The following is a 56,810-nucleotide window of genomic DNA, read 5'->3' as shown; positions in this document are numbered from 1 at the left end:
ACGTGATCATCCTGCAGATCCAGCATTGGCTCGAAGAGCATTTTGCCGACAAGTTCCGCTTCGAAGACGTCGCCCGCGAGCACGGCATGAGCATTCGCAACTTCATGCGCCGCTTCCAGACGGCCACCGGCGATAAGCCGCTGCACTACCTGCAACGGCTGCGCATCGAAACCGCCAAGGGCCTGCTGTCCGCCAGCCGTAAAAGCATCAAGACCATCAGCTACGAAGTCGGCTACGACGACGCGAGCTTCTTCGCCCGGCTGTTCCGCCAACACACAGAGCTGTCGCCAAACCAGTATCGGCAGCAGTTTCAGCAAGCGGCGTAAACCGAGGACCCAACACAAATCAACTGTGGGAGCGAGCTTGCTCGCGATGACGGCTGCACATCCAGCATTGATGTGACTGACAGACCGCCATCGCGAGCAAGCTCGCTCCCACAGGGGCTCTTCGGCGCACAAAAAAAGGGTCTGCATTGCAGGCCCTTTTTCAACGTATTCGTGTTCGATTTCAACAACCCCGCCCTACGCCTCAATACCGTCCGAACTGCTGCCGATACTCCAGCGGAGTCAACGCTGTCAGCTCCTTGAACATGCGCCGCAGGTTGGAGTCACTGCTGAAACCCAGCTCGGCGCTGATCGTATTGACCGCAGTGGACGTGAGGATCAGGCGTTCGCTGACCTGATTCAGTTTGATACAGCGAGCATAGGTCGCTACGGCAATGCCGGTTTCACTGCTCACCTTACGAGACAAGGTGCGCTCGGACATTCCGAGCTGCTCTGCCAACCGCTGCACGGTTATCTGTTCGGCCGGTAACTGCTCAACCAGCGCATGCAGCTGGCGCAGCAGTTTGCTCGACTGCTCAATCAGACTCATGGCCGCAAAGGCGCTATGCGCCTGGGCCGGACGCGCAAGCACCATCAGCTTGGTGAGATCGCGAAACACCTCCGCGCTGACATACCGCTCGATCAAGGCTTGAGCAATGGGCAAGTAACCGTTCACGCCGGACGCGGTAGCCGTTCGCTCGTTAATGATGCAGTGACGCTCGCTTTGCCACTTCACAGCCTTATGCCGCTGCGCCATAACGTCTGCCAGCCACCACGTCACCGTTGCCGGCTGACCGTCAAGCTTCCCACTCGCAGCCAACAGACAGACCCCACTGCAATAACTCCACAGCTGCTGCTTCTTCGAACGTGCCGACAGCGACGCAACCAAAGAGACATTGGCAGCCAATGTATCGTCGACCTGCCGAGCTGACTCAGCCCAGAAGCCGGGGATCAACAGCGCGTCAAAATCAGCCTCCGCCAGTGTGCTGTCGACGTGTAACGACAGGCCCTGAGCGCATTCAACCGTACCGGCTTGCAAGGCCACGAAGCGCGTTTCAAAGATCACACGCGAGGCGCGACGATTGGCGGCGTGCAACAAATCGGCAAAAGCCAACAAGCCCGCAGGCATGCAACGAGGGAAAAGCAGCAAACCGATTCGAAGAGGTGGAGTCATGGCTGAAATCGAATTAATTATGTCCGGGCCTGCCATTCTGTGGCGCAACGCGACTGGACACAATGGCGTCTCTTCCCAGAGGTATCGCCATGAAGATCCATCAGCTACGTAACGCGACGATTATTGTGGAACTCGGTCCCCATCGAATTTTGATCGACCCGATGCTGGCGCGAAAACACGCACTTCCACCCTTGCGCATTTTCAGCGCACGAGACCGCAACCCACTGGTCGAGCTACCCGGCTCGGCAATCACCGCACTGGAGTCCGTCACCCACTGCCTGATCACCCACTGTCAGAAAGGACACTTCGACCACCTGGATCGCGCAGCAAAGAAGTGGCTACGCGAGACCCGGATACCGGTCATCTGCACACCGCACGACGCTGCCCATCTGGCCGAGCACGATTTGAACGTTCAGTCATTGCCGACCAATCACGAGCAACCGAGCGCTTTCCTCGGCGGTCAGATCCGCACGGTTCGCTGCACCCATGGGCGGGGACTGGTAGGCAAGATGATGGAACACGGCGTGGGCTATTTGATTGAAATGCCTGGCGAGCCGAGCCTCTATTTGACTGGCGATACGCTGCTCACGCCTGCCGTTCAGGCGTTCGTTGCGCTGCACAACCCAGATGTTTCGGTGGTGCCGGCTGGCGGTGCGCGTTTCGATTTGGGTGGGGACATCATCATGGGGATTGATGAGGTGTTGGCATTCACTCGGCAGTCGTCAGGCACAGTGGTCGCCAATCATCTTGAAGCGCTGAGCCACTGCCCCGTGACACGCCAGTCACTGGCCAGCGCCGCCCGACAGGCCGGCATCGAGTCGCGCCTGCTGATCCCGAATGACGGGGACCTGCTGGAATTCCAGATCCCGCCTCAAGCGAATGTATCTACACAACGTTGAAATACGCTGCAGGACTGCTTCCGTAGCAGCTGTCGAGCCTGCGAGGCTGCGTTCGGCTGCGTTCGGCTGCGAAGCAGTCGCCGAATCGGGCAATGCGTTTCTTCAGGCAAACCGCGTACGCCGGATTGGCGAGGACTTCGTCCTCGAACGCAGCCTCGCGGGCTCGGCAGCTGCTACGGGGGGTTAGAACGAAGCCACGCCTTTTATGCAGACCGTTATGGCTTGTGCGCCCGCGAGAGGAACTCGTGGGACTGCATTTCCAACAGACGGCTGAGGGTGCGCTGGAACTCGAAGTTCAGGCGACCGCCGGTGTAGAGGTCTTTCAACTCGACTTCAGCGGAAATGATCAGCTTGACGTTACGGTCGTAGAACTCGTCGACCATGTTGATAAACCGCCGGGCGATGTCGTCAGTGGTGACGCTCATCTGCTCCACACCGCTGAGCAACACGGCGTGGAAGATCTTGCCGAGCTCGATGTAGTCGTTCTGGCTACGTGGGCCGTCGCACAGTTCGCGGAAGTCGAACCAGGCCACGTCGTCGCACGTACGCACAGCACGGATCTCACGGTTCTCGATCATCAGCACATCGTTTTCCAGCGCTTGCGTGCATTCCGGCGTAAGTGCGCGGAAGCTTTTGCGCAGGCTCTCGTGGGACGCTTCGTCGAGCGGGAAGTGGAACAGTTCGGCTTGCTCAAGGTGACGCAGACGGTAGTCGACGCCGCTGTCGACGTTGACGATGTCAGTGTTCTGCTTGATCAGCGCGATGGCTGGCAGGAACCGCGCACGTTGCAGACCGTCCTTGTACAGACCGTCCGGCACGATGTTCGACGTCGCGACCAGGGTCACGCCGTTCTTGAACAGCTCTTCCATCAAGGTGCCGAGGATCATCGCGTCGGTGATGTCGGACACGAAGAACTCATCGAAACAGATCACCCGCGCTTCGTCGGAGAAACGCTTGGCGATGATGGTCAGCGGGTTCTTCTCGCCGCCGAGGGTCTTCATCTCTTCGTGCACACGCTTCATGAAGCGGTGGAAGTGAGTGCGGACCTTTTCCTTGAACGGCAGCGCTTCAAAGAAGGTGTCGACCAGGTAAGTCTTGCCGCGACCTACGCCGCCCCAGAAGTACAGGCCCTTGACCGGCGCCTGGTCTTTCTTGCCAAACAGTTTGCCGAGCAGGCCCGGTTTGTTCTGCGAAGCCGCGACCAGATCGTCGTACAGACGCTGCAAATGACGCACGGCAGTTTCCTGCGCGGCGTCATGGAAGAATTCCGGGCGTTTCAGATCAGCTTGATATCGTTCTAGGGGCGTCATAATTCGTTAGCAAGGCAACAAAAACGGGCCGACACTGTAGCGACGGCCCTTGAGAATGGCAATCAGCCCTTGGTCGGGCCGAGCCGTTGATTAGTCCTGAACAGGCGTCAGCGCAACCCGCAAGGCGTCGATGGCGACATCCCGCGCGGTGCTGTCAGCGAAGGCCGGACTGTCGGCGACGCACTCGCCTTCGAGCCAGACGCTGAAGCTCAGGTCTTCACTGCGCACATCCAGCGCCTGGCCGGATTGCAGTTGCTTGGTCACCTGGCCGGCGGTTTTGCCGTCAGCAAAGTTGCGCGACAGCAGCAGTTGCTCGCCATCGGCCGCCAGCAGACGGAAACGGAAACTGCCGTCGTCTTCACGGAAACTGACGAAACGCGCGGCTTTCGCGGCCTTCTTCTTGGTGGTGGCCGCCACTTGCACCTGATTGACGAAAGAGCGCAGGCCGACCGCTTCACGCAGCTCGTTGAGGAACGGCGTGGCCACGGCGCGAGCCTTCGCGGCACCGTGCTGCAGAATGTCTTCGAGGTCTGCCGGGCGTTCGATCAGTTGGTAGTAACGCTCGCGGGACTCGCCCAGCTCGTTGTCGAGCAGTTGGAACAGACGATTCTTCGCCTCGCCCCAACCCAGGCCCTGCAACAGTTCGCTGCGGAACTCGGCGGACTGCGCCGGGGTGGCGAAGGCCTGGTACAGAGTGAACAGGTGCGAGTTATCCGGATCTTTCGCTTCGCCCGGCGCACGGGAGTCGGTGACGATCCGCGAAATCGCGTCCTTCATCTCTTTGGCGCTGGAGAACAACGGAATGGTGTTGTCGTAGCTTTTCGACATCTTCCGGCCATCGAGGCCCGGCAGCGTGGCGACGCTTTCTTCGATCAACGCCTCCGGCATGGTGAAGAATTCCTTGCCCTGGCCAAACAGGTGGTTGAAGCGCTGGCCGATGTCGCGGGCCATTTCCACGTGCTGGATCTGATCGCGACCGACCGGCACCTTGTGCGCGTTGAACATCAGAATGTCCGCCGCCATCAGCACCGGGTAGCTGTACAAGCCCATGGTGATGCCGGCGTCCGGGTCTTCACCGGTTTCGACGTTCTTGTCCACCGACGCCTTGTAGGCGTGCGCACGGTTCAGCAGGCCTTTGGCGGCGACGCAAGTCAGCAGCCAGGTCAGCTCAGGGATTTCCGGGATGTCGGACTGGCGATAAAACGTTACCCGATCCACATCCAGACCACCGGCCAGCCAGGTCGCAGCGATTTCCAGACGCGAGCGCTGAATGCGCAGCGGGTCATCGCACTTGATCAGGGCGTGGTAGTCGGCCAGGAAGTAGAACGAGTCGGCATTGCTGTCGCGGCTGGCGAGGATCGCCGGACGGATCGCGCCGGCGTAGTTGCCCAGGTGCGGGGTGCCGGTGGTGGTGATGCCGGTGAGGATGCGCGTACGAGTAGTCATGGGTAATCGCTTATCAGACTGCAATCAATTCGAAAGGCGCGGCAGGATCAGATCCTTGAGATCGGTCAGCTTGCCGTGAAAAAAGTGTCCGCATTCTGCCACTTTCAGCAGCTCATGGGGGCGATCGAGGGCATCAGACCAATCGTAAACCAGCTGCGGATCGATGACTTCGTCGGTTTCTGGCTGGATCAGCGTCAGTTCGCCATGCTGCGGCAACTGATCCTGATCACCCAGACGCATCACCGCCGGCGCGACCATGAACAGATGTTTGAGCTGTTCACCCTTGGCTTCCAGACGTCCGCCGAGACTGGCCGCGACGAAACCACCGAAGGAGAAACCGAACAGGGTCATGGGCAATTCAGGGTGTTTGGCGCGCAACCATTCGGCCACGGCTTGTGCGTCGTCGACTTCACCAGTGCCCATGTCATGCGTGCCAGCGCTGGCGCCAACGCCACGGTAATTAAAACGTAATGTGATCAAACCGGCGTCGCGAGCGGTGCGCTGCAAGGTCGAAACGACTTTATTGAGCATGGTGCCGCCCTGCACCGGGTTGGGGTGGCAGATCAGCGCCAGGCCACGTGGCTCGGGGGAGTCCAGGTACAAGGCTTCCAGTTGGCCCACCGGGCCATCAATCAATACAGGGGTTTCACGCATAAGCAAGGAAGGAACTCCGTGACCTCTCGAAGGGTCGACTCGTCTAGCTAAAAGTCTGTGCCTGGCATGATTGCGATCTCGTCGCGGTATACAGCGCAGGTCCGAGCCGTTAACGTAAAGCAAAGCCGTTTATAGAGGAAGGACTCGTGGAACACTCGCTCTTAGTTTGGTTGTTGCCGACTCTTGCCCTGGTTGCCGGTGTCGCCATTGGATTCCTGGTTGCCCGCCTTCTGCCGAATGCCGCGCCTAGCAGCACGCAACGTCAGCTGGATGACATTCAGGAACGTTTTGACAGCTATCAGAATGAAGTGGTCACCCACTTCAACAGCACCGCAACGCTGGTCAAGAAGCTCACTCAGAGCTACCAGGAAGTGCAAGACCACCTCGCCGAGGGTGCCAACCGCCTGGCCCTGGACGAACAGACTCGCCAACGCCTGCTGGCCGCCCTGCATTCCGAGGCCGCCGTGCAAGCACCACGGGAACGCCTGACGCCGCCACGCAATCAGGAGCCTCCACGCGATTACGCGCCGAAAATGCCAAACTCCCCAGGCATGCTCGACGAGCATTACGGCTTGAAGAAGTAACCAGGTTTCACGCGACATAAAAAAAGCCCTCGGACAGGTGATGTCCGAGGGCTTTTTTGTTGCTGAGAGCTTGAGCGCCTGTGAGGGCCTCATCGCGAGCAAGCTCGCTCCCACAGGGGATCTCCATTAGTCGCAGAACGTGTGGTCACTGAAATTCAAATGTGGGAGCGAGCTTGCTCGCGATGAGGCCCTAACAGGCAACAAAAAAAAGCCCACCCGATCTGCTGAGAATCGGGCGGGCTTTTTACACCTGGGGTTCAGTCAGGTTTTTTGTTACTGGTACTGCTGACCTTGCTGCTGGGCAGGTTGGCCATACTGCTGACCCGGAATCGCCTTGAGGTTAACCTCTACACGACGGTTCTGCGCCCGACCATTGACATCAGCGTTGCTGGCAATCGGGTTATCCGGACCAGCACCACGCGCCGACAGATTGGCACCGCTAACACCTTGCGACGTCAGGTAGGTTGCCACGCTTTGAGCACGACGCTGGGACAGGTCCATGTTGTGCTGACGAGCGCCGGTGCTGTCAGTGTAGCCGACGATTTCAATCTGGTTCTGGCTGAACTCTTTAAGCGAACCCGCCAGGTTGTTCAGTGGCTGGTAGAAGCTTGGAGCGATGTTCGCCGAATCGGTGCCGAACGTAATGTTGCCCGGCATGATCAGCTTGATCTGATCGCCCTGACGCTGCACTTCAACCCCGGTGTTGGCCATGCTGGCGCGCAGTTTCTTTTCCTGCTGGTCGGCGTAGTAACCGTAACCGGCGGCGGAGGCACCAACGACAGCAGCGCCAATCAGCGCGCCCTTGCCACGGTTATTGTGATCGATGGCAGCACCGGCCAAAGCACCGGCCAGCGCACCCAGGCCGCCGTACTTGGCGGTTTTGCTCATGCCCGCGGAGCCGCTGTCGGCCTGACCCTGGTTGTCATACGGGTTCTGGTTCGCACAGCCAGCCAGCATGGCCACGGCAGTAGCGACAATAATCAAACGACTCGAGGTGAACATGGAGAGCTCCTACTTTTACATTCTGTGGTGCAACGGACGTTGGCAATAGACCCCTGCGGGCGTTGGAACACGACCCACGGCAAAAATTCCATCAGGTCGTTCCGCAGCCCGGAAAATCAGGCTCGAACAAACGGATTTTCACGCATTTCATCACCCAGACGGGTATCGGGACCATGTCCGGTTATTACCGTCGCCTCTTCATCGAGGGTGTACAGACGCTGCTTGATCGAACGCACGATGGTCGCCTGATCACCGCCCCACAAATCCGTACGCCCTACCCCGCGACGAAACAGCGTGTCACCGGCAATCAGCAGCTTAGCCTCAGAAAACCAAAAGCTCATGGACCCCGGCGTATGACCCGGCGTGTGCAACGCCACGCCACAGCCGCAGGCCAGCTCTTCATCATCGGCCAACCAGCGATCCGGCGACGGTACCGGCGTGTACGGCACCCCGAACATCTGGCACTGCATCTCCAGATTGTCCCAAAGGAACTGATCCTCTTTATGCAGGTGCAACGTCGCGCCGGTTTTCTCCTTCAACTGGCCCGACGCCAGGAAGTGATCCAGGTGCGCGTGGGTATGAATGATGCTCACCACCTTCAACCCCAACGCCTCCAGCCGCGCCAGAATCAACTCATGATTACCACCCGGATCGACCACGATGGCCTTCCTGGTGATCGGATCACCGATGATCGTGCAGTTGCACTGCAACGGCCCAACGGGAAAGGTTTCGCGAATCAGAGCGGGTTTGGCAGCGTCCATGGGCGTTCCTGAAAAAATGGATCGCCTATTCTGTCACACCCCACCCGCCCCGCCGATTGCTGTCCTGTTACAAAACGGACAACCGCCCCTACGCGGCAGCTCGGGGGTACGCATTCCTCTGTAGGAGCTGCCGCAGGCTGCGATCTTTTGACCTCAATCTTGCCGCAACCCCACCCATCACCAAGATCGCAGCCTGCGGCAGCTCCTACGGGGGCGGCACATGATCAATCGAGGGAGTGGGCCTTACTGCCAGCCAGTTGAGCGAACGCAAGGCTCCAAACAACAAAGATCAAATGTGGGAGCGAGCTTGCTCGCGAAGAGGCCATCACATTCAACACCTCAGTTGACTGTCAGTCCGCTTTCGCGAGCAAGCCCGCTCCCACACCAGACTCGCTTCGGTTTACAGAATGTATTGCCCCCTGCTGGCCACACTATGGTGCTACGGCGCCTCCGGCTGATCAAAACTATCCAACGCCCGATTCACCAACAATTCCCCCAACGAAATCATCTGCTGAATCGCCAACGCCACATGCCGCCGCGTGCCCTCCAGCTCAAACGCCAGATCACTGGCCATCACATTCAGCGACGCCAAGGTTTCCGAGGCATGCGCCAGCAAGGTTTCGTTATCCAGATCGGGGATCACCGTAAAGATATTGGAAGGACGCTTATCGGACAGCGGCGCCTGAACAAACGGCGGCTTGAGGTAATGATCCAGCGCCCGCTCGGCAGCGTCGTGGAGTTTTTTAGAGTCGGTGGAGGCGTAAGGGGAAGTGCCTGGGGTTTCTGTAGTATTGGAAGTGTCGTTGTGCATGGTGAAGCTCCTAAACAAAGTTTTGGGTGCTGTATCACCTATACCTGTTCAGGTCGCTAAACCCGGTCGCTGAATTGGCAGCGACACCCGGAGGTTATCCACATACCTTCCCACCCGGCAACCTTGAAAAGCTGTCAGAGCATTCTCACCAAGCCCGTATAGTTGTAGCCGCCTCGTAGGACTGAATCAGGTAATGCTACCCCCATTCTGCTTCAAATCTTGCAAATCGCACCTGATAGGGAACGGCCAAGAGCGATTGCTCGAAAAAATGAGCTTCCTGTCACTACAGTAAATTCCGCCTACGACCAGCTTCCCGGTTGTATTTTGTCTCTGCCACGCGCTAGGCTCCAAGCTTCTGAACCAAGTACGCAAAGGGATGTGTCGGCATGGTGCATAACGAACCTATACCTCTCGCTACCTTCGCAAATACAGCGCTCCAGCAGAGAACATTCAAATGCACTTACCGCCTCGTATCGAAGAACTCATAAGTCGAGACCATGCTCTGAACGCCGTAGTGCTAAAAGCACTGGCAATTGTTGAGCCGTGGACTCTCGACAACAGAACCGTTTTCTTCCACGAGTATACTGATCACAGTCTGAAGCACTTAACAGAAGTATTGCTTACCGCCGAAGGGCTAATATCTGACGAATCGTGGCCGCATCTAACAGCTGAAGATGGCGCCGTCATCGTACTGTCCGTACTCCTGCACGATTGTGCCCTCCATATTTCCGAAGACGGCTTTTTTTCCCTGATAGGTGGTAGTTATCAGCCAGCACCATCTCGCTACATCCAAGGTGAGATAGGGTGGCCAGCTCTTTGGGACCAATTCCTCTCGGAGGCACGCCGCTTTGACCAGCGCAAGTTACATGCGCTATTTGGAAACTCTGATCCGGTTCAAGACGTCCCATCAAACAAGCTCGACCTGACATTCAAGCATCGATTACTAATTGGTGAATTCCTCCGGCGACATCACGCGAGACTTGCGCATGAAATCGCTATCTCCGGAATACCGGGGCCAAACTCTCCAGTCGCTCTCGCAGATGGTGAGTTTAAGGATCTAATGGACCTTTCGGGATACGTGGCAAGGAGTCACAACTCCTCCATCCGGTCGGCTGTTGATGTGCTCGAACCTAACCAGCGACGTGTACACCGCAACTGCCGAGCTCCTTTTGTAATGATGGTGTTGCGCATAGCAGACTACCTTCAGATTCATTCCTCACGAGCTCCAGGACAGCTACTCCGACTTAAATCACTCGTTAGTCCAGTATCACGCGGCGAGTGGCGCAAGCATATGTCTGTTCGCGAGATCAACCAAGCGCACGACGACCCAGAAGCTATCTTTGTGGACTGTGAACCAGAGAGCGCCGTAACGTTCTTAGGGATGCGGAGCTTGCTGCGCGACATTCAGACTGAGCTAGACAAAAGCTGGGCAGTACTCGGTGAGGTCTATGGGCGGCTCCCACCTCTCAACTCTCTTGGAATTACAATCAGACGTATCAGATCCAATCTCGATGACCCGGACTCTTTCTGGAAAAAACGGCGCCCACCGTATCTTCCGCGCGACTTTAGATTCAAGACTGCTAGCGCTGAGCTAATGGACTTGCTAGTTATGCCACTTTATGGTGAAAAGCCAGAGATTGGAATCCGCGAGCTAGTTCAAAACGCTGTAGATGCTTGCCGGGAACGTGATGACTTGATAGTGAAGGGGTTAGTCACTTCTACGTTCAAACCAAGCGATGATGTAATCGTCACCTTAAGTTTTCCTGAGGATACGAATGCAAAGCTAATTATTGAGGACTTCGGCGTCGGCATGACTCCCGACGTAGTCGACAAGTATCTTCTAAATATTGGTGCATCTTTTCGACGCAGCGATATATGGAGGAGGAATCACGAATCTAGTGGTCATTCTACAGTCCACCGAACAGGTCGTTTTGGAATAGGTTTACTCGCGGCCTTCCTACTTGGGCCCGAGATTAGAGTTACTACTCGATCTATCTACGATGCGGAAGACAATGCGATTACATTTTCGTGCAAACAAGGTTCAGAGTCGATCGAGGTGACACCATGTAAGTTTCACGCGGGAACCCGGATCGAGATCCCATTATCAGATGAGGTCGTAGCCAAACTCATCAAGGATGACGAATTATGGGATTGGTATTGCCTTACGAGTCCGAACGTACAACGAATTCTCGCTACAGACACACAGGTTAACCTCAAGCAGAGGTACGTAGTCCCAGAGTGTGACTCCCCTCTCGATTCAACCAAGTGGCGCCGCATCACCGCCGAAGGGTACGACGATGTAATTTGGAGCTATGAGACGCTTGAGCGATGGGGGCAACCCGAAAGTTTGGTCATCTGTAATGGCGTATGGGTTTGCCGAAGCAGCTATAAGCTAACACCTGAAATTTCGAATGAGCTAGGCACTATTGCTGCAAGGCCGCCCAGTTTGGTTGTATTTGATGCTGATGGACGATTCCCCATCAACCTGCAACGCGACGAGGTAGCCACAGGCCGTACCGAATTCGAGAGAGAACTTGCTCTCGACATTTCGGACTACCTTGTCACCCGATTAATTCAGACGTTTGAGAATCTCAACCCAGGCATCACACCCGAAAATGTGTTGCTCTCCATCAAGCCTCGAATACTTGGCCTATCGTCAAAAAATGAATATCGCAGTAATACTGCTCCTGTGGTGCTCTCAAAGACCGGGATCATTCCGACTGACGCCGATCTTCTGCGAGCGGCAGAGGTAACGAGCATTGTCATCGATGCAGTCAACATATCGAACAAACGCGGAGCATTCACGTCTCCATCGTTCACCGAATGGGCCGAGCATTATGTGGCCGTAGAAGGCATCAGCCACACTAAAGTAAGTAGAACTAACTTCCTGCGCGACTCAATCGGCGGCTTCGACTACCATGGAAAGTCAACTGGTTTTTTTGTACCACTAGGAGTGGTGGGGCGGCGGATACTTGTTCGCAAAACAGATGTCGCTGAGCTTGTCACGCCTGGGAACGTACCACGGAGTCAATGGAATAGGTTGACTCTAGAGGTCGATCTCGGTGGATGGGGACTTTGGGCATCTGGAATTGTTCCCGCACTGACGCTCGACCTAACCTCTGTGTGTGCAGAACTTAACGACTCAGAAGCTTTCGGAATCACGTTTCTCTACTTTGATAGCGACGCTAAGCGGAAAGAAACTACTGACACTCAGCCTTCTGCATTTGCAGAGGTATGGAATCAGCTAGTCCGCTCACCAGTTTTGCAGCAACGCCCCCGTTAGTATAAGTGCGAAGTGGTACCTAACCCTTCGCTCCAGCGGTCCGCCTTCAGCGGCCGCTGAACTCAGACGTTGGGGGCACATATTGGTTGCTCTATAGCCTCGTTAGCGTATGGTTATTTTTGGTCGCAAGCAGTCGGATGCTAATGCGGTAAAACAGGGGAAAATTTATTCTTTGTTAAAAATGCCAATCTGAGACTAGAGTCACCGATACAAAATACATCGGTCTAATTTTTTACTTCTCCTAACTCAATCGCCAGGTCATTCCATATGCGGCAGATTATCTGCATTCCTAGAATCTCAAATAGAGAAGAGCTAGCTGCTCTAAAGAACAACCCGGGCCTTCAAAGCGGGGTCAATGTAGTCTACGCCTACTTCCTCTCGAAGAAATTGATTCCGTATCCAAAAGGAGAAAGCAATATTCTCTATATCGGTGAGGCAATGCGTGAGTCCGACGCGACGGGGGTTCGATTCCGACAACACCTAACACCAACAGCAACCGTTGGAGCCGACTCCGGAAATAACTTCACACTATCGCAGTACTTCCACGCAGGCTGGCAGCTAGGGCTCACCGTATTCGAAACAGATACACAAAAGCTCCAGCGTGAACGAGACCTAATATACGCGCATATCTCCCTATACGGTGCTCCGCCGATTGCACAGGGAAAGGTTCCGCACGATAGCCGGAAAAGAAATCGCACGACGCATATTACGTCGTTCATAGCGAACAACCAGCTAGAGATCGAACGAGCGGGAGTTGTGCTTGCGGATTTAGTCGCCGAACACGGCCTAATAAGTCTTTCCAGCGGACTGCCTTCGGTGTCCACGATAGTGAATGACCGCTCGGGGTCGTAATCAGTCGGAAGTGGTCTGCTTGCGAATAAAACCCCGATCAACTTGCGCCGCGCCATCATCCAATGACTACAAACTAAAACATTCGCTTTTTTTGCGCGCTGCCCCCCTCAAAGACCAGTTAACTGGCCTTTGAGCTCACCTTCTCCACTGCTGACGCAATTCGCCCAACCCCCTTCAGAAAGCCAACCCCAACGTCCCCCTCCCCTCCAACCCCAACAAAAACTGCTTCGCCCCCAACCCACCCGCAAACCCGGTCAAGCTCCCTGAAGCCCCAATCACCCGATGGCAAGGCGCAACAATCGAGAGCGGATTTTTACCGTTCGCGGCGCCAACAGCCCGAACCGCTTTCGGATTACCAATCTGCACCGCAATCTGGCTATAGCTCCGCGTCTCCCCAAACGGAATGGTCAGCAGCGCGTGCCAAACCTTCTGCTGAAAGTCAGTGCCGGCAAAATCAAGCTCCAGCTCAAAGCAATCACGCTCACCCGCAAAGTACTGATTGAGTTGGCGCTCAGCCTCCAGCAGCACCGGGCTGTGGATATCTTCGTGCAATGGGCCGAGGCGAACGCGGTCGGGTTTGTCGTTTTCCCACAAGATCGCGCAGAGTTTGCTGCCTTTGGCGACCAGGGTGAGGGTGCCAACAGGGGATTTCATCAGTTTGAATACGTACGACATGGTTTGACTCCTTGATCCGACGGGGGCTTCGGACGTCGTTGGACGTTGAAGGCGATCGTTCATCTTTGTCAGAGGACGCATTCAGAGTAATTGTGTGTTTAAACGCAAGAACTACGTTTCTTGCGGTTGAATTTTGTAGGCTGATGCCACCCGCACTGCCTATTGCCTGGCAGTTAAGTGTTGGTTGCCCTGAAAGATCGCAGCCTGCGGCAGCTCCTACGGATTTGCGTACGATTTGCGCGCGGATGCCACCGGTACTGCCCGCTATTCAGCTTCAGCCGCCTCGGCATCTTCAACAAAATAGCAATTATTGCGCTTACCGCTGGGGTCGATGATGAATGCGCCCTGCCCTTTGCCACACTCGAGCGAGTGGGTTGCCAAATAGGCTTTTTTCTTGCTGATCCAGGTATTCAGTTTGGAGATATAAATGCCCATGCCAAGGGCGATGCACAGCACCAGCAGCAAGCAAAAAACAAACTGTGCGGTGTAGTGGTCGCCTTCCTTTTCCGAGCCTGCGGGTTGCATGTCGAGGTCCTGTTGTTGAAACACGCCGTCACGATAAGGAGCAGCGGGTTAACGTCAGGTGAACATTGTCGCGATGAAAGGTAACTCCGCTATCCTCTGCCCCACTAGTGAAAAACCGTGGGTCTGTGCGTGCATATTCATCTGCTGTTGGTCGAAGACAACCTCGACCTGGCGAACACTGTCATCGAGTACCTGGAGATCACCGGGATTGTCTGCGACCACGCCAGTGATGGGCAGATGGGTTTGAACCTGGCGCTCGCTCAGCACTATGACGTGATCTTGCTGGACATCATGCTGCCGCGCCTGGACGGTCAGCAGGTGTGCAAAAAGTTGCGCGAGCACGGCAATCAGACACCGATTCTGATGCTCACCTCGCTGGATGCCTTGGCCGACAAGCTGGCGAGTTTCTCGGTCGGGGCCGACGATTATCTGGTCAAGCCGTTCGAACTACCGGAACTGGTTGCACGGATTCGTGCCCTGAGCCTGCGCCGCAGTGGTCAGGCCAGTCGGCTGCAAGTCGCCGACCTGATCATGGATCTTTCAACCCGCAAGGTCAGTCGCAACGGTCAGGAGCTGCACCTGTCACCGACCGGCTGGACGTTGCTCGAATGCCTGATGCGCGCCAGTCCCGCGCCGGTCAATCGCGAGCGTCTCGAAGCAGCGATCTGGGGCGACGAACTGCCGGACAGCAACACGCTCAAGGTGCACATGCACCGTCTGCGCAAGGCCGTCGACAAGGACTTCGAAACCGCACTGATCCACACCTTGCCCGGTATCGGTGTTCAGTTGGGGACGACATGCGCAAAGGCCTGAGCCTGAAGTGGGTGATCAGCGGCAGCCTGCTGTTGATCATTGCCGTGGTGCTGATCATCTATAACCAGTTACTGCCGGTGTACACCATGCGCGGGTTGCTGTTTACCGCCAGCGCGATGATGGAAGAGGAAGCGCAATACTTCGCCCGGCATTACCAGCAGGACCCGACGACTCCGCCGCCCGATAATTACTTCCTGAAAAGTGCTGTCGGTAAGGAGGCCCTGCCGAAAGAGGTCCGTGACCTGCTCGACACCAAGCCGAGCATGGTGTTTGGCGCCGTGCAGTTCTTCGGCGACATGGACTCCGATGACGATGATGACGGCACGGCCATTCTGATCCACCCGTTGTACGACGGTAAAACGCTGTATATGTACGACACCGATCACGACCATGAAGAAGGTGGCGTGGTTGAGACGCCGTTGTCCGATGCCTACCTGGAACACGAGTTGGCGATGATCAGCATGATCGGTCTGGCGGTGTTCGTTCCCGCGCTGATCATCATCGCCCTGCTGGTGTGGTGGGTGGTCCGGCCGCTCGGTCGGCTGACGCAATGGTCGACCACCCTGGAAAGCCTCGATGCGGCGCCGAATGGCCGACCGCATTTCATTTTTCGCGAGTTCAATGTGCTGGCGGATTCGCTGGCCCACAGCGTGCAACAGGTCAAAGCCGCGAGCCTGCGTGAGGAGCGTCTGCTGCGCTACACCAGCCATGAACTGCGTACGCCGTTGGCGGTGCTCAAGGCCAATGTGGAATTGCTCGCCGTGCAGTCCGGCGGCGAACTGCCGCCGCCCTTGCAGCGGATCGAGCGCTCGGTGCTGAACATGCAACGGATTGCCGAGACCTTGTTGTGGATGAGCCGCGAGAGCCCGGAAGCGCTACCGGAAGAAGCGCTCGACATGCGCCAGCTACTCAATGAGCTGATAGAAGAACACCGCTACCTGATTGGCAAACGCGATATCGAATTGATCCTGCACATCAGCGACGAACCTTGCCGGCTGCCCCTGACCGCGTGCCGCATCGTTGTGGGTAACTTTCTGCGCAATGCCTTGCAATACGCTGACGATGGCAGCGTCGAGATCACCTTCGAACAGCTGCAACTGCGCATCGTCAACCGGATACGCGACACCCAACAGCATCAGGAATCCGCCGATTTCGGCTACGGCCTCGGGCTCGAACTGATGCGCCAGCTCTGCGCAAAACTGGGCTGGCACATCGAGGTCGCGCCGGAAAAGAACCGCTTCACAGTCACCCTGAACTTTTCGGCTCAGGCGCCGCAACAGCTCCCGGGTTCGTCCATCAGCAGGATTTAGGCGAGGGGCTTGCCCTGATGTACGCAATCCGTAGCAGCTGCCGAGCCTGCGAGGCTGCGTTCGAGGACAAAGTCCTCGCCAATCCTAAGCAAAGAACTTAACGGGAAGAACGCGCTGCCTGATTTGACGACCGCTGTGCGGCCGAACGCAGCCTCGCGGGCTCGGCAGCTGCTACGGGTCATGTGTTGCCCCGAACCCCATAACCGCCGCCCCCCTTTGCCACGGCGGGCAGCCGATTAATGCGCCTCCTCCAACTCGTCATGCATTGCCCCAGCCCCGTACAGGCCGTTAAGCCAGTACGCAATCCGTAGCAGCTGCCGAGCCTGCGAGGCTGCGTTCGAGGACAAAGTCCTCGCCAATCCTAAGCACAGAATTTAACGGGAAGAACACGCTGCCTGATTTGACGACCGCTGTGCGGCCGAACGCAGCCTCGCGGGCTCGGCGGCTGCTACGGGTCATGTGTTGCCCCGAACCCCATAACCGCCGCCCCCCTTCGCCACGGCGGGCAGCCGATTAATGTGCCTCCTCCAACTCGTCATGCATTGCCCCAGCCCCGTACAGGCCGTTAAGCCAGTACGCAATCCGTAGCAGCTGCCGAGCCTGCGAGGCTGCGTTCGAGGCGGGCAGCGTTCGGACAAAGTCCTCGCCAATCCTGAGCACAGAACTTAACGGGAAGAACGCGCTGCCTGATTTGACGACCGCTGTGCGGCCGAACGCAGCCTCGCGGGCTCGGCAGCTGCTACGGGTCATGTGTTGGCCCGAACCCCATAACCGCCGCCCCCCTTCGCCACGGCGGGCAGCCGATTAATGTGCCTCCTCCAGCTCATCGTGCAGCAAGCCGAAGATCTCCCGCTTCATCTCGATGAACGAGCGCTCCATGACCATGTCCAGGGTGCGTGGGCGTTCGATCGGTACATCGAGAATCTGTTTGATCCGCCCAGGCCGAGCGCCCATCACATAGACCCGGTCGCCGAGCAGGATCGCTTCGTCGATGTCGTGGGTGACGAACAGCACGGTCTTCTTGCTGTTGCCCCAGACCCGCAGCAGCAGTTGCTGCATTTGCAGGCGGGTCTGGCTGTCTAGGGCGCCGAAAGGTTCGTCCATCAGCAGGATTTGCGGGTCGTTGGCCAGGGCGCGGGCGATGGCCACGCGCTGCATCATGCCGCCGGAGAGTTGCTTGGCATAGTTGTCGGCGAAGCCGGTCAGACCGACTTCGTTGACGTAGTAGTCGACGATTTCCTTGCGCTGGGCCGCAGGCATGCCGCGACGCTTGAGGCCGAACTCGACGTTTTGCCGCACGGTCAGCCAGGGGAACAGCGTGTAGCTCTGGAAGACCATGCCGCGATCCGCACCGGGGCCTTCGACGTGCTGGCCGCCGACGTAGATCTCGCCTTCGGTGGGTTCGGCCAGGCCTGCCGTCAGGTACAGCAGGCTGGACTTGCCACAGCCCGAAGGCCCGACCAGCACCGCGAACTGCTGGTCCGGCACTTCGAACGAGACCTTTTCCAGCGCGGTGAAAATCCCGCCGTCGGGCTTTTGGTAACGCAGGCTGACCTTGTCCACTTGCAACCGTGGCGCGGCCTGCACCGACGCTGCAGTGGGTGTGGTGAAGCGATGATTGGCAGCGGTTACTGAGCCCATGCGGCGATCCTCAGTCGAAGGAAACGGAACAATTGATCGGTGACCAGGCCCAGCAGGCCGATGATCGCGATTGCCAGAAAGATCACATCCACCTGAAAGCCGCGCATGGCTTTGAGGCTCAGGTAGCCGAGGCCACTGGAAGCGGCCACCAGTTCGGCGACCACCAGGTACGTCCAGGCCCAGCCCATGGTGACGCGCAAGGTGTCGAGCACACCCGGCAACGAGGCCGGGGCGATCACGTGCAGCACCGCGTCGCGGCGGTTCGAACCGAGGGTGTATGAGGCGTTGATCAGGTCCTTGGAGATGCCTTTGGAGACATCGGCGATCATCACCAATTGCTGGAAGAACACGCCGAAGATGATCACCGAGACCCGCTGCTCCAGACCGATGCCGATCCACAGGATGAACAGCGGCACAAACGAGGTCACCGGCAGGTAGCGGATGAAGTTGACCATCGGTTCGAGGAACGCCTGGACGATGCGGAAGCTGCCCATCAGCAGCCCCAACGGCACCGCCACCAGCGACGAGACGATGAAGCCGACCATCACCACTTCCAGGCTCGCCCAAACGTGGACCCCGAGTGTGCCGTCGCGCGCCAGGCGCACGGCGGCATCGAGTACCGCGCCGGGTGTCGGCAGGAACATGCCCGGCACCACGCCACCATAAGACAACCCGGCCCAAAGGCCGACCAGCAGCACCCAGGCCAGGCCGCTGGCGCTCCAGATCACCTTGACCGGCAAGCCGGTCTTGGGCGTGATGCAGCGGCTCAACCATGAATTTCGCTTGAACATGGCCACCTCCTACAGCGGGCTGACGAAGCGGTTGTCGACCAGTTCGTCGTGGCTGACGTTGTAGGGCTTGCCTTGCAGTTCGCTGGCGGTTTCATTGGCGATTTTTATCAGCGCCGCGCTGTCACCCGGGTTGCCCGGCGAGCCGAGGAGTTTTTCGCTCATCGCCTGATCGTAGAAGCGCACGCCTTTGGCGGCAGCGGCCAGTTCCTTCGGATCGGCGAGGTAACCGCCGACGCCTTTGGCCATGATTGCGTAGGCCTCGTCCGGATGGTCCTGGGTGTACTTCACCGCTTTGTACAAACCGGCGACCAGCGCTTTGACGTCCTCCGGTTGTTTTTCGATGACGTTGCAGTTGAGCGCCACCACGTCGACGATCACGCCGGGGGTGGTGCTGCTGTCGATCAGTACTTTGCCTTGCTTCTTGTCGCGGACCATCGACAGATGGGGTTCCCAGGTCACGGCGGCCGGCACACGACCGGCGATGAACGCGGTGGCGGCATCGTCGGCGGTCATGTTCTGCACGGTGATGTCGCTCATTTTCATGCCGTTCTTTTTCAGCAGGTACGAGAGCCAGAACTGCGAGGTCGAACCTTCGTTCACCGCCACGGCTTTGCCTTTGAGCTCTTGCAGACTCATGACGTCCTTGCCCACCAACACACCGTCGCCACCATGGCTGTCATCCAGTGCCGCGACTGCCTTGAAGCAGAACTGCGGACGGTACTTGAGCACTTCATCGATGGTCGAGGCCGAGCCGGATAACTGACCCGAGGCTTGGGCGGCCATGTACATCGAGGCCTCTTCCACCACCGGCAGTTCGACGGTCAGGCCGTTCTCCTTGAAGTAACCCATGTCCTGGGCAAGGTACAACGTGCCGTAGCCGACCCACGTGGTGTGGCCGATGGACAGGGTGCCGGCCTGGGCGCTGGTGGCGACCCCGGCAGCGATGGCGGTGATGGCGAGGGGTTGAGCGAAACGGGTTAGCAAGGACTTGATCATGGAGCACTCCCACAGCTGTTGATTTAGTTTTGTCTTGCGGGGCAGTACGGCCAGCGGCCTCGAACAGTGACTCGGTGCGGTCTCTGAATGGACCTTAAGGTGGTCAGCGTTCGGCTGACTGGCAAGGTTGATGTTGGCCCAAGGGAGACCATAGGAAAACGAGGAAATATGTCGCCGCGAATGAAGAAAAACCTCGGTAGCGCGCACTGCAAAAGGGCGCCATGGGCGGGGATGCCCGGGGTGGGTGCAAGACGTGGGGAATGGGTTGAATGGGCAAAAGCAATCGCGAGCAAGCTCGCCCCACAGGGATCTGCGTTGGTCACATTACCGAGACCGACACCCATCCAATGTGGGAGCGAGCTTGCTCGCGATTAAGGTCCGCAGGACCTTCCGGCAATCTCAGAGCCGGCCGTACTCCTGCGCCGTACGATCCACCGCACGCAAGGTTTTGCCGACCAGTTCATCGACTTCTTCACGCGTGGCAATCAGCGCCGGGGCCATGATCATCCGGCCCAGGGTCGAACGAATGATCACCCCCTCTTCGAAACCAATCGTGCGGCAGCGCCAGGCGATGTCGTTCTCGTTGGCGAAGCGTTTGCGGCTGGTTTTGTCCTCGGCCAACTGCAAGGCCGCAACCATGCCCACGCCCTGGATATCACCCACCAACGGGTGATTACCGAACACTTCGCGCAGGCACTTTTGCAGGTACGGCCCGATGTCATCCTTGATCCGCGTGACCACGCCTTCATCGCGCAAGGCCTTGAGGTTGGCAATCGCCACCGCCGCCGCGACCGGGTGCCCGGAATAGGTCAGGCCGTGGGCAAACACCCCGCCCTGCTCCACCAGCACCTGTGCCATGCGCTTGGACAAAATCAGCCCGCCCATGGGGATGTAACCCGAGGTCAGGCCCTTGGCGATGGACAAGGTGTCGGGTTCAAAACCAAAGTGCTCGTGGGCGAACCATTCGCCGGTACGACCGAAACCGCCGATCACTTCATCGGCGCACAGCAGCACGTCGTACTTGCGGCAGATCCGCTGAATTTCCGGCCAGTAGCTTTCTGGCGGGAAGATCATTCCGCCAGCGCCCTGGAATGGCTCGGCGATAAACCCGGCGACCTTGTCGGCACCCAGTTCAAGAATCTTTTCTTCGAGTTGACGCGCCGCCCGCAGACCAAACTCGGCTGGCGTGAGGTTGCCTTCGTGGGCGAAGAAGTACGGTTCGTCGATGTGCGCGATGTCCGGAATCATCCCGCCCATTTCGTGCATGAACTTCATCCCGCCCAGCGCGGTGGCGGCCAGGGTCGAGCCGTGGTAACCGTTCCAGCGGCCGATCATGATTTTCTTCTCGGGCTTGCCCAGCACCTGCCAGTAGCGCCGTACCGTGCGGATCAACACCTCGTTGGCCTCGGAGCCGGAGTTGGTGTAGATCGCGTGGCTGTAGTGCCCCGGCAGCAGGCTGAACAGCAGCTCGGAGAGCTCGATCACCTGCGGGTGGGTGGTGTGGAAAAACATGTTGTAGTACGGCAACTGCTCCAGCTGCTGGCTCGCCGCAGCCGCCAGGTCCTTGCGCCCGTAACCGAGGTTGGTGCACCACAACCCGGACATGCCATCGAGGTAACGCCGACCGTCGTTGTCCCACAGATGCAGGCGGTCGCCACGGACCATCACCCGTGGCCCCTCGTCGTTGAGGGCTTTCTGATCGACGAACGCGTGGATGTGGTGCGCAGCATCGGCGGCCTGGTAGTCGCGGGTGTCACGTGGGGTGGTCATCGCCAGTTCTCCGTTTTTATTGTCAGCGCAGTTGAAACCAGGTGGTCTTCAACTGGGTGTATTTATCGAATGAGTGCAGCGACAGGTCACGGCCAAAACCGGACTGCTTGCCGCCGCCAAAAGGCACCGTCACATCGAGCGCATCGACGCTGTTGACCGACACTGTACCCGCACGTAATTGCCGCGCCACGCGGTGGGCGCGATTGAGGTCGTCGGTCCACAGTGACGCCGCCAGACCGTAAACGCTGTCGTTGGCCAGTTGCAAGGCGTGGGCCTCGTCATCGAATGCAGTGACTGCCAATACCGGGCCGAATACCTCGTCGCGAAACAGTGGCATGTCCGCCGTCACGCCGGTAAAAATCGTCGGCTGAATGAAGTTGTCCGAGCCGTTGAAGGTCGACTGCTGACCACCGCACACGCGCTTCGCTCCCTGACGCTCAGCCTGCTGGATGAACTTCATGATCCGCGCCGCTTGCCGGCTGTCGACAATCGCCCCAGCAGTGCTCGACGGGTCCAGCGGATCGCCCGGCTGCCAGCGTTCGACCTGGGCCTTGAGGCGCTCGACGAACTCGTCATGAATCGAACGCTCCACCAGCAGCCGCGAGTTGGCGGAACAGACTTCACCCTGATTGAAGAAAATCCCGAACGCAGCTTTCTGCGCCGCCAGGTCAAGGTCCTGACAGTCGGCGAACACCAGATTGGCGCTCTTGCCGCCGCACTCCAGCCACACCTGTTTGAGGTTCGACTGCGCCGAGTACTGCATGAAATATTTGCCGACTTCGGTCGAGCCGGTGAACACCAGGCAATCGATATCCGGGTGCAAACCCAAGGCCTTGCCCGCCTGTTCACCGAGGCCCGGCAGCACGTTCAGTACGCCTGCCGGCACACCCGCTTCCAGCGCCAGCTCACCCAGACGCAAGGCGGAGAACGGCGATTGCTCGGCCGGTTTGAGGATCACCGAATTGCCGGCCGCCAGTGCCGGCGCGAGTTTCCACGCGGCCATGTCCAACGGAAAATTCCACGGCACCACCGCTGCTACCACGCCGAGCGCTTCGCGGGTGATGGTCGCCAGCACGTTCTGCGCACTCGGGGCGATCTGGTCGTAGAGTTTGTCGAGGCTTTCGGCGTACCAGCGAAACACCCCGGCGGCGCCCGGCACGTCGATGGTGTAGGCATCCATCACCGGTTTGCCCATGTTCAGCGAATCGAGCAGCGCCAGTTCTTCGCGGTTGGCCATGATCAGCTCGGCCAAACGCAGCAGCACCTGTTTGCGCTCACTGGGCGAACGCGCCGACCACACGCCCGACTCAAACGCCCGCCGTGCGCTGATCACCGCTGCATCGACGTCTTCACTGCCGCACGCGGCCACCTCGGCCAACACGGCGCCAGTGGCCGGGTTGATCGCGGTAAAGGTTTGCCCGGATTGCGCCGGCCGTTGTTTGCCATCAATCAACGCCTGGGTACGAAACTGCAGCGCGGCGGCCTGGCCTTGCCAATATTCAAGCTCGAACACGTTCGGATGCTCCTTGGACTTTTTATTGTGCAATCGATGGTGGCTCAGGCTGCTGCCGGGGAAAAATAGTAAATATGTGGTCGCAGGCGATGAAAAAACTGGCTAGCTAAACTCCCTGCGTGCGCGCCATGTGGTTATTGTTCAAACACAACAAGACCGTCGCCCAAGCGGATAAGGGCGGTGCGCACATTGCTTGGGTTCAACGGTCGAGGCTGAAGTCGAATCCATCCACCCCGAGGTTTGCTGTGGCTGCCTACAATCTGCGTCAATTGAAGTACTTCATCACCACCGTCGAATGCGGCAGCGTCGCCGAGGCATCGCGCAAGCTGTATATCGCCCAGCCGTCGATTTCCACGGCGATCAAGGGCCTGGAAAACAGCTTTGGCGTGCAACTGCTGATCCGTCACCACGCCCAGGGCGTTTCCCTGACACCCAGCGGCGCACGCTTCTATCGCAAGGCTCAGGAGCTGCTGCGCATGGCCAAGGAGTTCGAACAGAACGCCCTGGCCGACAACGACGTGGTGTCCGGGCAGATCGATATCGGCTGCTTTGAAACGGTTGCGCCGTTGTACCTGCCGCAATTGATTGCCGGGTTCTCGGCGCTGTATCCGGGGGTGGAAATCCGCATCCGCGACGGCGAGCAGCAAGAGCTGGTGCAGAATTTGACCTCGGGCGCTTTCGATCTGGCGATCCTTTACGAGCACGACCTGGACGCCACCATCGAAACCGAACCACTGATGCCGGCGCAACGGCCTTATGCGCTGTTGCCAGCCGATCATCGTTTTGCCCGGCAAGCGCAGGTGTCCCTGCGTGACCTGTGCCTGGAACCGATGATTCTGCTCGACGTGCAGCCGAGCCGAACCTACTTCGTCAGCTTGTTTGAAGAGCTCGGATTGACGCCAAGAATTGCCTTCAGCTCGCCGTCGATCGAGATGGTGCGCGGGATGGTTGGCCAGGGTTTCGGCTTTTCGATTCTGGTCACCCGACCGCATTCGGAATGCACCTACGACGGGCAGAAAGTGGTGTGCGTGGACATTGTCGAAGAGGTGACCGGTTCGGGGTTGGTGGCGGCCTGGCTCAAACGCGGGCAACTGACCAAACCGGCGCAGTTGTTTGCGGATTATTGTCGGGAGCAGCTGACCGCGAAGGCCCACCCGTGATCAATCAACAAAAGGCTGTTGGGCATTACGCCAACAACCCTAATTCCTTGGCCCGGGCCACCGCCTGAGTGCGGCGTTCGACGCCGAGTTTGCTGTTGATGTGGCTGGCGTGGGTTTTGACGGTGTGCAGCGAGATAAACAGCTGATCGCTGATTTCCTGGTTCGAGCAGCCTTGGGCGATCAATTGCAGTACTGCCTGTTCGCGGGCACTGAGGGCTTCACTGGGGTGCTGCGGCTCAACCATCTCGCGCACAACCGCTTGGGGCAAGCGTTCGACCAGGCTCTCTCGCAGTGCACCGGGCGGGCAGTTCAGCAGTTGCTCACGCAGCCAGTCCGGGCGCTCACGCAGTAACCACTCGAAGGGTTGCAGGACGCCACCCGCCGCAGCCTCAAAGGCCTGCCCCAGGGCCTGACGTGCCTCGGGTTCACGGCCATGATTCAGCAGCAGCGCAACCTTCTGACTCAACGCCATCACACAGAGCATCTGCCGTCCGGTCTTCTGCCCGTGCTCAAGTAGCGCATTGAGGCGCCCTTCGGCCAGCATCGGCTGCCCTTGAATGGACTCCAGCAGCGCTTGCTGCAATTCGATGTGCAGCGGCATTTGCGGATGAAACTCCGGTGGCGCCGCTGCCTGTTCGCCGTTGTAGGTCTGGCCCAGTCGCGCCAGCCAGGCTTCGGCCAGGTCGGTACGGCCCTGAGCCAGCCAAAGTTCGCATTTGACCAGGGTGATCATCGCCAGGTAGTAGATCGGCGGCACGTCCCAGATGTGCATCAGCCGTTCGGCCTCGGCCAGTTCGGCGAAGGCTTTGGCGAACTCGCCTTTGGCGCCCTCAAGCTTGGCGATCACGCAGTGACCGATCAGCACGCTGATATCGCGACAGGCTCGCGCTTCGTTCAGCCCCGTCCGTAAACGCGCCAGCCCGGTTTCGGGTTGCATGCGCAGGGTCAGCAGAAAACCTTCATACAAGGTCAGGCGTGCGCGAACGGCGTACAGCCGCTGCGGCGATAAACCCTGCAAGCGTTGCTGGCCCTGATGCACTTCGTCCAGCGAACGGAGAATTTCCCCCCGCGCTTGCAGCACTCGCGCGCGGTCGTAATGGGCCAGCGCTTCGAACAGCGGGTTGCCAACCCGTTGCGCCAGTTCCAGCGACTCACGGTTCAAACCCCGGGCACGCCACAGGTCTGCGTCGGCGATCGCCAGGTTGGACAAGGTCGACAGGCACATCAAGCGTTGGCCATAGCGTTTGTGCGGCAGGCTCTCCAGCGCTTCGGTGCAGTACACCAACGTCAGCTCACGCTGGCCGCGACCACGGGCGATGATCCCGCTCAGTGCCAGCCATTGCGCCAACATGGATTTTTGCGCGGTGGCCGAAGGCGCCGGCAGGAAGCGGCTCAAGTGGCTCGCCAACTCTTCGGCAGCGTCGAGCTGACAGGCCAATCCCAGCGCCCAGCTGTACAACACGATCAACCTTGGGGTGCTGATCAGCAGGCTGTCGGGCAAGTCCATTTTCCAGCGCAGCAGCATGCCGACGTTCTGTTCGGCCAGCAGTTGTTCTTCGGAAAGGTTCTGTACCAGGTTCGCCGCTACATCCAGGTGCCCGGCGCGTAATGCCTGCTCCACCGCTTCATCGAGCAAACCCTGGGCGTTGAACCAGCGACAGGCGCGCAGGTGCAGGCTGGCGGTGGGCACCATGGCATTGGCGATCGGCCGGCTGCGCAACAGGTCGGAAAACAGATGGTGATAACGATACCAATGGCCGTGCTCGTCGAGCGGCACCAGGAACACCTGATGCGACAGCAGAAAACGCAGGATCTCGGCGCTGTCATGGGCTTCACGCACGGCGTCGCAGAGTTCGCTGCAAAAGCGCTCTTGCGGCGCGGTGTCGTACAAAAATGACTGCACCTCGGCGGGCAGGCAATCGATGACTTCTTCAAGCAGGTAGTCGCGTATCAAGCCTTCGCCACCGTGCAGCGGCTGCGGCAACGCGCCGCCATTGCGTGCTTCGGAGGCGGCCAGCAACCAGAAACGCAGCCCCGCGACCCAGCCTTCGCTGCGCTGGATCAGACTCTCCAGCGCCTCGCCACGCAATGAACTGCTGTGTCGATCCAGCAGGGCCTGGGATTCGTCGTGAGTCAGGCGCAGGTCCTGTTCGTGCAGCTCAAGCAATTGCCGCGACAGACGCAAGCGCGCCAGATGCCAGTCGGGGCGCTGGCGACTGGTCACCAGTACCAGCAGGCCTTCGGGCAAATGATTGAGGAAAAATTGCAGGCAGCGATCGAGCACCGGGCCCTGGGCCAGATGGTAGTCATCCAAAACCAGCAGCAGCGGCGTGCTCGGTGACAAGTGAGTCGCCAGTTCGTCGAGCAGCCCGTCCAGCCATTCTTCGAAGGCGAACGGTTGATGGCGCTGACGCATTTTCAGCAGGCCAAGGGCCTGTCTGCCCAGCTGTGGAAAATAGTTTTGCAGGCCTTCAAGCAGCCGTTCGAGGAAGCGCCCGGGATCATTGTCGCGCGGACTCAACCCCAACCAGAGGCTTTGCCAATGCGCTGGCAGGCTCTGACAGAACTCCACCGCCAATGAGCTTTTACCGAACCCCGCCGGCGCGCTGACCAACAGCAATCGCCCCTGCAACCCGGCGCTCAGCCGCTCGCACAGACGAGGCCGCAGCACATAGCCGTCGGGCAAGGGTGGCCGGTAAAAACGCCCCTCCAGCACAGGCATTGCCGCGCTGGATGGCCTTTGGATTCGGAACAGGTCAGTCATAGCCAACTCTTGTTGAAGTGCTGTTGTCGGCATTGCAGATGTCCGCAGACTAGCGGTAAACCGGATCGGATTGAAGGTTCCTGCTACAAATGGCTACAAAAAGACTACGATCTTTTTGAGGCAAAAAAAAAGCCCCGAACCAGTCGGGGCGTTTTTCGAGGATGCGGCCTCTGTGTTACGACACGTTAGCGAACGCCGTCCTGAGCCAGTGCAGCCGGGGTGAAATCACTGGTGCTCGCGGTAAAGCCGAAGTCATACGCGCGCTTCTCTTCGTTCTTCATGCCCAGCGCCAGATAGCGGCCGGACTGCAGGTCGTAGAGGGTTTCCAGGGCATACCACGGCACTTGCTGGTCGTAGTAGTTCTCGGCATGCGCCTCAGCCACACGCCAGAGTTGACCACGACCGTCGTAGTGATCGATGACCGCGGCTTGCCAGGTGTCTTCGTCAATGTAGAAGTCACGCTTGGCATAAATGTGCCGCTGACCTTCCTTCAGGGTGGCAACCACATGCCAGACGCGACGCAGTTCGTAACGCGCCAGGTCCTGGTTGATATGCCCGGCCTTGATGATTTCGTCGTACTTGAGCGTCGGCGAGTCGAGCTTGTAGCTGTCGGAGGCGATGTACATCTCTTTCTTGCCTTCGAGCTTCCAGTCGTAACGATCCGGTGCACCGTTGTACATGTCCAGGTTATCGGAAGTACGCAGGCCATCGGCAGCCGTACCCGGCCCGTCATACGACACTTGCGGGGCACGACGCACACGACGCTGACCGGCGTTGTAGACCCACGCCGAACGCGGTTCCTTCACCTGGTCGAGGGTTTCGTGAACCAGCAGCACACCACCGGCCAGACGCGCCGGCGCGGTCACTTTCTGCTTGAAGTAGAACAGGATGTTGCCCGGGTTTTTCGGGTCGTAATCCTTCATCTTGTCACGGAACACGAACTGGTCCTGGAAATACACCAGGCTGTACGAGCCGTTTGGCTGAGGCGTGGCCTGGGTCACCAGACGGGTCACGCTGCCGCCACGATAGCGGGTGATGTGGTTCCAGATGACTTCGACGCCGCTTTTCGGAATCGGGAACGGCACGGCCGTTTCGAAGTTCTCCAGGCCGTTGCCGCCGGACACCAGGTTGGTGTTGGTGGCGTTCTTCTTGATGGCGGCGAACACCTGATCCGGCACGGTCGCGCCACGATGAGACGGGTAAACCGGCATTTTGAAGGTGTCCGGGTAACGCTTGAACATCGCGTATTGGCCCGGCGCCAGTTTGTCTTTGTACTTGTCGACGTTTTGCGCAGTGATGGTGAACAGCGGTTGCTCACTGGCATACGGGTTGGACAGGAAACCTTTGCCGTCGACGGTGCCGGCGTTTTTCTCCAAGGGTTTCCAGGCCGGGATCGAGCCATCGGCATTGCCTGCCATTTCCGCGCCCATCGGCGTCAGGCTCTTGCCCAACTTGTCCGCTTCAGCTGCCGGAACCGCTGCCATGACCGCGGTCGCCAGCAGCGAAAGCCCAAGGACACCCGCTTGCAAAAGACTTTTGGTAACTTTCATATTGTTGTTTGTCCTGAATATGCAGTGCTTAGAAGTTCACGCCGACGCTGAGCGCAACGAAGTCGCGATCATCCACGGTGCTGTACTTGCCGCCAAAGAAGTTGGTGTACGCAAGGCTCGCGGTGTAGGTGTTCTGGTACTCGGCATCGAGCCCCAGGCTGACCGCTTTGCGACCTTCCTCGAAGTTGCCGCCAGGGCCAGGCGAGTAACCGCTGACGTCATGCGACCAGGCCACGTTCGGCTTGAGGTTCACGCCGGCGAATACGTCCGGGTATTCCCAAATGGCGCGTGCGCGGTAGCCCCAGGAGTTGGCGGTGGTGAAACCATCGTTGTTGCAGTTGCTGCTACGGTTGTTGGTCGCAGCACCCGCCCCCGCGCCGTTGATGGTGGAGGTGTTGAGGATCTGCGAGCAGGTGTCCAGACCACCCGTGGCGGGCAGTTCGCCTGGGCCGAAGACCGGATCGCGGCCATAACGGACATCGGACGTGCTTTCCAGGCCACCAACGTGAGTCAGTCCAACTTCACCCACCACGGTCAGACGCTGGGCGCCCATGACCTGGTCGAAGAAGTGCGTGAAGGTAGTCTGGATCTGGGTGATTTCCTTGCGGCGATAGCCGTGCAGGTCTTCCCCTGGAACACCCTGGAGCAACGAAGCGTTGGTCAGCGCGCCACCCAGCGGCCGAACACCGGCGAACAGGATATCGGTGGAGTTCAACTGCACCGGCGCATTCGGCCGGTAGCTGATCTCACCGCTCCACGCCGTACCGGTAGGCAGGGTGGTGGAGAAGCTCAGGCCATAGAGGCGGATGTCTTCCGGGTACTCGACGAAGTACTGCGAGTTACCCGCGACCAGCAGCGGACCCAGCGCCTGGAATGGCCCCGGCAGTGCCTTGACGCCGTTATAGACCGACTGCGGAGCACCGGTGGCGCTGAAGATCGGCGCACGGCTGTGGTAGTTCATGAAGTAGGCGCCGAACTCGGTGTCCAGCGGATCGAACATGTACTTGAAGGCCGCGCCCCACTGACCGCCGTTGCTCGCCTCGCGGTCCCGACCACGACGAACCAGTACCCCCTCTTCGTTGACGTCGACACCATTCGCGGCCAATGGCCCCAGAGCGACGGCCGGAATGGTCGAGCGCTTGTTCAGTACGCGCAGGTTATCGGTGCAACCGTTGGCAATAATGTCTGGCTGAGAGAAGAACGTGCCGCAATTGTCGACAACGGTCTGGTCCCAGCCGATCTGGTAGAACGCTTGAGCCGACAGGCTCTCGGTCAGGCTTTGCGAGATGTAGAACATGTTGACCGGGATCAGGCCTTCCTTGATCTCGGCACCGGGACGACGGAATGCGGACACGTCGATCGGGTTGATCGAGTTGATGCCGCCGCCGATGAAGGTGCTTTCACCCCAGTTGACCACCTGTTTGCCCAAGCGCACGGAACCCGGCTCATCGGCAATGGAGTAGTTGTGGTAGACGAAGGCGTCGAGGATTTCCCCACCCGACGACCTGGCGCCTTCCTTGCGTCCGTCGTTGCTGACGTTCTTGAATTCCAGGTCCTGGTTTTGCAGCGCGAAGTCGTACCAGTATTTACCGCGTACGAAGACGCCGGTATCGCCGTATTTCAATTCAAGGTCATGGATGCCCTTGAAGATTTTCGAAAAGGCTTGCCCGCTCTTGAAGTTCAAGTGACCGTCATCGGAGGTCTGGGACAGGCCCTTCCCACCGTTGTTGACACCGATCAGGTTCTTGTTCGGCTGCTGGGTAGACACACTCATGCCCAGAGAGAGGGACGAGTCGAACTGACCTTCGATTTCACCGACGTTGAAACTGACGCCGAATGCGGGCCCGGCGAGCGTAGAGGCGAGACTGACCGCCAGAGGCAGTTTCGCCCGGCGCCAGAACTGGTTTACTGATGTCATCGACGCTACTCCATGTGCTTTTATTGTTATGGCAGTGAGCACTTTTAAAAACGCTTTGAAGGACGGAGAGCCATGCGCTCGCGAAGTCATTCAAAGTTGCATCGCCGCTTTCCTGTGCGTTTGCCGCGTTCTTAAAAATCCTTGAGCGGACTATAGCCAGCAGGTGGTACTGCTTGATCCCTCTAAAGTGTGATTTGCAGCCCCCGACCACCCTGGAACAGTCCTGTGCCAGCCCGACAGATGTCGGCCCGGCAAGGATGGCTGAAAATTTGGAATAAACAAGCCAAGCGCTTGCTTGGTGGGCTTGCCGGGCCCTTTCGGGCACGGCAAAGGACGCTTAAAGCGTCGAAAGGAAGGTGCTGTTGCTCGCCTGCCATTGTGCGATGTCGACGCGGATACGCTTCTTGTCGAGCTTGCCGACACTGGTCTTGGGAATTTCAGTAACAAGGGCGATCTGGCTCGGGATGGCCCACTTGCTCAGGTGCCCCAGTTCGACGAAAGGCTTGAGATGTTCCTTGAGTTCCCTGGCCCCAATCACGTGGCTTTCACGGACCACCAGCAAGGCAAACGGGCGCTCGCCCCATTGCGGATCCGGAATACCGACCACTGCTACTTCACGTACCGCCGGATGGCGACTGATCAGGTCTTCGAGGTCCAGGGAGGAAATCCACTCGCCACCGGTCTTGATCACATCCTTGATCCGGTCGCGGATGTCGATCACCCCCATGCTGTCCAGGGTCGCGACGTCGCCGGTATGCAGCCAACCCCCGGCCCAGAGCTCTTCGCCCTTCTGCGGCTCGTTGAAATAACCTTCGGTGAGCCACGGCGCACGCAGCACCAGTTCGCCCTGGGACTCGCCGTCCGCCGGCAGGAAGTGACCGTCAGCGTCGATGATCGCCGCTTCGACCAAGGGGCCGGGCACGCCGGCCTTGATCCGATAGGTGGTGCGTTCGTCTTCGGTGCCGGCCATCAGCTCATCGTTGAGGTGAGCGCAGGACACCAGCGGCCCGGTTTCCGACATGCCATAGGCGGCGGTCAACTGAATACCCTTGGCCTTGGCCGCTTCGTACAGCGCACGATTCAGGGCGCTGCCGCCGATGACGATTTTCCAGCCGCCGAAATCCGTGCCTTGTGCGGCCTTGGCGTTGAGGACCATTTGCAGGATGGTCGGCACGCAATGGGAGAAGCTGACCTTCTCCTTGCGCCACAACTCGACCAGGTATTCCGGGTCGTAACGGCCGGGGTAAACCTGCTTGAGCCCGAGCATGGTCGCCACGTACGGCAAGCCCCAGGCATGCACGTGGAACATCGGGGTGATCGGCATGTACACGTCGTTGGTGCCCAGTAGGCGCACGCTGTCGATGCTGCCCATGATCGTCGACACGCCCATGGTGTGCAGCACCAGTTGCCGGTGGGTGAAATACACGCCTTTGGGATTGCCGGTGGTGCCAGTGGTGTAGAAGGTGGTGGCCACCGAATTTTCGTCGAAATCTTCGAAGCTGTACTGCGGGCTCGCGGCGGCCAGCAGTTGCTCGTACTCGCCCACCAGGTTGGGCAGATCGGCAGTTTTTTCCGGCAAGTCGGTGAGCAGCAGGGTTTTCTCGACGGTGGTCAGGTGCCCGGCAATCGCCTGATAGAGCCCGACGAACTCGCTGTTGACCAGCACGAAGCGGTCCTCGGCGTGGTTCATGGTGTAGAGGATCTGCTCGGGTGACAGGCGCACGTTGATGGTGTGGATCACCGCACCGATCATCGGGATGGCAAACATGCATTCCAGATAGCGATGGCTGTCCCAATCCATCACCGCCACGGTATCCCCGGCCTTGACCCCGGCCGCCGTCAGTACGTTGGCCAGCCGCGCGACACGCTCGATGAGGGTCGGATAGCTGTAGCGCAATTTGTCGCGGTAAACGATCTCGCGGGTTTTCTCGTAGCGGCTGCCGGACATCAGCAACCGCTTGATCAACAGCGGGTATTGATAAGCGCCTTTGGCTGGCGGAATAACGCGAGTCTCCAACATAAGCATCCCTTTATCTGACTGCACGGTCGTGGCTGAAAGATTTGCACTTTAGTCAGCCTGAGCGCCAGCTAAATCAGCCAAAGGGATGATTTGCACAGCCGTACAAATGCTAGCTTTGCGCCAGCATCCTTCCTGCCACCACGCAATCAACCGTAGGAGCTGCCGCAGGCTGCTCCTACGAGCGATTCCCGATCAATGCATCTCGGTAAACGCCAGCTTCACGCCGATCGCAATCAGCACCACGCCCATCGTGCGATCGAACCAATGCCCCATGCGGGCAAAACCGGCCCGTACGCGCTGTTGGCTGAACAGCATTGCCACCAGGCAGAACCAGGTCGCGGTGGCCGCAGCCAGGTAAACGCCGTAACCGGCCTGAATCGCCAGCGGTGTATGCGGGTTGATCACCACGGTGAACAGCGACAGGAAGAACAGCGTGGCTTTGGGGTTCAGGCCGTTGGTCACGAACCCTGCGGTGAACGCGCCGCGGGCGGTGCGCTCGCCGGCTTCCTTGTGCAGGTTTTCGGTGGCAGGCTTCGCCGGTTGCGCGCGCAGGGCCTTGAAACCGATGTACAGCAGGTAGGCGGCCGCCAGCCATTTCAGCGCGTTGAACAGCATGATCGACTGCGACACGATCAGGCCGATACCGAGCAACGAGTAGCCCACGTGCAGGAAGATCGCCGAGCCGACGCCCAGCGCCGTCCACGTCCCGGCGCGACGACCGTGGGTCACGGCCTCACGCACCACTACGGCAAAGTCCGGGCCTGGGCTTGCCACGGCAAGCAGGTGAATCAGGGCGACGGTCAAAAACTCTGTCCAGTACATGGGGGGGGGCTCCTTTAGGCCAAGCGTAACGACTTGTTTCATCTGGTAGGCTCGGCAGATTACGCCTTCAGACTCACGCGCAAAAGGTACAGTTAATGACGAACAATCGCCGCGCCGTATTCCTCGACCACAGTTCCCTGGACCTCGGCGACCTTGACCTCAGTGGATTGCAGCAATGCTTCGATGACTTGCAGCTGCGCTCACTGACCACGCCTGAAAACATTGTCGAACGGCTGCAAGGCGCCAGCGTAGCGATCAGCAACAAAGTCCTGCTGAATGCCGAAACGCTCAAAGCCTGCCCCGAGCTGAAGCTGATCCTGATCGCCGCCACCGGCACCAACAACGTCGACCTGGCCGCCGCCCGCGCCCAAGGGATTACCGTGAGCAACTGCCAGGGTTACGGCACGCCTTCGGTGGCGCAACACACGATCATGTTGCTGCTCAACCTCGCCACCCGCCTGAGCGACTACCAGAAAGCCGTCGGTGAAGGTCGCTGGCAGCAGGCCAAACAGTTCTGCCTGCTGGATTTCCCGATCGTCGAACTCGAAGGCAAAACCCTTGGCCTGCTCGGCCATGGTGAGTTGGGGGGCGCCGTAGCGCGGCTGGCCGAAGCCTTTGGCATGCGCGTGTTGCTCGGCCAACTGCCTGGGCGCCCGGCCCGCGCCGACCGCTTGCCGCTGGATGAACTGCTGCCGCAAATCGACGCGCTGACCCTGCACTGCCCGCTCAACGAACATACCCGCCATTTCATCGGCGCCCGCGAACTGGCGCTGCTCAAACCCGGTGCATTTGTAGTCAACACCGCTCGCGGTGGCCTGATCGATGAACAAGCCTTGGCCGATGCCTTGCGCAGTGGTCATCTGGGCGGTGCGGCGACCGACGTCCTGAGCGTCGAGCCACCCACCGCCGGCAATCCACTGTTGGCCGGCGACATTCCACGCTTGATCGTCACCCCGCACAACGCCTGGGGCAGCCGCGAGGCGCGGCAACGAATCGTCGGTCAACTGACCGAAAATGCCCAAGGCTTCTTCAGCGGTACAGCGCTGCGGGTCGTCAGTTGATAAACTGCCGCACTTTTTTTCAAGGAGCAGAGTATGGATCCGCGCAGTGAAGTACTGCTTCGTCAGGCCGAGTTGTTTCAAGGCGAGTTGCTGCTGGCCGGCTTGCCCGCCGATGACTTGCTGGGCAAATTGCCCAACGCTCACGGCTGGTGCTGGCATGCAGGCGACCAAGCGGCGCTGGACGCACGCTTTGCCGAGCGCAGCCACTTTGGCGTGAATGCTCCGAGCCGTGAATTTGAAACAGCCGTGGTGTTCCTGCCCAAATCCAAGGATTTGACCGACTACATCCTCAACGCCCTCGCCTCGCGCCTGGCCGGTCGTGAGCTGTACCTTGTGGGTGAAAAACGCAGCGGCGTCGAAGGCGCGGCCAAACAGCTGAACCCCTTTGGCAAACCGCGCAAGCTCGACAGCGCACGCCACTGCCAGCTCTGGCAGGTGACCGTGGCCAACGCACCCGAGGCCAAATCACTGGAAAGCCTGGCGCAGGAATACGAGCTGCCGTTGGCCGAAGGCCCGCTGAAAGTCATCAGCTTGCCGGGCGTATTCAGTCACGGTCGACTGGATCGCGGCAGTGCCCTGCTGCTCGAACACCTGGACAAACTGCCGAGCGGTCACTTGCTGGACTTCGGTTGTGGTGCAGGCGTTTTGGGCGCGGCGGTGAAACGGCGTTATCCACACAACACCGTCACCCTGCTCGACGTTGATGCGTTCGCCGCGGCCAGCAGTCGCCTGACATTGGCCGCCAATGGCCTGGAAGCCGAGGTACTGACGGGTGATGGTATCGACGCTGCGCCGATGGGGTTGAGCGCGATTCTGAGCAACCCGCCGTTCCATGTCGGGGTCCATACGGACTATCACGCCACGGAGAATTTGCTGCGAAAAGCAGCCAAACATCTGAAAAACGGTGGCGAGCTTCGGCTGGTGGCCAACAGTTTCCTGAAATATCAGCCGCTGATCGAGGAGCATCTCGGTGTGTGTGCGATCAAGGCCGAAGGTCAGGGTTTTCGAATCTACCGGGCCAAACGCGGCTAGAAATTAGCGCTTGCCGAATGGATTTTGCCTAGGCAGAATCCGCTCCGTCCTAGGGGAGTAGTCTCCCACGAGCGCCATGCTCGTCCGGCATACGTCAACATACTTGGTCCTCAGACCATGGCGTATGCGACCCAAGCGACCGCACAGACGGATCGCAGGGTTTGACAAGACCTATGACACGCACACCTTACCCGGGGCGGGGAGGCTGTACGTGTCATAGCCGTGTCGACCCGCCCCTTAGGAAAACCCTGATGCTGGATTCTCTGCTCGTCCCTACTGCAGTCGTTGCCTTGGCCGAAATCGGCGACAAGACGCAATTGCTCGCGCTCATTCTCGCCGCACGCTTTCGCAAACCCTGGCCGATCATCGCCGGTATCGTCGCCGCAACCCTGGCCAACCACGCCGCTGCGGGCGCTGTCGGTGCCTGGTTCGGGAGTTTCTTCTCGGATGCGACACTGCACTGGATCCTCGCCGCGAGCTTTACCGCGACGGCGCTGTGGACCCTGGTGCCGGACAAGATGGATGACGACGAAGCCAGCACCGCACGCAAATTCGGGCCGTTCCTGACCACGCTGATTGCGTTCTTCCTCGCCGAAATCGGTGACAAGACCCAGATCGCCACTGTGATGCTCGCCGCTCAGTACCCGGAACTGTGGCTGGTGATCATCGGCACCACGCTCGGCATGCTGATCGCCAACGTGCCGGTGGTGCTGGCCGGTAATTTTGCCGCGGACAAACTGCCCCTGACCCTGATCCGTCGCCTGGCAGCGTCGGCGTTCTTCATCCTGGCCATCGTTGCGGTGTACAAGGCAATGCAGAGCAGCGGGTGGGTTTGAGGTGGTAGGTCGGTAGACCGCGTTATCGTTCATCGCGAGCAAGCTCGCTCCCACAGTTGATCTTTGGTGTACACGGGACCAGTGTGGGAGCGAGCTTGCTCGCGATGAGGCCATTACTAACGATATAAAACCATCAGGACTTTTTGGCCTGCAGGTAAAGCGGCATGACTTTCGGAATCGCTGCCTTTAGCGACGCAACCCGGCTGCTGGAGGCCGGGTGAGTGCTCATGAACTCGGGTGGCGAACCTTCGGAAGCCTTGCTCATTTTGTCCCACAGGGTGATTGCCGCGTTCGGGTCGTAACCGGCGCGGGCGGCCAGTTCCAGGCCGATCAGGTCGGCTTCGTTTTCATTGGCGCGGCTGTTGGGCAAGGTCATGCCGTAGTTGGCCACCGTATCGGCCAGTGCCAGGGTGTCCTGTCCCAACCCAAGCAAGGCGCCCGCGCCCTGCTTGGCCATTTCGATGCCATAGGCCTTGGACATCGCTTCACGACCATGTTCGCGCAAGGCGTGGGCGATTTCATGGCCCATGACCGCAGCGATTTCATCGTCGGTGAGCTTCAGGCTGTCGATCAGCCCGGTGTAGAAAATGATCTTGCCGCCAGGACCACAGTTGGCGTTGAGCTCGTCACTCTTGATCAAGTTGACTTCCCACTGCCACTGCGCCGAATCCGGCCGGAAGACCGGGGCCTGGGCGATCAGCCGATTGGCAATCGCCTGAACCCGTTTGGCCTCGTTACTGTTCTTGTCCAGCACACCCTTGTTGCTCGCCTCACCCACGGTCTTTTGGTAAGACTGGGCATACATCTGGTTGACCTCATCGCTCGACAGCATGCTGAACATGTACTGTTTGCGTTCCACGCCCACCGCGCCGCCGTTGGTGGTGTTGACCGACTGGCAACCACTGAGCAGCAGACTTGCGCCCAGCGCACACAAAACCAATGTTTTATTCATCAAAAAGCTCCCTGAAAACATGCCGCGTATCCTAGGCGGTGCAATGTATCGGCGCCAGATACAACAGACGTGTAGCACGTCATTTCCAGATACATACCACCTCACTGTCGCAATAAATTCATAAAACAGCGCAAGCCCTAATTCCCGAAGGCCCGATACCTGTCTCTGTGCGACATGCACAGATCAAAAACAGTCATGTGCAAAAAATCCACTCATGGACCGCCACACGTGCGCCGATACAACCCGGCAGACGTCATTCCCGCGTCCGGAGCCTTTATGAAATTCAAGTCGATCCAGTTTTCCGTCGCCGCGCTCGCCGGCGCCATCGTGCTCAGTGTGGTGGCTGCGCTGGTGCTGTATGCGCTGTTTTCCGGCGCGCGCACCCAGGAAATGGTCCAGGAGCGGACCCAGGCGCAATTTGAGCAAGTCATCGAGCAACGCCTGCGTGGACTGGCGCAAACCCAGGTCAGCCAGATCCAGCGCGAACTCGAAGCGCCCCTGCTGATCGCCGGCGGACTGGTTCGGGTCAACGCCTTGATCGGCTCCCAGGATGCCGACGGCAAACCCTCGCTTGCCCTCAGCCGTGAGCAGTTGATCAGCCTGATCAAGGAAAACGTCGCGAAGAATCCGAAAATTCTCGGCACCTACATCGGCTGGGAACCGAACGCGCTGGATCACAACGACGCGGCCTACATCGGCAGTAAAACCGTCGGTATCGATGCCACCACAGGGCGCTTTCTGCCGTGGTGGTTCCGCAACGACGACGGCAGCCTTGGCGTCGACAAGCTGGCAGACGTCAACGACCGCACCGTGCTCTCTACCGGCGTGCGCGCCAGTGAGTACTACCTGTGCTCCCAGGAAAGCAAAAAATCCTGCGTGATCGACCCGGCGCCTTACAAGGTCGGCGACAAGATCGTCATGCTCGCCTCCTTTATTGAACCGATCATGCTCAACGGCACCTTTCAGGGCATCGTCGGCGCCGACTTGTCGGTGAACTTCATTCAGGAAATGCTCCTGGCCGCGAACCAGAAGCTCTATAACGGTGCCGGTGAAATGGCGCTGATTGGCGGCAACCAGCGTCTGGTGGCCTATACCAAGGATCCGAGCAAGTTCGGTGAAAAAGTCAGCGACATCCTTGATGCCAATCAGGTCGCCAACCTGGGCAAACTCAATCGCGGCGAAGTGACCTATAACGTCGACAAGGCCAACGGCAGGATCGAGCTGTACTTGCCGTTCGGCATCGGCCAGACCGATGCGCGCTGGACCCTGCTGCTGCAATTGCCGCTGAACGCGGTCATGGCTGACTTGCAACAACTGCAGGGCGACCTCAACACCCAACGCAAGGCAGACACCTTCGGCATGGCGATGGTCGGCCTGGTGATTGCCGGTCTGGGCTTGCTGGTGATCTGGCTGGTCGGTCACGGTATCGCCCGGCCACTGAAGCAGATGGTCGCGATGCTCGATGACATCGCCCAGGGCGAAGGTGACCTGACGCGCCGCCTGACCAGCGACCGTGCCGACGAACTCGGCTCGATCGCCAAGGGCTTCAATACCTTCCTCGCCAAGTTGCAGGCAATGATCACCCAGGTGGTGACCTCGGTGCAGAGCGTCAGCGATTCGTCCGAACATACCGCCGACATCGCCATTCGCACCAACCTCGGCGTACACAAGCAAATGGCCGAGATCGATCAGGTGGCCACCGCGGTGCAGGAAATGACCGCCACCGCCCAGGACGTAGCGCGCAACGCGACCCAGGCTGCACAAGCCGCCAGCCATGCCGATCAGGCCGCAGCCCAGGGCATGCAAATCGTGCGCGACACCTCGACCTCGATTGGCGTCCTCGCGGTGGAAATCGGCAAAGCGGTCGGCGTGGTGCAAACCCTGGCCAAGGACAGCGAGAACATCAACGCGATCCTGATCGCCATTCGCGGGATTGCCGAGCAGACCAACCTGCTGGCGTTGAACGCCGCCATCGAGGCCGCACGGGCCGGTGAACAAGGTCGTGGGTTTGCGGTGGTGGCCGATGAAGTGCGCAACCTCGCGCAGAAAACCCAGCAGGCAACTGAAGAAATCCAGACGATGATTCAGCAGTTGCAGCAAGGCACGCGCGACGTGGTGCGGGTGATGGAAGACAGTCAGAACAAGACCGACGAAAGCGTGCAGCACGCGGCCAAGGCGGCGCAGGCGCTGGAGACCATCACTCAGGCGGTTTCGGTGATCAACGATATGAACACCCAGATTGCCAGCGCCGCCGAAGAGCAAAGCGCGGTGGCCGATGACATCAACCGCAACGTGATCAACATCGGTCAGGTGGCCAATGAAGTCGCGGGCGGCGCGGATGAGTCGAGCGCGGCCAGTGCGGATCTGACCAAACTGGCCGAGCAACAGCGGCGGTTGATCAATCAGTTCAAGGTCTGATCCCAAGGCCCCATCGCGAGCAAGCTCGCTCCCACATTTGATCTCCAGTGGATACAAAATCCGCGAACAATGGAGATCCAGTGTGGGAGCGAGCTTGCTCGCGATGGCGTCAGCACAGACAACTCATCAACCCGGCGTCAGGCATTCCGGCGCATTGAGTTTCGGATCATTCACCAGATTCGCCAGCACCCGCTCGCGCAATACAGCGGGTTCGCTGGCGAGCAGCGCCTGCAAGGTGTGCAGCGGGGTTTCGGGGTTGAGCCAGGCTTCCTGACCAGCAGCATCGAGAATCAACGGACGACGCTGATTCGACGCCGCCTGAGTCACCACCGCCGTACTGAGCCACACCTGTTCCTGCACCGGATACGCTTCCCAGATCGCCGCAAAAAACAGCGCCGAACCTTCGCCTGGCGTCAACCAGTACGGGCGCTTGCGGGTGGTGCCGCGCCATTCGTAGAAACCGTTGGCCGGCAGCAGGCAACGGCGCTGGCGGAAAGCTTCGCGAAACATCGGCTGCTCGGCGACGGTCTCTGCCCGGGCATGGGCCGGGGTCTTCGACAAATCGGTCAGCCACGGCGGCGTCAGCCCCCAACGTGCGCGGGCAAGCGTGCGCTGACCGGCCTCGGCGCGCAGGATCAGCACCGAATCGTTGGGCGAAATATTCCACTGCGCCTGCTGATCGGCCGGGAAGCCGGGCAAGGCCGCGAACGCGGGGTTCCAACGAAACAGGGCAAAACGTCCACACATGGGGCAACACGACTCTGAACGAAAACGGAGGCCAGCCTAACAGACCAGGACGTCGGGAAAGCTATCCGGTTCGTCGCCGGGCATCGGCAGCGCGGCATTGTACGCGGTGATCAACTCGCGCGCGTATTGCGCCTGATCGTTATCCACCGCCAACCCCAGCAGCCCGAACACCGGCAATTCACCCGCGCCACCCAGCAGATCACGCCCCACCAGATGAGCCTCTACGCCTTCGCTGGCCAGCATGCCTTGTAACAACTCGCCTTCCATCAGGTTTTCCGGTTCGTAGATGCGCTGCATAGACGCCACCCTTCACTCGTTTTCGCTGTGAACTTCGAGCATCCATTCATGACCGTCGGTCTGCAGAGTAAATTTGATCGGCCGACAACACACGGGGCAATCCTCAATATACGTCTGATCCCCTCCCGACAAATCCAGAACGGCCTCTGACTCTTCACCACAATAAGGACATTCGTAACGCTCGGTTTCCAGCATCGCGGTCTCCCAAGTGACTTGTGCGTATAATCGCCGGTCTATTTGCAGGGCTATTTTTGTTTGAGCTGACTTTTCAGACCGCGCCCTGTGTGTAATCGATCTAATCCATTACTTACCCTAGCCGTTTCTAACAAGAGAGCATGATGGGCGAATTCGATGCCATCCGACCTTACGACGACAGCGAAGTCCCAGCAGTGCTGGCACGGTTGCTGGGCGACAAGGCGTTTCTAGATATCCTCACCCACTTCCGCTTCCCGCGTTTTGCCGGTGCATTCGGCTGGATGCTCAAACCACTTATAGCTTATCGGCTGCGCCGTGAGTTTGCCGGCATCAGTTCGGTGGCGACCCTGCAGGACAAGGTCGAGTTTTATGTCGATCACACCATCGAGCGGGCCACCGACGGCGTGACCTATACCGGCGTCGAACAATTCAAGTCCGGCAGCGCTTATCTGTTTCTGGCCAACCACCGCGACATCGTGATGGACCCGGCCTTCGTCAACTACGCGATCTACCACGCCGGCCTGCCGACGCCACGCATCGCGATTGGTGACAACCTGCTGCAAAAGCCCTTCGTCAGCGATCTGATGCGCCTGAACAAGAGCTTTATCGTGCACCGCTCCATCAGCGGCCGTCGCGAGAAGATGGCGGCGTATCAGTTGCTGTCGGGCTACATCAATCACTCGATCCTCAACGATTGCCAGTCGATCTGGATCGCCCAGGCCGAAGGCCGCGCCAAGGACGGTGACGACCGTACCGAGTCGGCGATCCTCAAGATGTTCCACATGAGCCGCAAGGACGAGCCGTTTGGCGAGGTCATCAAGTCGCTGAACCTGACGCCGGTGTCGATCAGTTACGAGTACGACCCGTGCGATCAGGCCAAGGCCCGCGAGCTGTACATCCGCGCCACCACCGGCAGCTACACCAAGGTGCCCGGCGAGGATGACGTGAGTATCGCCAAAGGTATCACCGGCTACAAAGGCCGGGTCCACGTGAACTTCGCCGCACCGATCAGCGAGCAGTTCGAAGACACCAAGCAATTGGCAATCGAGATGGACCGGCAGATCCTCGGTGGCTACCGGTTGTTCCCGGTGCACTACCTGGCGTACGCCCAATGGAGCAACGCCGACCCGCAACTGCAAGTGCCGAGCGCTACCCAGTTGTTCCCGGCCGAGGAACTGGCCAAGGCCCAGCAAGAGTGGCAAAGCCGCCTCGATGCCTGCCCCGAGGAACATCGGCCGTTCCTGGTGCTGCAATACGCAACACCGGTGCGCAATCAGTACCGGGTCAAAGCGGGTTTACCGCTGTAAGGCTTTGGCTGAATACAACAACGGCGTCTCGGGGCGCCGTTTTCATGGGTGATGCAAACCTCAAAAATGCCTGCTGATCCACGACAGCAGTAGCGCCAAGGCCAGGCAGACAAAGCCGAAACGGTAGAAAAACCGGTTCATCCGTAGCGTCGCGATGTCCAGAAACAGCATCGGCTCATCGATCGCCCGTACCGCGCTTTGTGCCGCCAGCTTCTTCAGCGCCAGCTGTTCACGGCGACGGGTCACGTGCAATAGCCAGGCACCGGGCAAGGCGATCAACAACGCGAAAAAATTCATCAGGCTCCCGGGATGGGCACTGACAGCAGACCAGCTCATGTGCAGCGACATCATGACCCTCACGTAAAAAAAGCGCCTGTGGCCTGAAAACAGCTGCAAGTAGCCAAACGTTTTTTACGCCCTGCGCTTTGCACTCCAGAGACCGGCAATTTACTGATTAATCTGCGCTGTCACCTGAACGTCACCTTAACAAGCCAGTCTGTCGCCCCTCGAATCCGACACGGAGCCTGTCATGCTGCACGCAGAAAACCAGGATCGCCTCTACCTGATCACCCCCAGCGACGAACAACAAAACCTTGTCGGCAGCCTCGCCTTCAACGTCCAGGACCGCCACTGGCTCGTCTACTGCGCCCTGGGCGGCCACCAACACGCCGACCTGCCGGAAACTGACCTGTTGACCGGCGTGAGCATGCTGGATTTTTATGTAGAAGCCGCCTAGAAGCCGCGGTACCCCGTCAAAAAGCCAAGATCAAAAGATCGCAGCCTGCGGCAGCTCCTACGAAGATCATCACCAGTGGCGCGCCTTTACCACTCAGGCCGGCTGTCAGGCCGCCGTGCTTTGCTTTTGATCTACCCGCCCCATCGGGAGGCCGAGTGGAGGTGTTCAGCAGGGGGTTGGCGCGCAGCGCCGTACGGCGAAGCCGGACACATCGAGAGGAGGTCGTCGCGAAGCAGACCGTAGGCGATGCCCCCTGATGGACGCCGGAGAGAGGGAACGCCGAGCCTAGGCGAGGTGCCGGACGCTTGGGGCGAAGCGTTTTGGTTACTTTTGGGCGTCTGCAAAAGTGACACGCCGTAAGGGCGGAACCCTAAGTGGCCGTTACCGCAGCAACGGATATGTACACCTGCAAGAGATTAGTCGGCTGTCAGGCCGCTATCGCGAGCAAGCTCGCTCCCACAGTTTTGATTGGTGTACGTCTGCGGGAGATGGGCCGGCTGTCAGGCCGCCTTCGCGAGCAAGCCCGCTCCCACAGAAAGCCCACACAAAAGTCCGACAGACACAAAAAAACCCGGTGCCATCACTGACACCGGGCTTCTTGAATACCGCGAACCGTTATTCGCCGAGCACCTGACCCACCGTCGGATCCTTGAACAACCGGGTCAACGCATCGCTCAACACATCGCTCACCAGCTTGGTGTTGGTTTCCTGATTCGGCGCCATCCCGAAACGCTGATTCAGCGACGCCGCATAACGGCCACTGTAACGACGGTTGGCATTCTGCACATCAGAGCGGAAAGCCGCGCCAATAGTCGCTTCAGTCACATACATGCCTTCTTTAGGCGACTGATACGTCAATTCCGCCAGCGTCACCGTCAACTGCGGCGCGTTGTAAGCATTAGGCGTTGGAGTGAAACCCAACAAACGCACAGCCGCTTCGGCCTGAGCCTGCAACTTCGGCAAAATTTGCGCACCTTGCACCGTGATTGCGCTGGTTTCAGGGTACAGGCCACCACGGGTGCCCAAGGTTGGCGACGGTCGGCCATCGACCACCCTCACCACCACCGGCTGACCATGCCCGACCGGCGCCAGCTGAGTCGTGAGCTTAGGCTCCGGGGCTAGTTGTTGCGGGCTGTTGGCGCAGCCAACCAGGGTCAAACTGGTCACAGTGATCAAACCGAACAACAGGCGTTGCAACATGCGCTACTCTCCAGATACAAATACAATCAGACCCGCAGTATAGCGGTGGGTATCCTCTTCAAACCAGCAACCCTGAACACTTGCTGAAGAGATGCGCAATGTCACTTGGCTCGGGTGCTCCGTAACGCCAGTGTCATGCCACACTGCTAACTTCAAGGCCGTCTCACTTCGAGAGCATTGCCATGCAATTTCTTTGGTCGCTATTCGCTCCACGCCGCAAATATCGCTACTTCGCCCAGCTCGACAGCAATCAATGCTGCCTGGCGTTCAAGCACTGTCGCGTGCCGCCAACGGGCGATGGTTGGGTCGAAATCCGGGAGATTCGTCTCAACTGGTTGCACCAGCCGCTGCCTGCCAGTGCCCGCCTGAGCCCGCGCAATCCTCATGCACGGTTGCAGACGGTGTAGTCCATCTGACCGAATGGCTAATAAAAGTCATTAAACACGACCATTTCCCTGCGTTTCTTCGCTACAATCTCCCCCCGATTATAAGGACGTCTCCTGATCGGGCCTCGCAGCATCGTCAATGCGCTTGTATTGACACCCCGCACCGCCCACAGAGAGCCGCCCACACAGATCGAGTGAAGCTGGCGAGCTTGCTGTTTATCCTGCAAACCACCACTTTTCGCGAATCTGCCAGAGCTGTCGTTACGCTCGGTCACTGAGCTGTTTGCCCGTTTTGCCTGCCCTGTATCCCATGGCGGCAATCCATCCGGGCACAGTGCCAGGCTGGGACAGCCCTTTTTTGAGGTTCACGTCTTCAAAAGAGCGTGAAAAAAACGGGTTTTCACAACTTCACAAGAGTGTGGCGAGCAAATGAATAGTTTTGCGTCTGAACATGCACCATTAGCGTCTACAACAGCCCAACGACACAGGACTGAGTACTCCTCAAGAACTGGAGCCTGAAGCCTGTCCACTACGGATTTGGTTGCACAAACGGACGTATCGACCATAAGTCGAATTGCCTCCCGCGCGCTGAAGTGAGTTCATAGGAACCCTGAGCCCGGTAGGTAGCGTCTGTCGAAGTTGCAAAAAATTGCGAAGATTCGGACATGGCGATCCTGGCCATGGGTGACCCGGGGCTCTACAGAGCATGCCCCGTAACTCCTGGCAGCTATGCCGACAATTTGGTGCTGCAGATTTTGGAGACGCGTTAAATGGCGCATAACGAAGCAGTCGACGTAGTACTGGTTGGGGCCGGCATCATGAGTGCCACCCTGGCTGTATTGCTCAAAGAGCTCGACCCCGCGATCAAGCTGGAAGTCGTCGAGCTGATGGATTCCGGTGCCGCGGAGAGTTCCAACCCGTGGAACAACGCCGGTACCGGTCACGCCGGGCTGTGTGAGCTGAACTACACGCCACAGGCCGCTGACGGCAGCGTCGACATCAAGAAAGCCGTGCACATCAACACCCAGTTCGAGGTGTCGAAGCAGTTCTGGTCCTATCTGACCCGAAAAGGCACCTTCGGCTCGTCGAAATCCTTCATCAGCCCGGTTCCGCACCTGAGCTTCGTGCAAGGTGACGCTGGCGTTTCGTTCCTCAAGGAACGTTTCAAGGTACTGAGCAAGCACCACGCCTTCGCCGACATGGAATACACCGAAGACAAGGCAAAAATGGCCGACTGGATGCCATTGATGATGCCTGGTCGTCCAGCCGACGAAGTCATCGCCGCGACCCGCGTGATGAACGGCACCGACGTCAACTTCGGCGCCCTGACCAATCAACTGCTCAAGCACCTGACCAGCGCACCCGATGCCCAGGTCAAGTACTGCAAGCGCGTGACCGGTCTCAAGCGTAACGGCAACGGCTGGACCGTCAGCATCAAGGACGTTAACAGCGGCAACAGCCGTGACGTCGACGCCAAATTCGTCTTCCTCGGCGCTGGCGGCGCGGCATTGCCGTTGTTGCAGGCTTCGGGCATCGAAGAAAGCAAAGGTTTTGGCGGCTTCCCGATCAGCGGCCAATGGCTGCGTTGCGACAACCCGGAAGTGGTCAAACACCATCAGGCCAAGGTCTACAGCCAGGCAGCGGTGGGTTCGCCACCGATGTCGGTGCCGCACCTGGACACCCGTGTCGTCGATGGCCAGAAGTCCCTGCTGTTCGGACCTTACGCCGGCTTCACCACCAAGTTCCTGAAACACGGCTCGTTCATGGACCTGCCGATGTCGGTTCGCGCCGGCAACATCGGCCCGATGCTGGCCGTGGCCAAAAACAACATGGACCTGACCAAGTACCTGGTCAGTGAAGTGATGCAGTCGATGGAACAACGCCTGGAGTCGCTGCGCCGCTTCTACCCTGAAGCCAAGGCCGAAGACTGGCGTCTGGAAGTCGCTGGCCAGCGCGTGCAGATCATCAAGAAAGACCCGAAAAAAGGCGGTATCCTGCAGTTCGGTACCGAACTGGTTGCTGCCAAGGACGGATCCCTTGCGGCACTGCTCGGCGCATCGCCTGGGGCTTCGGTCACCGTGTCGATCATGCTTGAGCTGATCGAGAAATGCTTCCCGAACAAAGCCAAGGGTGAATGGGCAGCCAAGCTGGCGGAAATCTTCCCGGCTCGGGAAAAGGTCCTGGAAACCGACGCTGCGCTGTATCGCAAGATCAACGCGCAGAACAACGTCGCACTGGAACTGGTTGAAGAAAGCAGCGAGACCCCAAGCTTCGCTTGATTGTCGCGCATAAAAAAACGCCCCGTTCTCGTTGAGAGCGGGGCGTTTTTTATACCTTTTAAAAGATCGCAGCCTGCGGCAGCTCCTACGGGTGTTCACATTCCCATGTAGGAGCTGCCGCAGGCTGCGATCTTTTGATCTTAACCGCGAGCCTTGTTGATCAGCTCGATGTACTCAGCAGCGTTGCGCTGATCCTGGATCAGCGCAACAAAGTCCTTGCCGTGCTCGTCCTTGCCGTCCAGGTCCAGGCCTGCCTCGACGAAGAACCCCAGAAAACGCTCGAAATCATCGATACGCAGGCCGCGGTAAGCCTTGATCAGCTTGTGCAGGGACGGTGAAGTCGCGTCGATCGGTTCAAAATCGAGAAACAATTTGATCTGCGCATCGCCGATCTCGTCACCAATCACCTGTTTCTTATCTTTACGCATTGCCGACTCCAGCTCGCAGACATTACACGGGGCGGGCAGTTTACCCCTGCGCCGACCCAAGCCTCAACGACCAGCGTTCACTCGCAAAAGCGCTTGGCGCCCTGACACGCTCGTATACAATATCCGCAATCACGCCTGCCGGGACTCATTCAAGTGCCTCTACCCAGCTTCAACGCCCCCAATCTGGGGATTGCGCCCTCGGCTTCGGAAGTTATCGCCAAACACCTGCGCGAGGCAATCATCGGCGGCCACTTCGCCGAAGACGAGCCGATCCGTCAGGACGACATCGCTCGCCTGTTTAACGTCAGCAAGATTCCCGTGCGCGAGGCGCTCAAACGTCTTGAGGCGGAAGGCCTGGTGCAATTTCAGCGCAACAAGGGCGCGGTGGTGACGAAGATTTCCGAGCCCGAACTGGCGCAGATCTTTGAAGTCCGGGTGCTGTTGGAGGTCCAGGCGATTCGCCTGGCCGTGCCGAACATGACCGAAGCCACGTTCGCTCGCGCCGAAAGTATCTGTGCCGAGTTCATCGACGAAAACAACATCGGCCGCTGGGCCGAGTTGAACTGGGCGCTGCACGCGTGCCTTTACGAACCGGCGCAGCGGCCGTTCCTGATCAACCTGATCCGCTCGATTCACGACAAGGTCGAACGCTACCTGCGCATGCAGATGAGCCTTTCCGAAGGCAAGGACCGTGCGGACCACGAGCATCGCGACATTCTCGCCGCCTGCCGGGCCGGCGATGCCGACAAAGCCGCCGAACTGATCGAGCAACACATCATTGGCGTGTGCCGTACGCTCTACGAACACCTGCCGAACGCACCCGCGCGGATCTGATCGACTGTGCCGATTTCGTCATCGGTAACGGTTAAATCCCTCAAGCCATCCCGCGCCTCAAACGCCAGTCTTGCACAGACATTTCCTGTGCAAGGTGGCGCCCTTCATGAAACGTATTCACGTCCTCGACTCTCACACTGGCGGTGAACCGACGCGTCTGGTCATCACCGGCTTCCCGGATCTGGGCAGCGGCTCCATGGCCGAACGCAAGCGCCGCCTCGCCGAGGAGCACGACCACTGGCGCACCGCCACGGTGCTTGAGCCACGCGGCAACGACGTGCTGGTTGGCGCCCTGCTCTGCGAGCCGCAGGATCCCGGCGCCTGTGCCGGGGTGATTTTCTTCAATAACAGCGGCTACCTCGGCATGTGCGGTCACGGCACCATTGGCCTGGTGGCCTCGCTGGCGTACCTCAAACGCATCGAGCCCGGCGTGCATCGGATCGAAACCCCGGTCGGCACGGTCGAGGCGACTTTGCATGAGGATCGCTCGGTCAGCGTGCGCAACGTCCCGGCCTATCGCTACCGCAAGGCCGTGCAGCTGACATTACCGGGTTACGGCGCAGTCAGCGGTGACATCGCCTGGGGCGGCAACTGGTTTTTCCTGATTGCCGAGCACGGCCAACGCATCGCCAGCGACAACCTCGAGGCCCTGACCGCTTACACCTGGGCGGTCCGCGAAGCGCTGGAGAACCAGGGCATTCGTGGCGAGGACGGCGGCGAAATCGATCACATCGAACTGTTCGCCGACGACTCCGTGGCCGACAGCCGCAACTTTGTCCTCTGCCCCGGCAAAGCCTACGACCGCTCGCCCTGCGGCACCGGCACCAGCGCCAAGCTGGCGTGCCTGGCAGCCGACGGTAAATTGCAGCCCGGCGAAGTCTGGCGCCAGGCCAGTGTGATCGGCAGCCAGTTCGAAGCCAGTTACCAGCGGCTCGACGAACAACGCATCATTCCGACCATCCGTGGTCGCGCCCACATGAGTGGCGAGAGCCAATTGTTGCTGGAGGAAGACGACCCGTTCGTGTGGGGCATCGGTTCATGAATGCCGACGTCATCGTCATCGGTGCCGGCATTGTCGGCAGTGCCTGTGCCTATGAGCTGGCGCAACGTGGGCTCGACGTGCTGGTGCTCGACAGCCAGCGCGGTGGCGCCACGGCGGTCGGTATGGGTCACCTGGTGGCGATGGATGACAACCCGGCCGAACTGGCGCTGAGCCAATACTCCATCGAACTCTGGCGACAATGGGCACCGCGCCTGGATCCCGGCTGCGCCTACCGCAACTGCGGCACGCTGTGGCTGGCCGCCAATGACGAGGAAATGGCCGGCGCCGAGCACAAACGTCAGACGCTCAAGGCCCAGGGCATCGCCTGCGAAATGCTCGACCCGCGCGCACTCTACAAGGCCGAGCCAATGCTCCGTCCCGGCCTGAGTGGTGCGCTGAAGGTCAGCGGCGACGGCATTCTCTATGCGCCGAATGCTGCTCACTGGTTGCTCAACCAAAGCGCTGGGCGGATCACTCGGCGCACGGTCGAGGTCACGCAGGTCGACGGTAATCAGCTGCGATTGGCTTCTGGCGAGCGGTTGCGGGCCGAAGCAGTGGTGCTGGCCAACGGCATTCACGCCACCGAGCTGTGCCCCGACCTGCCGATCCGCCCGAAGAAAGGCCACCTGCTGATCACCGACCGCTACCCCGGCAAGATCCATCACCAGTTGGTCGAGCTGGGGTATGTCACCAGTGCTCATGCCAGCGAAGGCACCTCGGTTGCCTTCAATGCCCAGCCACGCCCGACCGGGCAAATCTTTCTCGGCTCATCGCGCCAGTTCGACAGCACCGACCTGAGCGTCGAACCAGCCGTGTTGGCGCGCATGCTGCGCCGGGCGATCGACTATTTGCCGGAGCTTGCCGGGATGAACGCCATCCGCAGCTGGACCGGCCTGCGCGCGGCCACGCCCGATGGCTTGCCGCTGCTCGGTGAACATCCACAGCAAGCAGGTTTGTGGCTGGCGGCCGGGCATGAAGGATTGGGCGTCACCACGGCCCCCGGTAGCGCACAGCTGTTGGCCGCGCAGCTGTGTAAAACCACTCCGGCCATCGACCCGACGCCCTATCTGCCGGGGCGTTTCCTGACCACCGCACAAGGGTTACGCGCATGATTGAATTGAGTCTCGACGGCCGCACGGTAGCGGTCGACGCCGGTACAACGGTTGCGGCGCTGCTCTCTCTGGCAGGCGACGGCTGCAGTCGAACGTCGGTCAGCGGTCAGCGTCGGGCGCCTTTTTGCGGGATGGGCGTTTGCCAGGAGTGTCGGGTGAGCATCGACGGTCAGCGCCGTCTCGCCTGCCAGACCACCTGCCGCACCGGCATGTGCGTGGAGACCCGGGCATGAAAGTCGATCTGCTGATTATCGGCGCTGGGCCTGCGGGCATGGCAGCAGCATTGGCGGCCGCACCGAGCACCGCACGCATCGCCATCATCGATGACAACCCGGCACCCGGCGGGCAAATCTGGCGCGATGGCGTCAATGCGCACTTACCGGGCAATGCTCAGGCTCATCGTCAGAAACTGGCGGCGGCGAGTAACGTGCAGGTGTTCAATTCGACACGCGTGGTCGCCTTGGCTGGCCCCAAAAAACTGCTGCTGGAAGACCCTGAGCACGGCTGGGTCATCGAATACCAGCAACTGATTCTGTGCACCGGTGCCCGTGAACTGCTGCTGCCGTTTCCCGGCTGGACCTTGCCCGGTGTCACCGGTGCAGGCGGGCTGCAAGCGCTGATCAAGGGCGGGATGCCGGTGGCCGGCGAGCGGTTGGTGATTGCCGGCAGTGGTCCGCTGCTGCTGGCCAGCGCCGCCACCGCGAAAAAGGCTGGCGCCCAGGTACTGCACATCGCCGAACAAGCGCCACTAAGTGCGGTCGCCGGGTTTGCCTTGCAACTGCCAAAATGGCCGGCCAAATGCCTGCAAGCGGTTCAACTGTTTGATCGTCACTACCGCTGCGACAGTCATGTCCTCGAAGCCTATGGCGACAGCCGCCTGCAAGGCGTACGTGTGAAACGCCAGAGGCGGATCGTCGACATCCCCTGTGAGCGACTGGCTTGCGGCTTCGGCCTGATCCCCAATACCCAATTGGCCCAAGCGCTGGGCTGCGAATTGAAAGACGACGCGATCGCCGTCGATGCGAGCCAGCTCAGTAGCCTGAACGGGCACTATGCGGCGGGCGAATGCACCGGCTTCGGCGGCAGTGAGCTGGCATTGATCGAAGGCGCCATCGCAGGGTGGATGGCCATCGGTGAAGTACAGCAAGCACGCACCCTCTGGCCGCAACGGCAGCACTGGCAAGCTTTCGCCGATCAACTGCGGCGCAGCTTTGCCTTGCGTGATGAACTCAAACAGCTCGCAACGCCCGACACACTGATCTGCCGTTGTGAAGACGTTGAGCTGTCAGCGCTCAAGGCCTGCTCCGCCTGGAACCAGGCCAAACTGCACACGCGTTGCGGCATGGGCGCCTGCCAGGGGCGAGTCTGTGGTGCGGCGACCCGTTACCTGTTCGACTGGCCACAACCGGCGCCACGTCCGCCGTTTTCCCCGACGCGCATCGACACCCTGTTGCAGCTTGCCGAGCTTCCCAATGGCGCGTCCGTCACCGTAGAGTAAGGCCCTCATCCCTGCGGGCCGCCACCTGATGACGTTCCCCCTGCCACTGCCCTGCCCCCGCGACCTGCCCGAGCTGCTGGGCAGTTTGCAACTGATCGCACCGCTGCTCGATGCCATGCCCGGCGTGGTGTTCTTCATCAAGGACACCGCCGCCCGCTACGTGCTGATCAATCAGACCCTGGCCCAGCGCTGTGGCGCCAAAGACCCCAACACGCTCCTCGGTAAAACGGCTGAGCAGGTGTTTCCCTCGCACTTCGGCCCGCATTACACCGAGCAGGACCGGCGAGTACTGAGTGACGGTAGCCCGTTGAGCGATCAGCTTGAACTGCACCTTTACCCTGGCCACGAACCTGGCTGGTGCCTGACCCACAAACTGGCGCTGCGCGATGCTCAGGGCAGCATCATCGGCATGGCGGGGATTTCCTACGACCTGCTCGCGCCCCAGTCCAGTCACCCGGCCTATGAAAAACTCGCAGCGGTCGACGGGCACATCCGCGAACACTACGCGCAACACGTCGCCCTGAGCGAGCTGACGGCCCTCAGCGGTTTTTCCGTGGCGCAACTGGAGCGCCTGTGCAAACGGATCTTCCAGCTGACGCCACGCCAGATGATTCACAAGGCACGCCTGGGCGCTGCCACGCAGCTGCTATCGGGCGAGCTGCCAATCACCGAGATCGCCCTGCGCTGCGGTTACACCGACCACAGCGCGTTCAGCCGTCAATTCAAGGCACTCACCGGCGTGTCCCCTTCGCAGTACCGCGATAACCATCGCTGACTGTTACCCGTTACCGAGCACCCCGCCAACCCCTGCTCCCTTTTGTGACACGGCGCCCGCCTTCGAAGCGTTCGTCTCGCCGCGCATTTCCTTGGCCGGTTTTTGCACCGTTGGCTGTTGCCCTCTGTTTCGGGCCTCGCAGCCCGTCACCCGTTGAACGCGATGTGAACTCCAGATTTTTGGCACATCCAGTGCATATCAAATATCGTATACGAAATTCTAAATACCCATTTGATAAGAACTGCCCAACGCTCGACACCATCCGACAACGAGGCCCCTTATGAAAAATCCTGCATCCGCCGTCTTCATCACCGCCCTGCTGAGCAGCGCGTTCATCGCCCAGGCCCAGGCCGACAAACTCGACGACATCATCGAATCCGGCAGCTTGCGTTGCGCGGTCACCCTGGACTTCCCGCCCATGGGCTTTCGCGATGAGAAGAACACCCCGGCCGGCTTCGATGTCGACTACTGCAACGACCTGGCAAAAACCCTCGGGGTCAAAGCCGAGATTGTTGAAACCCCGTTCCCGGACCGAATTCCGGCACTGGTTTCCGGCCGCGCCGACGTCATCGTCGCCTCCACTTCCGACACGCTGGAGCGGGCCAAGACCGTGGGTATGACCATTCCCTACTTCGCCTTCCAGATGGTGGTGTTGACCCGCAGCGACGCCGGGATCAAGACCTACGACGACCTCAAGGGCCATTCAGTGGGCGGCCCGGCCGGCACGTTTGAAGCCATTGCGCTGGAAAACGACGTGAAGAAATGGGCCAACGCCAAGGGCGCTTTCCATGCCTATCAGTCGCTGGCTGACGCGGTACTTGCCCTGAGCCAGGGGCAAATCGACGCGACCACCGTGACCTCGACGGTCGCCTCGTCACTGATCAAATCCGGCAAGTACAAAAACCTCAGCGTCGCCGGCACCGCGCCCTATGACATCGACTACGTGTCCCTGGGCGCCAAGCGCAATGAGTTCGGCCTGATCAACTACCTCAACCTGTTCGTCAATCATCAGGTGCGCTCCGGGCGTTATCAGGAGCTGTTCGCGCAATGGGTCGGCGGCACGGCGCCACAGCTGACGGCCAGCGGCGTGTATCGCTAGCCTCCAAAAGATCGCAGCCTGCGGCAGCTCCTACCGGGTGTACGCAAATTTGTAGGAGCTGCCGCAGGCCGCGATCCTGGCGATTTTAAAACCAAGGAACTCCTTTGATGTTCGACTACACCTTCCATTGGCGCGCCGCCTTCCAGGCGTTGCCGGGTATGCTCGACGGCGCCCGGGTGACCCTGGAAATCGCGGTGCTGTCGATGCTGGCCGGCACGCTGATCGCGATGTTCCTCGCCCTCGGCCAGCAGTCCGACAAGCGCCTGTTCCGGGCGATTGCCGCCAGCTGGGTGTCGATTGCACGTAACACCCCGGCACTGTTTCAGGTGTACATCCTGTACTTCGGCCTCGGCGCCTTTGGTATTCACATGGGCTCATGGCTGGCGTTGCTGATCGGCATCACCTTCAACAACGCCGGTTATCTGGCCGAGACCTTTCGCGGCGGCCTCAACGCCGTGCCTGAAACCCAATTGCGCGCGGCCCGCTCGTTGGGCATGAGCGCACCGAAGGCCTATAGGCTGGTGGTTCTGCCGCAATTGTTGCGCGTGGTGTTTTACCCGCTGACCAATCAAATGGTCTGGGCCTTGCTGATGACCTCTCTGGGCGTGGTCGTCGGCCTGACCAGCGACCTCACCGGCGTGACCCAGGCACTGAACGTGAAGACTTTTCGCACCTTCGAGTTCTTCGCTATCGCCGCCGTTCTCTACTTCGTCCTGGCCAAGCTGGTGGTGTTGATCGCCCGCCTGCTGGCCTGGCGTTTGTTCCGGTACTAGGAGGCCTGCATGTACACCTCAAGTTTTACCTCGGGCGACTTCCTCTACCTGCTGCAAGGTGCTGGTACGACGCTGCTGCTGACGTTCTGGGCGATGTTGATCGGCACGTTGCTGGGTGTCGCCTGTGGCCTGGTTCGGGCCTTGCTGCCGCGTTTGAGCCTGCCGCTGGCCTGGGTACTGGACGTGTTTCGCAGCGTGCCGTTGCTGATTCAGTTTGTGCTGCTCAACTCGTTCAAATCGATCGTCGGCCTGAACTGGAGTGCATTCACCGTGGCCTGCGTGATCCTCGGCGCCTACTCCACCGCCTACTGCGCAGAAATCGTCCGCGGCGGCGTGCTGTCGGTGCCGTTGAGCACGCGGCGGGCCGCCCGTTCGCTGGGCCTCAGCCACCGTCAGGACTTGCTGCACATTGTCCTGCCGATGGCCACGCGGGTGGCGTTTCCGGGCTGGATCAACCTGACACTGGCGGTCATGAAAGACACCTCGCTGGTGCTCTGGATCGGCATCGTCGAACTGCTGCGTGCCTCGCAAACCATTGTCACCCGGCTCCAGGAACCGTTGTTCGTCCTGGCCCTGGCCGGCCTTATCTACTACGTCATGAGCCTGGTGATCGCTCGTCTGGGTGCGCGGCTCGAACAGAGGTGGCAGGAAAATGATTGAGATCGAGAACGTTCGTAAATCCTTCGGCAACCTGGAAGTCGTCAAGGGTGTCGACCTGACCGTGAACAAAGGCGAAGTGCTGTCGATCATCGGCGGCTCGGGCTCGGGCAAGTCGACCTTGCTGATGTGCATCAACGGCCTGGAAGCCATTCAGGGCGGGCAGATTCGCGTCGACGGCACACCGGTGCATGCCAGCGGCACCGACCTGAACAAGTTGCGGCAGAAAATCGGCATCGTCTTCCAGCAATGGAACGCCTTCCCGCACCTCACGGTGATGGAAAACGTGATGCTTGCCCCGCGCAAGGTGCTCGGCAAAAGCCGTCAGGAAGCTGAAGAAATCGCCGTGCGGCAACTGACGCACGTAGGCCTCGGCGACAAGCTCAAGGTGTTTCCGAGCAAGCTTTCCGGCGGTCAGCAACAGCGCATGGCGATTGCCCGGGCGCTGGCCATGTCGCCGGACTACATGCTGTTCGACGAAGCTACTTCGGCCCTCGACCCGCAACTGGTGGGTGAAGTGCTGGACACCATGCGCCTGCTCGCCGAGGAGGGCATGACCATGGTCCTGGTGACTCACGAAATCCGCTTTGCCCGCGATGTTTCGGATCGGGTGGCGTTCTTTCGCGACGGCAAGATCCATGAAATCGGTTCACCGGACCAGGTGATCGGCCAGCCGCAGCGTGCGGAAACCGCCGACTTCCTGAAATCGGTGTTGTAACCCACAGACAGGCCCCAGGAGACAGTCATGCGTTCGAGCAAAATCATTCATGTGGTGAGTTGCCACGCCGAAGGTGAAGTCGGTGATGTTATCGTCGGCGGTGTCGCACCACCACCCGGCGCGACCCTGTGGGAACAGTCACGCTGGATTGCCGAGGACCAGACGCTGCGCAACTTCGTCCTTAACGAGCCGCGCGGCGGAGTCTTTCGCCACGTCAATCTGTTGGTACCCTCCAGGAACCCGCTCGCCGACATGGCGTGGATCATCATGGAACCGGCTGACACACCGCCGATGTCCGGCTCCAACTCGCTGTGCGTGGCCACGGTGCTGCTCGACAGCGGCATTTTGCCGATGACCGAACCGCTGACCCGGCTGGTGCTCGAGGCACCTGGCGGCTTGATTGAGGTGACCGCCCACTGTCGCAACGGCAAGGCCGAGCGAGTCGAAGTACGTAACGTGGTGTCATTTGCCGATAAACTCAACGCCTGGATCGAAGTCAAAGGCCTCGGTTCGCTACAGGTCGATACCGCTTATGGCGGTGACAGCTTCGCAATCGTCGATGCCCAGCGTCTGGGTTTCTCCCTGACCGCCGATGAAGCCGCGGACCTGGTCGCTACCGGTCTGAAGATCACTCAGGCAGCCAATGAGCAACTGGGCTTCGTGCACCCGCTGAACCCGGACTGGAAACACATTTCGTTCTGCCAGATTGCCGCACCGCTCGACCGCAGCAACGGCGTGGCCAGTGCCGCCAACGCGGTGGTGATCCGCCCCGGCAAGATCGATCGTTCACCCTGTGGCACCGGCTGTTCGGCGCGCATGGCGGTGTTGCACGCCAAAGACCAACTGGCGGTAGGCGAGGTGTTTATCGGGCGCTCGATTATCGGTTCCGAATTTCATTGCCGGATCGACAGCACCAGCGAAATCGCCGGCCGCCCGGCCATTATCCCGTGCCTGTCCGGGCGCGCCTGGATCACCGGCACCCACCAGCATCTGCTCGACCCAAGCGATCCTTGGCCGGGCGGTTATCGACTGTCCGACACCTGGCCCGTCGAACTGGCTAT

General features: G+C 59.6%; 53 protein-coding genes and 1 riboswitch (2 of these 54 only partly in view). Of the genes, 27 read left to right on the top strand and 26 right to left on the bottom strand.

Going from position 1 to position 56,810, the window contains the following annotated elements; all coding sequences use genetic code 11:
- A protein-coding gene (locus BK659_RS10505; RefSeq protein WP_185015335.1) for a GlxA family transcriptional regulator crosses the window boundary here: on the top strand, nucleotides 1–326 show its 3' end. Its footprint begins 571 nt before the window's first position; the window shows 326 of its 897 coding nt (coding positions 572–897); its start codon lies off the left edge, out of view; it ends in the stop codon at nucleotides 324–326.
- A gap of 202 nt (nucleotides 327–528) precedes the next feature.
- Here the strand turns inward: BK659_RS10505 and BK659_RS10500 are convergent, their stop codons facing one another.
- A complete protein-coding gene (locus BK659_RS10500; protein ID WP_185015325.1) occupies nucleotides 529–1,497 on the bottom strand; it encodes a GlxA family transcriptional regulator in 969 nt (322 codons plus the stop codon).
- 89 nt (nucleotides 1,498–1,586) lie between these two features.
- On the opposite strand from BK659_RS10500, the gene BK659_RS10495 reads away from it, so the two are divergent.
- Nucleotides 1,587–2,396 (top strand): MBL fold metallo-hydrolase, encoded by an 810-nt coding sequence (locus BK659_RS10495; RefSeq protein WP_123425011.1) that lies wholly within the window; start codon nucleotides 1,587–1,589, stop codon nucleotides 2,394–2,396.
- Nucleotides 2,397–2,611: 215 nt separating this feature from the next.
- Here the strand turns inward: BK659_RS10495 and zapE are convergent, their stop codons facing one another.
- The 3 genes from zapE to BK659_RS10480 all read right to left on the bottom strand — a co-directional run bounded on the left by zapE (nucleotide 2,612) and on the right by BK659_RS10480 (nucleotide 5,806).
- Entirely contained in the window at nucleotides 2,612–3,706 is a 1,095-nt protein-coding gene (zapE, locus tag BK659_RS10490; RefSeq protein ID WP_123425010.1) for a cell division protein ZapE, read from the bottom strand.
- A gap of 90 nt (nucleotides 3,707–3,796) precedes the next feature.
- Nucleotides 3,797–5,152: a tryptophan--tRNA ligase gene (locus tag BK659_RS10485; protein ID WP_123425009.1), complete on the bottom strand. Its 1,356-nt coding sequence runs from the start codon at nucleotides 5,150–5,152 to the stop codon at nucleotides 3,797–3,799.
- A gap of 24 nt (nucleotides 5,153–5,176) precedes the next feature.
- A complete protein-coding gene (locus BK659_RS10480) occupies nucleotides 5,177–5,806 on the bottom strand; it encodes an alpha/beta hydrolase (RefSeq protein WP_123425008.1) in 630 nt (209 codons plus the stop codon).
- 146 nt (nucleotides 5,807–5,952) lie between these two features.
- Here BK659_RS10480 and BK659_RS10475 point away from each other — a divergent pair, with 146 nt between their 5' ends.
- The gene (locus BK659_RS10475) at nucleotides 5,953–6,390 is read left to right on the top strand and encodes a Z-ring associated ZapG family protein (RefSeq protein WP_123425007.1); all 438 of its coding nucleotides are present in this window, start codon (nucleotides 5,953–5,955) and stop codon (nucleotides 6,388–6,390) included.
- Nucleotides 6,391–6,663: 273 nt separating this feature from the next.
- Here the strand turns inward: BK659_RS10475 and BK659_RS10470 are convergent, their stop codons facing one another.
- The 3 genes from BK659_RS10470 to BK659_RS10460 all read right to left on the bottom strand — a co-directional run bounded on the left by BK659_RS10470 (nucleotide 6,664) and on the right by BK659_RS10460 (nucleotide 8,964).
- Nucleotides 6,664–7,392, bottom strand: coding sequence for a YiaD family glycine zipper/OmpA-like lipoprotein (locus BK659_RS10470; RefSeq protein WP_123425006.1), 729 nt, complete (start codon nucleotides 7,390–7,392; stop codon nucleotides 6,664–6,666).
- A gap of 116 nt (nucleotides 7,393–7,508) precedes the next feature.
- On the bottom strand, nucleotides 7,509–8,153 hold the full coding sequence (locus BK659_RS10465) for an MBL fold metallo-hydrolase (protein ID WP_123425005.1): 645 nt from the start codon (nucleotides 8,151–8,153) through the stop codon (nucleotides 7,509–7,511).
- Nucleotides 8,154–8,592: 439 nt separating this feature from the next.
- Complete coding sequence (locus BK659_RS10460) at nucleotides 8,593–8,964, bottom strand: DUF6124 family protein (RefSeq protein WP_123425004.1); 372 nt, start codon at nucleotides 8,962–8,964, stop codon at nucleotides 8,593–8,595.
- A 454-nt stretch (nucleotides 8,965–9,418) separates the two neighbouring features.
- Between BK659_RS10460 and BK659_RS10455 the strand changes: the two genes are divergently transcribed.
- Nucleotides 9,419–12,247 (top strand): HD domain-containing protein, encoded by a 2,829-nt coding sequence (locus BK659_RS10455; RefSeq protein WP_123425003.1) that lies wholly within the window; start codon nucleotides 9,419–9,421, stop codon nucleotides 12,245–12,247.
- Between the two features lie 267 nt (nucleotides 12,248–12,514).
- On the top strand, nucleotides 12,515–13,099 hold the full coding sequence (locus tag BK659_RS10450; RefSeq protein ID WP_123425002.1) for a hypothetical protein: 585 nt from the start codon (nucleotides 12,515–12,517) through the stop codon (nucleotides 13,097–13,099).
- A 174-nt stretch (nucleotides 13,100–13,273) separates the two neighbouring features.
- Here the strand turns inward: BK659_RS10450 and BK659_RS10445 are convergent, their stop codons facing one another.
- Together BK659_RS10445 and BK659_RS10440 are read right to left on the bottom strand one after the other, a co-directional pair.
- Nucleotides 13,274–13,774 (bottom strand): methylated-DNA--[protein]-cysteine S-methyltransferase, encoded by a 501-nt coding sequence (locus tag BK659_RS10445; RefSeq protein WP_123425001.1) that lies wholly within the window; start codon nucleotides 13,772–13,774, stop codon nucleotides 13,274–13,276.
- Between the two features lie 264 nt (nucleotides 13,775–14,038).
- Nucleotides 14,039–14,299, bottom strand: coding sequence for a hypothetical protein (locus tag BK659_RS10440; protein ID WP_123425000.1), 261 nt, complete (start codon nucleotides 14,297–14,299; stop codon nucleotides 14,039–14,041).
- A 129-nt stretch (nucleotides 14,300–14,428) separates the two neighbouring features.
- Between BK659_RS10440 and BK659_RS10435 the strand changes: the two genes are divergently transcribed.
- Nucleotides 14,429–15,112 carry a response regulator transcription factor gene (locus tag BK659_RS10435; RefSeq protein WP_123425285.1) on the top strand — a complete coding sequence of 228 codons (684 nt, stop codon included), beginning with the start codon at nucleotides 14,429–14,431 and terminating at the stop codon, nucleotides 15,110–15,112.
- Nucleotides 15,097–16,422, top strand: a complete 1,326-nt coding sequence (locus BK659_RS10430) for a sensor histidine kinase (protein ID WP_123424999.1) — start codon at nucleotides 15,097–15,099, stop codon at nucleotides 16,420–16,422. Before BK659_RS10435 ends, BK659_RS10430 begins: the two co-directional genes overlap by 16 nt.
- Nucleotides 16,423–17,226: 804 nt before the next feature.
- On the opposite strand, the gene BK659_RS10420 is transcribed toward BK659_RS10430, so the two are convergent.
- From BK659_RS10420 to BK659_RS10400, 5 genes are all read right to left on the bottom strand, one after another.
- A complete protein-coding gene (locus BK659_RS10420) occupies nucleotides 17,227–18,063 on the bottom strand; it encodes an ABC transporter ATP-binding protein (RefSeq protein WP_123424997.1) in 837 nt (278 codons plus the stop codon).
- Nucleotides 18,051–18,854, bottom strand: a complete 804-nt coding sequence (locus BK659_RS10415; protein ID WP_123424996.1) for an ABC transporter permease — start codon at nucleotides 18,852–18,854, stop codon at nucleotides 18,051–18,053. Before BK659_RS10415 ends, BK659_RS10420 begins: the two co-directional genes overlap by 13 nt.
- A gap of 9 nt (nucleotides 18,855–18,863) precedes the next feature.
- Nucleotides 18,864–19,850 carry an ABC transporter substrate-binding protein gene (locus tag BK659_RS10410; RefSeq protein ID WP_123424995.1) on the bottom strand — a complete coding sequence of 329 codons (987 nt, stop codon included), beginning with the start codon at nucleotides 19,848–19,850 and terminating at the stop codon, nucleotides 18,864–18,866.
- A gap of 399 nt (nucleotides 19,851–20,249) precedes the next feature.
- On the bottom strand, nucleotides 20,250–21,620 hold the full coding sequence (locus tag BK659_RS10405; protein ID WP_123424994.1) for an aspartate aminotransferase family protein: 1,371 nt from the start codon (nucleotides 21,618–21,620) through the stop codon (nucleotides 20,250–20,252).
- 22 nt (nucleotides 21,621–21,642) lie between these two features.
- Nucleotides 21,643–23,133 (bottom strand): aldehyde dehydrogenase, encoded by a 1,491-nt coding sequence (locus BK659_RS10400; RefSeq protein ID WP_123424993.1) that lies wholly within the window; start codon nucleotides 23,131–23,133, stop codon nucleotides 21,643–21,645.
- A 245-nt stretch (nucleotides 23,134–23,378) separates the two neighbouring features.
- Between BK659_RS10400 and BK659_RS10395 the strand changes: the two genes are divergently transcribed.
- Entirely contained in the window at nucleotides 23,379–24,293 is a 915-nt protein-coding gene (locus BK659_RS10395) for a LysR substrate-binding domain-containing protein (protein ID WP_123425284.1), read from the top strand.
- A gap of 25 nt (nucleotides 24,294–24,318) precedes the next feature.
- On the opposite strand, the gene BK659_RS10390 is transcribed toward BK659_RS10395, so the two are convergent.
- The 5 genes from BK659_RS10390 to BK659_RS10370 form a co-directional block, all read right to left on the bottom strand.
- Nucleotides 24,319–27,057 (bottom strand): winged helix-turn-helix domain-containing protein, encoded by a 2,739-nt coding sequence (locus tag BK659_RS10390; RefSeq protein WP_123424992.1) that lies wholly within the window; start codon nucleotides 27,055–27,057, stop codon nucleotides 24,319–24,321.
- A 185-nt stretch (nucleotides 27,058–27,242) separates the two neighbouring features.
- Nucleotides 27,243–28,607: a DUF1329 domain-containing protein gene (locus tag BK659_RS10385; RefSeq protein WP_123424991.1), complete on the bottom strand. Its 1,365-nt coding sequence runs from the start codon at nucleotides 28,605–28,607 to the stop codon at nucleotides 27,243–27,245.
- A 28-nt stretch (nucleotides 28,608–28,635) separates the two neighbouring features.
- A complete protein-coding gene (locus tag BK659_RS10380; RefSeq protein ID WP_123424990.1) occupies nucleotides 28,636–30,525 on the bottom strand; it encodes a DUF1302 domain-containing protein in 1,890 nt (629 codons plus the stop codon).
- Between the two features lie 337 nt (nucleotides 30,526–30,862).
- The gene (locus BK659_RS10375; RefSeq protein ID WP_123424989.1) at nucleotides 30,863–32,545 is read right to left on the bottom strand and encodes a fatty acid--CoA ligase; all 1,683 of its coding nucleotides are present in this window, start codon (nucleotides 32,543–32,545) and stop codon (nucleotides 30,863–30,865) included.
- Nucleotides 32,546–32,737: 192 nt separating this feature from the next.
- Complete coding sequence (locus tag BK659_RS10370) at nucleotides 32,738–33,367, bottom strand: LysE family translocator (RefSeq protein ID WP_123424988.1); 630 nt, start codon at nucleotides 33,365–33,367, stop codon at nucleotides 32,738–32,740.
- A 95-nt stretch (nucleotides 33,368–33,462) separates the two neighbouring features.
- On the opposite strand from BK659_RS10370, the gene BK659_RS10365 reads away from it, so the two are divergent.
- The 3 genes from BK659_RS10365 (at nucleotide 33,463) to BK659_RS10355 (ending at nucleotide 36,296) form a co-directional block, all read left to right on the top strand.
- Nucleotides 33,463–34,428 carry a 2-hydroxyacid dehydrogenase gene (locus BK659_RS10365; RefSeq protein ID WP_123424987.1) on the top strand — a complete coding sequence of 322 codons (966 nt, stop codon included), beginning with the start codon at nucleotides 33,463–33,465 and terminating at the stop codon, nucleotides 34,426–34,428.
- 33 nt (nucleotides 34,429–34,461) lie between these two features.
- Nucleotides 34,462–35,460 (top strand): class I SAM-dependent methyltransferase, encoded by a 999-nt coding sequence (locus tag BK659_RS10360; RefSeq protein WP_123424986.1) that lies wholly within the window; start codon nucleotides 34,462–34,464, stop codon nucleotides 35,458–35,460.
- 39 nt (nucleotides 35,461–35,499) lie between these two features.
- A riboswitch (yybP-ykoY riboswitch) is annotated at nucleotides 35,500–35,623 on the top strand.
- Nucleotides 35,624–35,711: 88 nt separating this feature from the next.
- Nucleotides 35,712–36,296 carry a TMEM165/GDT1 family protein gene (locus BK659_RS10355; protein WP_123424985.1) on the top strand — a complete coding sequence of 195 codons (585 nt, stop codon included), beginning with the start codon at nucleotides 35,712–35,714 and terminating at the stop codon, nucleotides 36,294–36,296.
- 133 nt (nucleotides 36,297–36,429) lie between these two features.
- Here BK659_RS10355 and BK659_RS10350 read toward each other — a convergent pair whose 3' ends face one another.
- The gene (locus BK659_RS10350; protein WP_123424984.1) at nucleotides 36,430–37,248 is read right to left on the bottom strand and encodes a M48 family metallopeptidase; all 819 of its coding nucleotides are present in this window, start codon (nucleotides 37,246–37,248) and stop codon (nucleotides 36,430–36,432) included.
- A 276-nt stretch (nucleotides 37,249–37,524) separates the two neighbouring features.
- Here BK659_RS10350 and BK659_RS28445 point away from each other — a divergent pair, with 276 nt between their 5' ends.
- On the top strand, nucleotides 37,525–39,666 hold the full coding sequence (locus BK659_RS28445; RefSeq protein ID WP_123424983.1) for a methyl-accepting chemotaxis protein: 2,142 nt from the start codon (nucleotides 37,525–37,527) through the stop codon (nucleotides 39,664–39,666).
- Between the two features lie 126 nt (nucleotides 39,667–39,792).
- Here the strand turns inward: BK659_RS28445 and BK659_RS10340 are convergent, their stop codons facing one another.
- Genes BK659_RS10340 through BK659_RS10330 form a run of 3 tightly spaced genes read right to left on the bottom strand, consistent with a single transcriptional unit; the run spans nucleotide 39,793 to nucleotide 40,905 of the window.
- Complete coding sequence (locus BK659_RS10340) at nucleotides 39,793–40,413, bottom strand: SOS response-associated peptidase (protein ID WP_123424982.1); 621 nt, start codon at nucleotides 40,411–40,413, stop codon at nucleotides 39,793–39,795.
- A 36-nt stretch (nucleotides 40,414–40,449) separates the two neighbouring features.
- On the bottom strand, nucleotides 40,450–40,710 hold the full coding sequence (locus BK659_RS10335; RefSeq protein WP_123424981.1) for a putative signal transducing protein: 261 nt from the start codon (nucleotides 40,708–40,710) through the stop codon (nucleotides 40,450–40,452).
- 12 nt (nucleotides 40,711–40,722) lie between these two features.
- Nucleotides 40,723–40,905 (bottom strand): CPXCG motif-containing cysteine-rich protein, encoded by a 183-nt coding sequence (locus BK659_RS10330; protein WP_123424980.1) that lies wholly within the window; start codon nucleotides 40,903–40,905, stop codon nucleotides 40,723–40,725.
- A 143-nt stretch (nucleotides 40,906–41,048) separates the two neighbouring features.
- On the opposite strand from BK659_RS10330, the gene BK659_RS10325 reads away from it, so the two are divergent.
- Entirely contained in the window at nucleotides 41,049–42,212 is a 1,164-nt protein-coding gene (locus BK659_RS10325; protein WP_185015323.1) for a 1-acyl-sn-glycerol-3-phosphate acyltransferase, read from the top strand.
- Nucleotides 42,213–42,272: 60 nt separating this feature from the next.
- Here BK659_RS10325 and BK659_RS10320 read toward each other — a convergent pair whose 3' ends face one another.
- On the bottom strand, nucleotides 42,273–42,560 hold the full coding sequence (locus tag BK659_RS10320) for a hypothetical protein (protein WP_123424978.1): 288 nt from the start codon (nucleotides 42,558–42,560) through the stop codon (nucleotides 42,273–42,275).
- Between the two features lie 181 nt (nucleotides 42,561–42,741).
- On the opposite strand from BK659_RS10320, the gene BK659_RS10315 reads away from it, so the two are divergent.
- Entirely contained in the window at nucleotides 42,742–42,948 is a 207-nt protein-coding gene (locus tag BK659_RS10315) for a hypothetical protein (RefSeq protein WP_071553371.1), read from the top strand.
- 615 nt (nucleotides 42,949–43,563) lie between these two features.
- On the opposite strand, the gene BK659_RS10310 is transcribed toward BK659_RS10315, so the two are convergent.
- Entirely contained in the window at nucleotides 43,564–44,148 is a 585-nt protein-coding gene (locus tag BK659_RS10310) for a YajG family lipoprotein (protein WP_123424977.1), read from the bottom strand.
- A 182-nt stretch (nucleotides 44,149–44,330) separates the two neighbouring features.
- Here BK659_RS10310 and BK659_RS10305 point away from each other — a divergent pair, with 182 nt between their 5' ends.
- A complete protein-coding gene (locus tag BK659_RS10305; RefSeq protein ID WP_123424976.1) occupies nucleotides 44,331–44,555 on the top strand; it encodes a hypothetical protein in 225 nt (74 codons plus the stop codon).
- A gap of 749 nt (nucleotides 44,556–45,304) precedes the next feature.
- Nucleotides 45,305–46,813, top strand: coding sequence for a malate dehydrogenase (quinone) (gene mqo, locus BK659_RS10300; RefSeq protein WP_123424975.1), 1,509 nt, complete (start codon nucleotides 45,305–45,307; stop codon nucleotides 46,811–46,813).
- A gap of 140 nt (nucleotides 46,814–46,953) precedes the next feature.
- Here mqo and BK659_RS10295 read toward each other — a convergent pair whose 3' ends face one another.
- A complete protein-coding gene (locus BK659_RS10295; RefSeq protein WP_123424974.1) occupies nucleotides 46,954–47,241 on the bottom strand; it encodes a PA4642 family protein in 288 nt (95 codons plus the stop codon).
- 153 nt (nucleotides 47,242–47,394) lie between these two features.
- Here BK659_RS10295 and BK659_RS10290 point away from each other — a divergent pair, with 153 nt between their 5' ends.
- The 11 genes from BK659_RS10290 to BK659_RS10240 all read left to right on the top strand — a co-directional run.
- A complete protein-coding gene (locus tag BK659_RS10290; RefSeq protein WP_123424973.1) occupies nucleotides 47,395–48,075 on the top strand; it encodes a GntR family transcriptional regulator in 681 nt (226 codons plus the stop codon).
- A gap of 106 nt (nucleotides 48,076–48,181) precedes the next feature.
- The gene (locus tag BK659_RS10285; RefSeq protein WP_123424972.1) at nucleotides 48,182–49,117 is read left to right on the top strand and encodes a 4-hydroxyproline epimerase; all 936 of its coding nucleotides are present in this window, start codon (nucleotides 48,182–48,184) and stop codon (nucleotides 49,115–49,117) included.
- Nucleotides 49,114–50,229, top strand: a complete 1,116-nt coding sequence (locus BK659_RS10280) for an NAD(P)/FAD-dependent oxidoreductase (RefSeq protein WP_123424971.1) — start codon at nucleotides 49,114–49,116, stop codon at nucleotides 50,227–50,229. Before BK659_RS10285 ends, BK659_RS10280 begins: the two co-directional genes overlap by 4 nt.
- Entirely contained in the window at nucleotides 50,226–50,462 is a 237-nt protein-coding gene (locus BK659_RS10275) for a (2Fe-2S)-binding protein (protein WP_123424970.1), read from the top strand. Before BK659_RS10280 ends, BK659_RS10275 begins: the two co-directional genes overlap by 4 nt.
- Complete coding sequence (locus BK659_RS10270) at nucleotides 50,459–51,727, top strand: NAD(P)/FAD-dependent oxidoreductase (protein ID WP_123424969.1); 1,269 nt, start codon at nucleotides 50,459–50,461, stop codon at nucleotides 51,725–51,727. The genes BK659_RS10275 and BK659_RS10270 overlap by 4 nt, the downstream gene beginning before the upstream one ends.
- A gap of 28 nt (nucleotides 51,728–51,755) precedes the next feature.
- Nucleotides 51,756–52,502, top strand: coding sequence for an AraC family transcriptional regulator (locus tag BK659_RS10265; protein ID WP_185015321.1), 747 nt, complete (start codon nucleotides 51,756–51,758; stop codon nucleotides 52,500–52,502).
- 280 nt (nucleotides 52,503–52,782) lie between these two features.
- Nucleotides 52,783–53,601, top strand: a complete 819-nt coding sequence (locus BK659_RS10260; RefSeq protein WP_123424968.1) for an ABC transporter substrate-binding protein — start codon at nucleotides 52,783–52,785, stop codon at nucleotides 53,599–53,601.
- 107 nt (nucleotides 53,602–53,708) lie between these two features.
- A complete protein-coding gene (locus BK659_RS10255; protein WP_123424967.1) occupies nucleotides 53,709–54,374 on the top strand; it encodes an amino acid ABC transporter permease in 666 nt (221 codons plus the stop codon).
- A gap of 9 nt (nucleotides 54,375–54,383) precedes the next feature.
- Entirely contained in the window at nucleotides 54,384–55,034 is a 651-nt protein-coding gene (locus BK659_RS10250) for an amino acid ABC transporter permease (protein WP_123424966.1), read from the top strand.
- The gene (locus BK659_RS10245) at nucleotides 55,027–55,749 is read left to right on the top strand and encodes an amino acid ABC transporter ATP-binding protein (protein WP_103318455.1); all 723 of its coding nucleotides are present in this window, start codon (nucleotides 55,027–55,029) and stop codon (nucleotides 55,747–55,749) included. Before BK659_RS10250 ends, BK659_RS10245 begins: the two co-directional genes overlap by 8 nt.
- 27 nt (nucleotides 55,750–55,776) lie before the next feature.
- Nucleotides 55,777–56,810 carry the 5' portion of a trans-3-hydroxy-L-proline dehydratase gene (locus BK659_RS10240; protein ID WP_123424965.1) on the top strand. Its footprint extends 4 nt past the window's final position, so the window shows 1,034 of its 1,038 coding nt (coding positions 1–1,034); the start codon lies at nucleotides 55,777–55,779; the stop codon falls past the right edge of the window.

Source organism: Pseudomonas brassicacearum, assembly GCF_003732225.1.
Classification (GTDB): domain Bacteria; phylum Pseudomonadota; class Gammaproteobacteria; order Pseudomonadales; family Pseudomonadaceae; genus Aquipseudomonas; species Aquipseudomonas brassicacearum_E.
This window is presented reverse-complemented; position numbering and strand designations above follow the sequence as displayed.

Bases quoted from the DNA above. Each gene is read 5' to 3' on its own strand.
- BK659_RS10405 (WP_123424994.1), bottom strand. From the start codon at position 21,620: ATGACCACCCCACGTGACACCCGCGACTACCAGGCCGCCGATGCTGCG.
- BK659_RS10330 (WP_123424980.1), bottom strand. From the start codon at position 40,905: ATGCTGGAAACCGAGCGTTACGAATGTCCTTATTGTGGTGAAGAGTCA.
- BK659_RS10285 (WP_123424972.1), top strand. From the start codon at position 48,182: ATGAAACGTATTCACGTCCTCGACTCTCACACTGGCGGTGAACCGACG.
- BK659_RS10310 (WP_123424977.1), bottom strand. From the start codon at position 44,148: ATGTTGCAACGCCTGTTGTTCGGTTTGATCACTGTGACCAGTTTGACC.
- BK659_RS10445 (WP_123425001.1), bottom strand. From the start codon at position 13,774: ATGTCGTACGTATTCAAACTGATGAAATCCCCTGTTGGCACCCTCACC.
- BK659_RS10430 (WP_123424999.1), top strand. From the start codon at position 15,097: ATGCGCAAAGGCCTGAGCCTGAAGTGGGTGATCAGCGGCAGCCTGCTG.
- BK659_RS10480 (WP_123425008.1), bottom strand. From the start codon at position 5,806: ATGCGTGAAACCCCTGTATTGATTGATGGCCCGGTGGGCCAACTGGAA.
- BK659_RS10350 (WP_123424984.1), bottom strand. From the start codon at position 37,248: ATGAATAAAACATTGGTTTTGTGTGCGCTGGGCGCAAGTCTGCTGCTC.
- BK659_RS10265 (WP_185015321.1), top strand. From the start codon at position 51,756: ATGACGTTCCCCCTGCCACTGCCCTGCCCCCGCGACCTGCCCGAGCTG.
- BK659_RS10325 (WP_185015323.1), top strand. From the start codon at position 41,049: ATGGGCGAATTCGATGCCATCCGACCTTACGACGACAGCGAAGTCCCA.
- BK659_RS10460 (WP_123425004.1), bottom strand. From the start codon at position 8,964: ATGCACAACGACACTTCCAATACTACAGAAACCCCAGGCACTTCCCCT.
- BK659_RS10420 (WP_123424997.1), bottom strand. From the start codon at position 18,063: ATGGGCTCAGTAACCGCTGCCAATCATCGCTTCACCACACCCACTGCA.
- zapE (WP_123425010.1), bottom strand. From the start codon at position 3,706: ATGACGCCCCTAGAACGATATCAAGCTGATCTGAAACGCCCGGAATTC.
- BK659_RS10340 (WP_123424982.1), bottom strand. From the start codon at position 40,413: ATGTGTGGACGTTTTGCCCTGTTTCGTTGGAACCCCGCGTTCGCGGCC.
- BK659_RS10320 (WP_123424978.1), bottom strand. From the start codon at position 42,560: ATGTCGCTGCACATGAGCTGGTCTGCTGTCAGTGCCCATCCCGGGAGC.
- BK659_RS10385 (WP_123424991.1), bottom strand. From the start codon at position 28,607: ATGAAAGTTACCAAAAGTCTTTTGCAAGCGGGTGTCCTTGGGCTTTCG.
- BK659_RS10440 (WP_123425000.1), bottom strand. From the start codon at position 14,299: ATGCAACCCGCAGGCTCGGAAAAGGAAGGCGACCACTACACCGCACAG.
- BK659_RS10390 (WP_123424992.1), bottom strand. From the start codon at position 27,057: ATGACTGACCTGTTCCGAATCCAAAGGCCATCCAGCGCGGCAATGCCT.
- BK659_RS10295 (WP_123424974.1), bottom strand. From the start codon at position 47,241: ATGCGTAAAGATAAGAAACAGGTGATTGGTGACGAGATCGGCGATGCG.
- BK659_RS10415 (WP_123424996.1), bottom strand. From the start codon at position 18,854: ATGTTCAAGCGAAATTCATGGTTGAGCCGCTGCATCACGCCCAAGACC.
- BK659_RS10275 (WP_123424970.1), top strand. From the start codon at position 50,226: ATGATTGAATTGAGTCTCGACGGCCGCACGGTAGCGGTCGACGCCGGT.
- BK659_RS10280 (WP_123424971.1), top strand. From the start codon at position 49,114: ATGAATGCCGACGTCATCGTCATCGGTGCCGGCATTGTCGGCAGTGCC.
- BK659_RS10245 (WP_103318455.1), top strand. From the start codon at position 55,027: ATGATTGAGATCGAGAACGTTCGTAAATCCTTCGGCAACCTGGAAGTC.
- BK659_RS28445 (WP_123424983.1), top strand. From the start codon at position 37,525: ATGAAATTCAAGTCGATCCAGTTTTCCGTCGCCGCGCTCGCCGGCGCC.
- BK659_RS10365 (WP_123424987.1), top strand. From the start codon at position 33,463: ATGACGAACAATCGCCGCGCCGTATTCCTCGACCACAGTTCCCTGGAC.
- BK659_RS10500 (WP_185015325.1), bottom strand. From the start codon at position 1,497: ATGACTCCACCTCTTCGAATCGGTTTGCTGCTTTTCCCTCGTTGCATG.
- BK659_RS10335 (WP_123424981.1), bottom strand. From the start codon at position 40,710: ATGCAGCGCATCTACGAACCGGAAAACCTGATGGAAGGCGAGTTGTTA.
- BK659_RS10375 (WP_123424989.1), bottom strand. From the start codon at position 32,545: ATGTTGGAGACTCGCGTTATTCCGCCAGCCAAAGGCGCTTATCAATAC.
- BK659_RS10260 (WP_123424968.1), top strand. From the start codon at position 52,783: ATGAAAAATCCTGCATCCGCCGTCTTCATCACCGCCCTGCTGAGCAGC.
- BK659_RS10255 (WP_123424967.1), top strand. From the start codon at position 53,709: ATGTTCGACTACACCTTCCATTGGCGCGCCGCCTTCCAGGCGTTGCCG.
- BK659_RS10315 (WP_071553371.1), top strand. From the start codon at position 42,742: ATGCTGCACGCAGAAAACCAGGATCGCCTCTACCTGATCACCCCCAGC.
- BK659_RS10410 (WP_123424995.1), bottom strand. From the start codon at position 19,850: ATGATCAAGTCCTTGCTAACCCGTTTCGCTCAACCCCTCGCCATCACC.
- BK659_RS10495 (WP_123425011.1), top strand. From the start codon at position 1,587: ATGAAGATCCATCAGCTACGTAACGCGACGATTATTGTGGAACTCGGT.
- BK659_RS10355 (WP_123424985.1), top strand. From the start codon at position 35,712: ATGCTGGATTCTCTGCTCGTCCCTACTGCAGTCGTTGCCTTGGCCGAA.
- BK659_RS10370 (WP_123424988.1), bottom strand. From the start codon at position 33,367: ATGTACTGGACAGAGTTTTTGACCGTCGCCCTGATTCACCTGCTTGCC.
- BK659_RS10455 (WP_123425003.1), top strand. From the start codon at position 9,419: ATGCACTTACCGCCTCGTATCGAAGAACTCATAAGTCGAGACCATGCT.
- BK659_RS10270 (WP_123424969.1), top strand. From the start codon at position 50,459: ATGAAAGTCGATCTGCTGATTATCGGCGCTGGGCCTGCGGGCATGGCA.
- mqo (WP_123424975.1), top strand. From the start codon at position 45,305: ATGGCGCATAACGAAGCAGTCGACGTAGTACTGGTTGGGGCCGGCATC.
- BK659_RS10380 (WP_123424990.1), bottom strand. From the start codon at position 30,525: ATGACATCAGTAAACCAGTTCTGGCGCCGGGCGAAACTGCCTCTGGCG.
- BK659_RS10465 (WP_123425005.1), bottom strand. From the start codon at position 8,153: ATGGACGCTGCCAAACCCGCTCTGATTCGCGAAACCTTTCCCGTTGGG.
- BK659_RS10305 (WP_123424976.1), top strand. From the start codon at position 44,331: ATGCAATTTCTTTGGTCGCTATTCGCTCCACGCCGCAAATATCGCTAC.
- BK659_RS10250 (WP_123424966.1), top strand. From the start codon at position 54,384: ATGTACACCTCAAGTTTTACCTCGGGCGACTTCCTCTACCTGCTGCAA.
- BK659_RS10485 (WP_123425009.1), bottom strand. From the start codon at position 5,152: ATGACTACTCGTACGCGCATCCTCACCGGCATCACCACCACCGGCACC.
- BK659_RS10360 (WP_123424986.1), top strand. From the start codon at position 34,462: ATGGATCCGCGCAGTGAAGTACTGCTTCGTCAGGCCGAGTTGTTTCAA.
- BK659_RS10470 (WP_123425006.1), bottom strand. From the start codon at position 7,392: ATGTTCACCTCGAGTCGTTTGATTATTGTCGCTACTGCCGTGGCCATG.
- BK659_RS10450 (WP_123425002.1), top strand. From the start codon at position 12,515: ATGCGGCAGATTATCTGCATTCCTAGAATCTCAAATAGAGAAGAGCTA.